Genomic DNA, 54,845 nt, shown 5'->3' on the forward strand with positions numbered 1-54,845 from the left:
CGCTGCCGGAGCCACCAGAGCCCGACCCGCCAGAGCCGGAGCCTTTGCTGCCACCGCTGCCGGAGCCGCCGGTTCCCGAGCCACCCGTTCCCGAACCCTTGGTGCCGCCGCTTGGATCAAATTCGTAAATTGTATCGCCTGGATCATTAATGTCGGTCATGTCGCTGACGTATCCTTTCAAAAATCTCCGCGTGCGGCCCCCAAAAGCACCGATCCCGGCTGACCGGCCCCACTTACGCCTCTGTTTTCCCCAACGTGAAGAAGCTATCCTTCCGCGACTCTTGTCGCAAAAGAGTTATGATTTTCCCCTATATTTTCAGATTATTGCGCGCGTTTCGGAAACGACGGCGGCGCCGGCAGGGGATTGTCGCGAAAATCGCGGCCAATGGCCAACGGGCCCATTCCGCGAATTTCGCGATTCGCGCCGCGGCAATGACGCAATTGCCAAGACTTTGTCCTAATCCTGCCGCGAAGCGCGGTTACGCAGGTCGGCATTGAAGTCAAATAAACAGAGTTGGAAATGGGGGCGCCGTAGGGAATGAAACGCCGACACAAGGAGCGCATTGCCGGGATCCTCGACCGGGCGGAAAGGTTTTTCGGTCAGAAAGTGGTGCGGGCCACCGCGCCCGGCGGCTCGGGCCGGTCGAGTTACCGGCTGATCTTCGAGGATCGCACCGTGATCGCCACCCTGCGCCCGAACTTCCGCCGCACCCATCTCGAGGCCTTCGTGCTGAAACGGCTGGCGCAGGACTGCGGCGACACGCCGGAATGCCTGGGCGTCGATGGCGAGCTGATGTTCCAGTCGGATGTCGGCGGCGAGCGGCTCAACCTCGCGATTGCCGAGGCCACGCCGGAGCGCCGCCTGGCCCTCGCCGGCGAAGCGGTTGCGGCGATCTTTCGCATTCAGGAGGCCGGGCGCAAGCAGGCCTTGCAGAACGCGCTGCCGCATCTCGGGCAGAACCGCGACTGGATCGACAACCTGGTCCAGTCCACCGCCGCGCTGGCCGAGTTTTCCCGCGGCCGCAGCGCCGGGCTCGATCATGCGGCGCTGGCCACAAGACTTGATTTTCCCGGCCGGCAATTCGTCAAATGGGATTGCCGGTCGGGCAATGCGGCGATTGGCACCGACGGCCGGCTGCGCTGGTTCGATTTCGAATATTCCGGCGCCCGCCACGGTGCCGAGGACATCGCCTGGCTGATCGGCGACGAGGCCTGGCCGCTGAGCCCGGCGGCGATGGAACAGGTGGTGATCGATTGTTTCGATCCCGGCTGCGGCCATGACCGCGACGCCTATCTCGATTATCTCGCGTTCTACCTGACCTTTCATTGCATCCAGCGCTTCAAGCTGATCGTCAAGGAGGCGCGCAAGCGCGGCTGGATCGCCAAGGCGCGGGTGCGCAAATACGACGATGCCGGGGTGCACCCGGAATTCGCCGTGCAGATCTGTCGCGTCGGCGCCTATTTCGCCAGCCGCCGCCCGGACACCGCGCCGATCGGCCGCGATTTCGAAGAGACCGGCACGGTCTTTCTCAACATTCTCAAGGACGGCCTGCGTCAGGCCGAAACGGTGACCGCATGACCCTGCAATCGCCCGCCCCCGCCGAGGCAAGCGCCATTGCCGTGCGCCTTGTCGACACCCCCGCCGGCCTCGATGCGCTGCGCCCGGTCTGGGAGGAATTGCAGGCCCGCGACCCCGAGGCCACGATCTTTCTCACCTGGGAATGGATGGCGCAGGCGTTTCGCGCCCATCCCTATCGCTGGACCGTGCTGGTGGCCGAAGACCCGCGCCATCCGGGCCGCGCGCTCTGTCTTCTGCCGCTGAAATACCGCACCCACTGGAGCCGCAGCCGCGCCGAGTTTCAGACCGAGCTCGAGGCCGGCGGCCGGCTGCTCTGGAGCGAATACACCGGCTTTCTGTGCCACCCCGAGCACGAGGCCGCCGCCCTGCGCGCGGTGACCGATCACCTGGCCGGCATGCCCTGGATGAAATTCTCGATGCGCTACGTGGCGCAGGACCGGCGCTGCCGGCTGTTCACCGATGCCTTTGCGGCCAAAGGGTTCGACGTCAGCTACAAGGAATACCTGATCAACAGGAAGACCACCGACAATCTGGTCTGTCCGCAGGTCGATCTGCCCGAGGACTTTTCGGCCTACATGGCCAATCAGGTCAGCGCCAACCGCCGGCAGAAATACGCCCGGCTGAAACGCGACCACGTCGACAGCGGTGCCATGCACATCACCCGGGCCGACGGCGCCGACTTTGCCGAGGCGCTCGACGTGATGATCGGCCTGTGGAAGCTGCGCTGGCAGCCGCAGAAAGGCGAAAAGACCGCCGACCGGGTTGCCGGCAACTACCGCGACGTGCTGACCGCCGCGCATGAGATCGGCGCCGTCTTCCTGCCGATCCTTTGGAAAGGCGACCGGCCGCTGGGCGCGCTGGGCCATGTGATCGACCGGCGCAACGGCGTGGCGCATTTCATCGCCGGCGGCCGCGATCCCGCGGCCGAGGAAAAGGGCATCGGCCAGTTGCTGCATTTCCACAGCATCGACTGGGCGATCGACCAGGGGCTGATCTGTTACGATTTCTGTCACGGCAACGAGCGCTACAAGTACAGCTATGGCGCTGTCGACACGCCGGTGCTGTATTTCGAGATCAAGCGGACGGACTATGACCCGGCGCTGGCCTTTGATTTCATCTGCGCCGGGGCGGCGCTGCGGCGGATGGAAGAGTTCCTGCAAAAGGGCAAGACCGAGGCGGCGATGAAGGCCTGCGCCCAGCTCGCCCGGGTGCTGTCCTGACGTTACGGCCCGCCTGACAACAGCCGCAACAGGATGTGGCTGTGGTGATCCTGCCCGCCAAAGAACACCGCGAGCACGCGCAGGATCCGGCGGTCGTCGTCGGTGTCGAAGTAGATCACCGCGCGGCCCTTGGTGACATTGCGCACGGCCTGGCCCAGATGCGGCCGCAGCGTGCCCTGATGCGGCGCGCGGCCCAGCGCGTCGAGCGCCCGCTCGATCTCGGCCAGCCGGGCCTCGGCCAGCGCAAAGGCGCGGTCCGGGCTTTCGCCGAACCCTTCGGCGGCTTCGGTGAGAAAATCGAAGATCAGTTCCAGATCGCGCCCGACAGCCGCCGCGCGCAGCACCTCATAGGCCACGTTCGGCCCGTTTGCGCGCGATCATCTCTTGCGTGCCGGCCCGCCCCTCTTGCGGCGTGACAAAGCCGCCGGCCTGCCGTTCCGCCAGCAGCGCGCGCAGGGCATCGCTGGTTTCCGACTGGTTGCGCAACAGTTCCAGCCCCTGTTGCAACACCGCGCTCAGGCTTGCATAGCGGCCCTCGGCCACCAGCGATCTTGCATAGGCCTCCTGGGCCTCGGTCAGGGAAATCGATGCTTTCACGCTCATCCACGGGCTCCCGAATGCTACTGAGTAGTATATATGGCCTCGCCCCGGCCCCGGTCAATGGCGCGGGGTGCGGCCGTGGCGGCGGCGCCTTGGCGCCGGAGACGCAATCGGGATTTTTCTCGCGCGGCTGCCTTTGCGTCACCGGGCCAAGCCGGTATTCAGGCCAAAACGCCAGCCCCCAGAGGAGCCCCATGACCCTGCCCCCGATGACGCTCGCCGCCGATGGCGAGATCGCCGCGCCGAAACTGACGCAATTTCTGGCCGATCAGGCGGGGGAGGATGCCGGCAAGCAGGCGCTCGCCGGCGTGATCCGCACCTTTGCCCGCGCCGCCATACCGCTGGCCGCGCGGCTGGGTCAGGGCCGCCTGCCCGGCGACCCCACCGCCATCGTCGGCACCAATGAATCCGGCGACAAGCAAAAGGCGCTGGACATGGCGGCGCATGACTATCTGATCGAGGCGCTGCGCGAGGTTTCGGTGGCGCGGGTGCTGTCGGAGGAATCCGAAGAGGTGATCGCGCTCGACCCGGAGGGGCTGTTCGATGTGGCGATGGATCCGATCGACGGATCCGGCAGCATCGGCATCGGCGCGCCCCTTGGGGCGCTGTTCTGCGTCTTTCCCGCCGGCGAGAGCTTTCTGCGGCCGGGGCGCGAGGTGATCGCGGCCGGCTATGTCTCCTTCGGTCATTCGGTCGACATGGGTTTTTCCATGGGCCAGGGCGTGGCGATTGCCACGCTCGATCAGGCCAGCGGTCAGTTCTACGTCGACGATCAGGGGGTTTCGATCAAGGAAGAGACCTCGGTTGTCGCCTTCAACGCCTCGAACATCCGCCGCTGGACCCCGCCGCTGCAATATTACGCCGAAGACCTGCTGCGCGGCCCCGAAGGCGCGCGCGGGCGCGAGTTCAACATGCGCTGGATCGCGGCGGCGGTGGGCGATGTCCACCGGGTGCTGCGCTCGGGCGGCATGTTCCTCTATCCCGCCGACCGCCGGCCAGGCTATGAGGAAGGTTATCTGCGGCTGGCCTACGAGGCCTTTCCCATCGCCTATCTGATGGAACAGGCCGGCGGCGCCGCCAGCGACGGCTTTACGCCGATCCTCGATCTGGTGCCCGGCCATCTGCACGACCGGGTGCCGCTGTTCTTTGGCAGCAAGGGCGAGGTGGCGGCGCTCGAAGGCTATCTGTCGAAATAACCCTATGCCAGAGCCCGGCCCGACATGGGGGCCCGGCAAATTGATTTCAACTTTAGCGGTTTTTGTGCTACCATCGCACCACTACCGGTAAGATAAACCGCGCCGCATTTTCGGCGCGGCTGTCCGGCAGTTCGATTGACCGCATCGCATTTGCAAAGGATATTGCCATGTCCGACACCCGTACCCGTCAGAATGTCTTTGATCTCGGAGACTCCTGGGCCGCGCCGATCCTGTGGTATGCCCGCGCCGTCAAGGCGATGAAGGCCCGGCCGCTGGCCGAGCCGACCAGCTGGAATTTCTTTGGCGCGATCCACGGCATCTGGCGCGATCTCTGGGATCACTACGGGCTGACCGATCCCTCCGAGCCCGACCCCGACGCCACGCTCACCCGCACCTTTCTGAACCAGTGCCAGCACCAATCCTGGTATTTCCTGCCCTGGCACCGTGGCTATCTTTTGGCGCTGGAAGAGGTGTTGCGCGCCGAGATCAAGGCGCAGAACGGGCCGCATGAGAGCTGGGCCCTGCCCTACTGGAATTATTTCGGCGAGGGCCAGAACCTGCTGCCGCCGGCGTTTCGCTCCCCCGACTGGCCCGACGGCACGGGCGACAACCCGCTGTTTGTCGCGCAGCGCTGGGGCGTGATGGGCGGGCAGACCCCGTTCGACGTGGGCAGCGCCACCGATCTCAAGCCGATGCAGGATCCGGTTTATACTGGGCCGGGCGGCGGCGTCAGCACCGGTTTTGGCGGGCCCTCGACCGGCTTCAACTGGAACGGCGGCAACAGTGGCGGCTGCGAATCCGCGCCACACAACACCGTGCACGGACTGGTGGGCGGGCGCGACCCCGACGGCGGCCTGTTTCAGGGCGGGCCGCTTCTGGGGCTGATGTCGACGCCGATTTCGGCCGCGCTCGACCCGGTCTTCTACCTGCACCATTGCAACATCGACCGGCTGTGGGAGAGCTGGAACCGCTTTCCCGCCGACAAGCCCAAGGCGGATCCCAGCGATTTCACCAACCCCAACAACCTCGACTGGCTCGACGGACCCGAGAGCCTTGGCCAGCGCGGCTTTGCCATGCCGAAACCGGACGGCAGCCCCTGGCCCTACACGCCGAAAGTGATGCGCAAGCTCGCCGATCTGGGCTATGATTACGACGATCTGACACCGGGCGCCGCGGCGCCGGTGCTGGTGGCCGCCGAGACCCGGATGCGGACCCTGGGCATGGCGGAGCGCGCGGGAGGCGCCGGAATGGCAGATAGGAACAAATCGGAAATGGTCGGCGCCAGCGACGAAGGCCTCTCGCTGTCGGGCAGCGCGGCCCAGCGCACCACGGTGCGCACCGATCCCGCCGCCCGCGCCCGCATGGCCGACAGCCGCGATCCCGGCACCCGTTCCGCCCCGGATCGGGTGTTTCTCAACCTCGAAAACATCACCGGGCTGGACGATGCGACGCTGTTTCATGTCTTTCTCGGCCCGGCCGGCGGCGACGAGGCGGCGCAGCACAAGGCCGGCACCGTCTCGCTCTTTGGTGTGCGGCAGGCCAGCGCGCCCGACGCCGAACATGCCGGCAGCGGGCTGAACGCCGCGCTGGAGATCACCGAGATCGTCGATCTTCTGCACCTGCAAGGCGGTTTCACCGCCGAGGCGCTCTCGGTCCGGCTGGTGCCGCTGGACCCGGTGCCCGAGGCCGGCCGCATCCACATCGGCCGCATCAGCATCCACCGGCAGCACGAGTGACCGCCCGGCCCCGCATCACCACTCCGGCCCGGCGCGAGCGGCTGAGAACCGCCCTGCCGCTCGCGCTTCTGGCCCTGCCGGCCTGGGGGCTTCTGGCGCTGGGAAACACCGGCCTGGCACTATCCCCGCTCTGTTCCCCGGGCCGGATCTGGTCTTTGCCCTCGCCCGAGAGCCTCGGCTTTTTCTTTACCTATGTGCCGCCCGGCACGCTGGCGCTTGGCTGGGCGCTGATGGTGGCGGCGATGATGCTGCCGACGCTCTTGCCGGTGCTGGGCCATGTCCGGGCCCGGACCTTCGCCGATCTGCGCCCGGTGGCCGAATGTCTGGTGCTGGCGGGCTATTTCGGCGTCTGGATGGCGGCCGGCGTCGGGCTGATCGGGCTGGCGCTGGGCCTGCGGCTGCTGTCGGGCGTGCCGCTCTGGCCGCTGGCGCTGGGGCTGGCGCTGCTCTGGCAGGCCAGCCCGGCCAAACAGCGCGCGCTCAACCGCTGCCATCGCCGTCCGGTTCTGGCCGGGTTCGCGCCGTGGCTCTGGCGCGACGCGCTGTGGCTGGGCGCGCGCAGCGGCGGCGCCTGCCTGACAAGCTGCGCGCCGCTGATGCTCTTGGGGTTGATGCTGCCGGGCGGCCATTTCGGCGTCATGCTGGCACTGTCGCTCTGGATCTGGGCCGAGCGGCTGGAGCCGCCGCGCCCGCCCGGCTGGCGGTTCTGCTGGCCGCGCCGGGCCTTGTGCCTGCTGCGCCACCGGCTGGCCCAGCCGCACCGCCGGCACCCGGAGACCGCCGGCGCAACGGTCTGAGACTGGCTGGCCCGGCAGGTTCCCCACCGGGCCGGCCCGGTGCCGCTCAGTTCAGCGCGGCGTCGGTGATTTCGGAGGTCCAGGCACCCTCGGGCTGCTTGGTGATCACCGGATCGGAGCCACCGGCCAGCAAAGTGTCGACCGTGCGCTGGTAATCCTCTTCCGCCAGCGCGCCGTTCGATCCGGCGGTGAGCTTGGCGACCTCGCCCATCATGCGGATCTGGTGCTCTTCGGTCTGGGCGCCGGTCTCGTCATAATCGAGCACGATCATGGCCGCCTCTTCCGGGTTTTCCTCGGCCCATTTCCAGCCCTGCATCGAGGCGCGGACGAATTTCTCCATCTTGGCCACGAAGTCGGGATCCTCGAGATCCTCTTCCAGCACGTAAAGCCCGTCCTCCATGGTGGCGACGCCCTGATCCTGGTACTTGAAGGTCACCAGCTCCTCGGGCGCGACGCCGGCATCGATCACCTGCCAATATTCATTGTAGGTCATGGTCGAGATGCAATCGGCTTGGCGCTGCAACAGCGGATCGACGTTGAAGCCCTGTTTCAGCACCTCGACCGAGCCTTCGGCCTTGCCGTCGGTGGCGACGCCGAGGCTGCTCATCCACGACAGGAACGGGTATTCATTGCCAAAGAACCAGACGCCGAGGGTGCGGTTGTCGAGGTCTTCGGGGCCTTCGATGCCGGCGTCCTTCCAGCAGGTCAGCATCATGCCCGAGCTCTTGAACGGCTGGGCGATATTGACCAGCGGCAGCCCGTTTTCGCGCGCCGCCAGCGCCGCCGGCATCCATTCGACGATCACATCGGCGCCGCCACCGGCGATCACCTGCGTGGGCGCGATGTCGGGCCCGCCGGGCAGCACGGTGACGTTGAGGCCCTCGTCGTCGTAATAGCCGTTTTCCAGCGCCACGTAATAGCCGGCGAATTGCGACTGGGTCACCCATTTCAATTGCAGGGTCACGTCCTGATCCTGCGCCAGGGCGGCGCCGGTAAGCGCCGTCGAGGCCAGCGCGGCGGCAAGGAAGGTCTGTTTCATGATCGTCTCTCCTGTTGGACTTGTCTTATTGTTTCGCCGGTCAGCCCCGCTGCGAGGGATGCCAGAAGGTCAGGGTCTTCTCGGTCAGCGCGATGATCCCGTAGACCAGCGTGCCGGTGAGCGCCGCCACAAGGATTGCCGACCAGACCAGCCCGAGGTCAAGCTGTCCGATCGAGGTCGAGATGCGAAATCCCAGCCCCAGCGTCGGCGAGCCGAAGAACTCGGCAACGATGGCGCCGATCAGCGCCAGCGTCGAGGTGATCTTCAACCCGTTGAAGATGAAGGGCAAGGCCGCAGGCAGGCGCAGGCTGCGCAGGGTCTGGCCCCAGCCGGCGGCATAGGTGCGCATCAGGTCGCGCTGCATGGCCGAGGTTTCCTGAAGGCCGGCGACAGTGTTCACCAGCATCGGGAAATAGACCATGAGCACCACCACCGCCGCCTTGGACTGCCAGCCGAAGCCGAACCACATCACCAGGATCGGCGCGGTGCCGACAATCGGCAGGGCGGCCATGAAATTGCCCAGCGGCAGCAGCCCCCGGCGCAGGTAGTCGAAGCGGTCGACCAAAAGCGCCGTCAGAAAGGCCGCACCGCAGCCGATCACCCAGCCGGCCAGCGCGCCCTTGAGGATGGTCTGCACGAAATCGCCCCAGAGCATCACCAGGTTGCCGGCAAAGGTGGCCGCGATCTGGCTGGGCGGCGGCAGGATCACCGTCGGCACGCCCAGGCCGCGCACGATCAGCTCCCACATCACCAGCAGCGTCGCGCCAAAGATCAGCGGCACCGCCAGCCGCACCGCGCGGCTGTCATACGCCGGCCCGTTGGCCAGCCGAAGATTGAGCAGCCAGCCGGCGGCCCACACCGCCAGGGCTCCGATCACCTGTGTCATGCGCCCATCCCCATCCGCTGCAAGGCCCGGCGTTCGACCGCGCTGATCGCCCAGACCAGAAGCGCCGCCAGCGCCGCCGCCAGAAACAGCGCCGACCAGATCTGCACCGTCTGGCCATAATAACTGCCGGCCAGCATCCGCGCGCCGAGCCCGCCCTTCTGCACCGGCAATTCGCCGACGATGGCGCCGACGAGGCTGGCCGCCACGGCGATCTTGAGCGAGGCGAAGAGATAAGGCACCGAAGCCGGCAGCCGCAGCTTGGCCAGCACCGTGCCGGGCGAGGCATTGTAGGTGCGCATCAGGTCCATCTGCATGGCGTCGGGGCTCCTGAGCCCCTTGACCATGCCGACCACCACCGGAAAGAACGACAGGTAAGCCGAGATCACCGCCTTGGGCAGCAGCCCCTGAACGCCCACCGAATAGAGCACCACGATGATCATTGGCGCCAGCGCGACGATCGGGATGGTCTGGCTGACGATGGCCCAGGGCATCACCGACATGTCCATGACCCGGGAATGCACGATCCCCACCGCCAGGAGGATGCCGAGGCCGGTGCCGATCAGGAAACCCACCAGCGTGGCGTTGAGCGTGACCAGCGCGTGATGCAGCAGGCCCCGGTTCGACAGGCTGCCCGAGTTCACCAGGCCGCGGCGGCCCTGGGTCTCTTCCACCCAGGTCGATTTGTAGAGCTCGGCCACCACCTGATGCGGCGCCGGCAGGCGCGGGCGGTCGAGCGACCAGCTTTCGCCGAGCGCATGCGGATTGCCGGCGACCAGCGACCAGGTGCCCATGTCGCGCCGCGCCACGGCGCTCTCGGGCTGGACGGTCACCCCGGCGCGTTCCGCCCGGGTCAGCACCTCCTGCACGTTCATCGGCACCACGGCGAGATACCACAGGCCGATCAACGCAAGGACCACCGCCAACACCGGCGGCAGGCCCCACCGCGTCCCCGACGCGGCGCGGGCGCTCGTGACGGCTGCGGCTTCAGTCATGGTGCACCTCCTTGACCGCGGGGTCCCGGGGCAAGCCCGGGACGGATGTCTCAAGCACCACACGCCCCGGCCGCCGCGCCGGGGCCTCGCCTCTGGCCGCGAGGTTCCGGGTCAGGCCCGGGACGGGAAAGGCCGGCGCGCTCATTCCTCGTACCCCGCGCGCAGGCCCTCGCGCACGCGGTGCGCGATTTCGATGAACTCGGGCGTGTCGCGGATGTCGAGCGGGCGCTCGGCCGGCAGCGGGCTCTCGATCACGTCGGTGATCCGCCCGGGCCGCGGCGACATCACCACGATATGGGTCGAGAGATAGACCGCCTCGGGGATCGAATGGGTGACGAAGCCGATGGTCTTCTGGGTCCGCGCCCAGAGCCGCAGCACCTCTTCATTGAGCCGGTCGCGCACGATCTCGTCGAGCGCGCCGAAAGGCTCGTCCATCAACAGCAGATCGGCATCGAAGGCCAGCGCCCGGGCAATCGACGCCCGCTGCTGCATGCCGCCCGAGAGCTGCCAGGGGAATTTCTTCTCGAAACCGCCGAGATCGACCAGATCGAGCACCCGGGCGATGCGCTCTTTCTGTTCCGCCCGGGAAAACCCCATGATCTCCAGCGGCAGGGCGATATTGCGGCCGATGCTGCGCCAGGGATAGAGCCCCGCCGCCTGAAACACATAGCCATAGGCCCGCGCCCGGCGGGCCGCATCGGGGGTCATGCCGTTGACCGTCAGGCTGCCGCCGGTGGGCTGCTCCAGCGCCGCGATACAGCGCAGAAAGGTGGTCTTGCCACAGCCCGAGGGGCCGATGAAGCTGACAAAGGCGCCTTTCGGGATGTCGAGCGTGATGTCGCGCAGCGCATGAACCGGGCCGTCATTGGTCTCGAAGGTCAGGTCGAGATGGTCGGCGCGGATCACGATCTCTGCGGCTGCCTTGGCCGGTCTGTCCATGGATATCACCTTGGGGTCGGCCTGGGGGGCGGGAATGCTCACGGGTTGGGTGTCTCCTCTTGATCCTTGCCACGGCTGTCACAGAAGGCAAGCCGCATGTCGCCGGGCCGGCACGCGGCCCGCCTAGCCAGACGCCGGCCGCCGGCGGAACACGCGGCGGCGGTGCCGCTGCTGCACCGGGGGCGCGCCACCGGTCGTCAGACCCCGCTCGCCGGAATGCCCGAGCGTTCCACCGGACGCGGCGCGGTCAGCTCCTTCCACCTCGACAGCGCCTTGTTGGTGGCGGTATTGGGCGTGCGTTTGACAAATTCGCCATGGCCCTCCTGGCTGCGCAGCTCGCCGTCATGCACCGCCACATGGCCGCGCGTCAGGGTAAAGCGCGGCAGGCCCTTGACCTCCTTGCCCTCGAAGACGTTGTAATCGATCGCCGAAACCTGTGTGTCGGCGTGAATGGTCTTGGTCTTTTCCGGATCCCAGACCACGATATCGGCATCCGCCCCGGGCAGGATCGCGCCTTTCCGCGGGTAGCAGTTCAGCACCTTGGCGACATTGGTCGAGGTCACGGCGACAAATTCCTCGGGCGTCAGCCGGCCGGTCTCGACACCATGGGTCCAGAGCATCGGCATCCGGTCCTCGAGCCCGCCGGTGCCATTGGGGATCTTGGTGAAATCGCCGACGCCATAGCGTTTCTGCTCGGTGGTAAAGGCGCAATGGTCCGTCGCCACGACCGAGAGCGAGCCGGCTTGCAATCCGGCCCAGAGGCTGTCCTGGTGCTTCTGGTTGCGGAACGGCGGCGACATGACGCGGCGGGCGGCGTGGTCCCAATCCTTGTTCATGTATTCGCTGTCATCCAGCGTCAGATGCTGGATCAGCGGCTCGCCCCAGACCCGCTTGCCCTGCTGGCGGGCGCGGCGGATGGCCTCATGCGCCTCTTCACAGGAGACATGGACGATATAGAGCGGCACGCCGGCCATGTCGGCGATCATGATGGCGCGGTTGGCGGCCTCGCCTTCGACCTGCGGCGGGCGGGAATAGGCATGTGCCTCCGGCCCGGTGTTGCCCTCGGCCAGCAGCTTCTGCTGAAGATCGGCCACCACATCGCCGTTCTCGGCATGGACCATGGCAATGCCGCCCAGCTCGCCGATCCGCTGGAAGCTGGCGTACATCTCGTCATCCTGCACCATCAGCGCGCCCTTGTAGGCCATGAAGTGCTTGAAGGTGTTGATGCCGCGCTCCTTGACCACGGTCTCCATCTCGTTGAACACCTGTTCGCTCCACCAGGTGACGGCCATGTGGAAGCTGTAATCGCAATGCGCCCGGGTGGATTTGTTGTCCCACATCTTGAGCGCGTCGAGCAGGCCCTGGCCGGGGCTGGGCAGGGCGAAATCCACCACCATCGTGGTGCCGCCGGCCAGCGCGGCACGGGTGCCGCTGTCGAAATCATCGGTGGAATAGGTGCCCATGAAAGGCATTTCCAGGTGGGTGTGCGGGTCGATGCCGCCGGGCATGACATAACAGCCGCTGGCGTCGAGGGTTTCGTCGCCTTTCAGGTCGGGGCCGATCTCGGCGATAACGCCGTTTTCGACCAGCACATCGGCCTTGTAGGTCCGGTCGTGGGTGACGATGGTGCCGTTCTTGATGACTTTGCTCATGTGTGTGTCTCCTCCGGTCGCCCGTCCCGGCCATGCGCCGGGATCTCACCGGCGGCTACTCGGGAACGAGATGTGTGATGTCCCGCCACTGCGGGTCGTGTTCCATGATCAGCGCGTCTTTCCACGCGCGCCGCCAGTGTTTGAGACGGCGTTCGCGCAAGAGCGATGTCTCGAAATCCGCATGCGCCTCGAACCAGACCAGGGTGCGGATGTTGTAGCGCTCCGTGTGCCGCGAGAGCCCGGCGCAATGCGCCGCGATCCGGGCGCGCAGGTTGCGGCTGCGGCCGATGTAGATCGCGCCGCCCGGCCGCGATGCCAGGATGTAGACGAAATGCCCCATGCCCGATGGTGGGCAGCGCCGGGTTAACGCCACGTGAATCCCGGGGCGGGGCCTCCCGGTCAGCCACGAGGTCCCGGATCAGGTCCGGGACGCGAGGGGCGGGTGACACGCGGCGGGGCAAACACGCCTCCGTTCGCGGGCCGCGCCCCGGCCCCCGCGCCGGGGCCTCCCGGTCAGCCATGAGGTCCCGGATCAGGTCCGGGACGGGGGGTGTGGATGACACGCGCCGGGGCAAACACGCCTCCATTCGCCGGCCACGCCCCGGCCCCCGCGCCGGGGCCTCGCTCTCCGCCAAGAGGTCCCGGATCAGGTCCGGGACGGGAGAGACGTGAAACCTCACCCCTCGATCCCCGCCGTTTCCACCACCGCATGCAGCAGGACATCGGCCCCGGCCTTGGCCCACGCCTTCGAGATCTCCTCGGCCTCGTTGTGCGACAGCCCGTCGACGCAGGGGCACATCACCATCGCCGTCGGCGCCACCCGGTTGATCCAGCAGGCGTCATGCCCCGCGCCGGAGATGATGTCGCGATGCGAATAGCCCAGCCGCTCGGCCGCCGCGCGCACCGCCGTCACGCAGCCTTCGTCAAAGGTCACCGGATCGAAGCCGCCGACCTTTTCGAAGGCGACCTCGAGCCCCATCTCGTCGCAGATCGCCCGCGCCTCCTTGCGGAGCCGCGCTTCCATGTCCTCGATCACAGCAAGCTCGGGCGAGCGGAAATCGACGGTGAACACCGCCTTGCCGGGGATCACGTTGCGCGAATTGGGAAAGACCTCGATATGGCCCGCCGCGCCCACCGCATCGGGCTTGTGCGACCAGGCGATCTCGTCGACCTTGTCGAGGATGCGCGCCATGCCGAGCCCGGCGTTCTTGCGCATCGGCATCGGCGTCGAGCCGGTGTGGCTCTCCTTGCCGGTCACCGTCACCTGGGTCCAGCTTAGGCCTTGGCCGTGGGTGACGACGCCGATGTCCTTGCCCTCGGCCTCGAGGATCGGCCCCTGCTCGATATGCAGCTCAAAGAAGGCGTGCATCTTGCGGGCGCCCACCTCTTCCTCGCCCTTCCAGCCGATCCGCGCCAGTTCGTCACCGAATTTTTTGCCGTCGTGATCCTCGCGGTCATACGCCCAGTCCTGGGCGTGAACCCCGGCAAAGACGCCGGACGCCAGCATGGCGGGGGCAAAACGCGTGCCCTCCTCGTTGGTCCAGTTGGTGACCACGATCGGGTGCCTGGTCCGGATGTCCAGATCGTTCAGCGTGCGCAGGATCTCCAGCCCGCCCAGCACCCCCAGCACGCCGTCATATTTGCCGCCGGTGGGCTGGGTGTCGAGATGGCTGCCCACATAGACCGGCAGCGCCTCGGGGTCGCTGCCTTCGCGCCGGGCGAACATGTTGCCCATCTGATCCAGCCCCATCGAACAGCCCGCCGCCTCGCACCAGCGCTGAAACAGCGCCCGGCCCTCGCCGTCCTCGTCGGTCACGGTCTGGCGGTTGTTGCCGCCGGCCACGCCAGGGCCGATCCTGGCCATCTCCATGAGACTGTCCCAAAGACGGTCGCCATCGACGGTCATGTTGGCTGTCGGTTCGGTCATGTCACCCCCTGTCGGTGATAAAGGCCCTTCGGGCTCTCATTGAATTTGACCAATCGGTCAAAAGAACGCTACCACGGGTGAGAAGTCAGTCAAGGCACTCTCGGCTGTGGCAGGCAATTGGTTTATTTTTGGGCAGGAATTCCACGGCATGACGGAGACTTCGGCAATCGCGCAAGGCGCGGCCCGCCGCACGGCGAACGGCAAATCGCGCACCCGGATTCAGCTTCGCAACCGCGAGCGCATCCTTCAGGCCGCCTTGCAGGTCTTTTCGCAATACGGCTTTCGCGGCGCGACCCTCGATCAGATCGCCGGCGAATCCGGCCTCTCCAAGCCCAACCTGCTGTATTATTTTCCCTCCAAGGAGGCGATGCACCAGGATTTGTTGCAGGCGCTGCTGACCGCCTGGCTCGACCCGCTGCGCGCGCTGGATGCCAGCGGCGACCCGCTCGAGGAAATCCTGGCCTATGTGAAGCGCAAGCTCGAGCTGGCCCGCGACTACCCGCGCGAAAGCCGGCTGTTCGCCAACGAGATCCTGCAAGGCGCGCCGCGCATCCTGCCGATCCTCGAAACCGACCTGCGCGCGCTGGTCGACGAGACGGCCGAGACGATTCGCGGCTGGTGCGCCGCCGGCCGGCTGGCGCCGGTCGATCCGGTGCATCTGATCTTCTCGATCTGGGCGCTGACCCAGCATTACGCCGATTTCCAGGTGCAGGTCACGGCGGTGCTGGGCCAGGACAACCCCTTCGAGGCGGCGGAGGCGCATCTGGAGACGCTGTTCCGCCGCCTGCTGACACCAGGGTGAAGCAGCGGCGTCACTCTGCCGCCTGCGGTGCCATCGGGTTGTTGGGATGGGTGGTCCAGTTGGCATAGTCCTCCTGCACCACGCGGCCGGTGCGCGGATCGACGGCGCCGGCGGCCAGCCGCTCCATCGAGATGCAGTTCTCGACCGGGCAGACATCGACGCAGAGGTTGCAGGCGACACATTCCGCGTCGATCACCTCGAAGGTGCGGTCGGGTGTCATCGCGATGGCCTGGTGCGAGGTGTCCTCGCAGGCGGCATAACAGCGGCCGCATTTGATACAGGCCTCCTGATCGATCCGCGCCTTGGTGACATAGTTGAGATTCAGGTATTGCCAGTCGGTGACATTGGGCACCGCCATGCCGACAAAATCCTCGACCCGGGCAAAGCCCTTTTCGTCCATCCATTCGCTGAGGCCGCGTTTCATCTCTTCGACGATCTTGAAGCCATAGGTCATGGCGGCGGTGCAGACCTGGACGTTGCCGGCGCCGAGCGCGATGAATTCGGCCGCATCGCGCCAGGTGGTCACCCCGCCGATGCCCGAGATCGGCAGGCCCCGGGTCTCGGGGTTGCGGGCAATCTCCGAAACCATCGACAGGGCGATCGGCTTGACCGCCGGGCCGCAATAGCCGCCATGGCTGCCCTTGCCGTCGATCGTCGGCTCCGGCGCGAAATTGTCGAGATCGATCGAGGTGATCGAATTGATCGTGTTGATCAGGCTCACCGCATCGGCGCCGCCGTTCCTGGCCGCCGTCGCCGGCTTGCGGATGTCGGTGATGTTGGGGGTCAGCTTGACGATGACGGGCCGGTCATAGTTCTGCTTGCACCAGCGGGTCACCATCTCGATGTATTCCGGCACCTGGCCCACGGCCGAGCCCATGCCGCGTTCCGACATGCCGTGCGGACAGCCGAAATTCAGCTCGATGCCGTCGGCGCCGGTCTCGGCCACCCGCGGCAGGATCGCCTTCCAGGCCGCCTCTTCGCAAGGCACCATGATCGAGGCAATGAGCGCCCGGTCGGGATAATCCGCCTTGACCCGCGCCATTTCCTCGAGGTTGACCTCGAGCGGCCGGTCGGTGATCAGCTCGATGTTGTTGAGCCCCAGCAGCCGCCGGTCGGCGCCGTAGATCGCGCCATAGCGGGGGCCGTTGACATTGACGACCGGCAGGCCCTCTTCGCCGAGCGTCTTCCAGACGACTCCGCCCCAGCCGGCCTCGAAGGCGCGGCGGACGTTGTATTCCTTGTCGGTCGGCGGCGCCGAGGCCAGCCAGAACGGGTTGGGTGAGGATATTCCGAGGAAATTGGTGGTCAGGTCAGCCATGGGTCAGGTCTCCGAAATCTTGGTGCAGCGCCGCGGATCTTGCTCTCCGCGCCCCGGACCCCGATCCGGGGCCTCCTGGGCGGCGCTTGAAACGAACGCCCCGGATCACTCTCCGGGACAGGCCCCGGATCAAAGTCCGGGACAGGCCCCGGAACGCGGTCCGGGGCGGGGTCATGCCTGCATCAGCGCGGCGTGGATGTCCTCGGCGGCGTCGCGCCCCTCGGCCACGGCCACCACCGTCAGGTCTTCACCCGGCGTGCAATCGCCGCCGGCCCAGACACCCGCGATGCCGCTGCGCCCGGCACCAGCCACGGCGATCTTGCCGCGCTCCAGCCCGAGATCGCCCAGCGGCACCAGCATCTGCCCGATGGCGCGCAACACCTGGTCGGCGGGCAGCTCGATGCGCTCGCCGGTGCCTTGCAGCCGGCCGTCCACGTCGGCGGTGTATTCCAGCACCATGGTACCATCTTCCAGCGCCACCGGCATCACATTGCTGATGATCCGCACGCCTTTCGAGGCCGCCAGGTCCTGCTCGAATTTCGAGGCCCCCATCCGGTCGCGGTCGCGGCGATAGGCCAGCGTCACGTTCTCGGCGCCCAGCAGCCGCGCCTGCACCGCGGCATCGACCGCCGTCATGCCGCCGCCGATCACCACCACGTTGCGCCCCACCGGCAGCGCGCGCAGATCGCCGGCCTGGCGCAGCGCCGCGATGAAATCCACCGCATTCGCCGCCTCCGCGTCACCGGGCATCTCCAGCGCATTCACCGCGCCAAGCCCGATCCCGAGGAACACCGCGTCATGGCCCTCGCGCAGCGCGTCGAGCGACAGATCCCCGCCCAGCATCCGGCCATAGGCGATCTCGATGCCGCCGATTCCCAGCAGCCAGTCCACCTCGCGCGCAGCGAAATCATCGGTCGTCTTGTAGGCGGCAAGGCCGTATTCGTTGAGCCCGCCGGGCTTTTCCTTGGCCTCGTAGATGGTGACCTTGTGGCCCTTCATCGCCAGCCGGTGGGCACAGGCCAGCCCCGCCGGCCCGGCGCCGACCACCGCCACATGTTTCCCGGTCGCAGCGGCACGGACAAAGGGATGGCCCTGCCGCGTCATCATCGCATCGGTGGCAAAGCGTTGCAGCCGCCCGATCTCGACCGGCTTGCCCTCGGCCATCTCGCGCACGCAGGCCTGTTCACAAAGCGTCTCGGTCGGGCAGACCCGGGCGCACATGCCGCCAAGGATGTTCTGTTCCAGAATCGTCCGCGCCGCCGCCTCGGGCTGGCCGGTGGAGATCTGCCGGATGAACAGCGGAATGTCGATGTCGGTGGGGCAGGCGGTGATGCAGGGCGCATCGTGACAGAAGTAGCAGCGGTCCGCCGCCACATGGGCTTCGTGTTGATCGAGCGGCGGATGCAGGTCCGCGAAGTTCGCCTCTATCTCCTCGGTCGTGAGCCGCCCTGCGGCCACACCTGGGGTCAATGGGTGGGTCATGTCGTCTCCCTGTTCTTTTTTGACAGCCTGCCACAGATCAAAATTTTATCAAACGGTAAAAAATTGAAATGCGCAAAATTCCTGCAAACGGGGCCAGCGGACGCATCCGCCCCGGCCCTCGCGCCGGGGCCTCGAGCATCCGGCCCACTTGCCGATCCCCGAAACGCCGTCACCTTCGCGCCCCCCGGGGCACCGCTTCCGCAGGCCGGGAGGTCCCGGGGCAAGCCCGAGACGGGTATCCTGCCCCGCCCTTTCGAGCCCCCCGCCCCGGCCCCCGCGCCGGGGCCTCACACATCCGGCCCACTTGCCGATTCTCGAATCGCCATCACCTTCGCGCCCCCCGGGGTCAACCGCCTCCGAAAGCCGGGAGGTCCCGGGGCCAGCCCGGGACGGGTATCCTGACCTACCCTTTCGAGCCCCCCGCCCCGGCCCCCGCGCCGGGGCCTCGCGCCTCAGGACCGCATGCCGATTTGTGACAACCAGCCGCCTCACTCGGCGCGCAAACCACCATTTCCGCAAATCAAGTGGACCCGGAGCAGGTCCGGGACGGGCGCCTTGGCCCGCGCTGCCGCGCCGCCGCCCGCCGGTTCATTCCGCCCAGGCGGTCACCTTGCGATCGATGGTCTTGCGCGACACGCCGAGCCGCCGCGCGGCCTCGGCGCGATTGCCGTCGCAGAGATCGAGCACATGCAGCACATGCCGCTGCACCACCAGATCGAGGTTCTCGATGGCCTGCGCCCCGGTCACCGCGCCATGGCCCGCGAACTCGTCCGGGAAGCCGCCGAGGATCACCGACCGCTCGATCAGGTTCTTCAACTCGCGCACATTGCCGGGCCAATCGTAGCGCCGGAGCTTGAGGAGCGTCTCCTCGTCGAGCGCCAGCCCCGGCATCCCGAGCGTGGTGGCGAACTGGCGCATGAAAAGCGCCGCCAGCTCGACGATATCCTCGGAGCGTTCGCGCAGTGGCGGCATCTCGATCCGCATCACGTTGACCCGGTGATACAGGTCGGCGCGAAACCGCCCCGCCGCCACCACCGAGGCCAGATCGGCGTTGGTGGCAAAGAGAAACCGCAGGTTCAGCGGAATCTCGCGCTCTGCCCCGTCGGGCCGGATCTTCTGATCCTCCAGCACCCGCAGCAACGCCGCCTGCAAGGTCTCGGGCATCTGCGCCACCTCGTCGAGAAACAGCGTTCCGCCATCGGCCAGCAGCAGCAGCCCGGGTTTCAACCGCCCGTCGCCCTCGACCGTGCCGAACAGCTCGGGCACGATCCGGTCCACCGCGATGGCGGCGCAATTGACCGCCACGAACGGCTTTTCCGCCCGATCCGACAGCCCGTGCAACTGCCGCGCCGCCAGCTCCTTGCCGGTGCCGCTCTCGCCGGTAAAGAGCACCGGCGTCGGCAGGGGCGCCAGCCGATCGAGCAGCCCGCGTACCTCGGCCAGCGCCGGCGAGGCCCCCAGAAGCTTGCCCGCCCCCGCCCCGGCATGCAGCTCGCGGCGCAGCAGAAGGTTGTCGCGCCGCAGGTTCTTGCGGTCGAGCGTGCGCGCCATGGCGCCGAGGATCTGATTGGCGCGAAAGGGTTTCAGCACGAAATCCGACACCCCGGCCCGGAGCGCCGCAATCGCGGTCTCGAGATCGGCATAGGCGGTGATCAGGATGGTATCGGCAAAAAACCCGCGTCGCCGCTGCTCGGTCACCCAGTCGAGCCCGGTGCCCCCCGGCATGATATTGTCGAGGATCACCAGATCAAAATGATGCTCGTCCAGCGCCCGCGTCGCCTCGGCCGGTGACCCGGCACCGGAGACCCGCTTGACGCGCGGCTCGAGGATCTTGACGAGGAAATTGCGCATCCCCGGCTCGTCGTCGATCACCAGAACCTGCGCACCCGAGAGCGTGCCGCCAAACTCGTCCGAAGGGGTCATTGCCGCGCGCCGCTCACTGGACCCGGACATTCGGGCCGGAATAGGCCTCCTGCGCCGAGAACCCGAGTTCATGGAGCCCGTAATAGGCCGCGACGCCGATCAGGACGATGGCGGCAAGTCCGGCGAACATGGCTTTCATTCCTTGGCTTCCTTCGTGGTGGCGGTTTTCAGAAAGGCGATCAGATCGGCGCGGTCCTGCGCCCCGGCGATCACCTGCATCGGCATCTTCGAGCCGGGAATGTAATGGTCCGGGCCCTGATCGAACAGCGCGTCGATGGTCTCTTCGTTCCAGACAATCTCCGCCCCGTCCAACGTAGCGGAATAGCTGTAGCCTGGCAAAACCCCGGCGCGCCGGCCAAAAACGCCAAACAGGCTCGGCCCCGCCTTGCGCGACGGCCCCGGTTCCAGCGCGTGGCAGATCGAGCATTTGCGCATGAACTGGCGTTCGCCGTTGGGCATGGTCGCGGCATCGCGCAGGAACGATCTTTCGCCGGAGATCCCCGGCGCAAAGGCATCGAGGCTGGCCACCGGCCAGCCATAGCCCACGTCGTCGATACCGCCGGCATAGAGCATCGCGCCCTCGGGGCCGAAATCCAGCGCCCAGACCGGGCCCGCGCGGGTGGCGCGGAAATCGCGGGCGATCTGCCATCTGTCGGTGTCGACGATCATGATATAGCCCTGCCCGTCCCCCACCGCGAGCTGCGCGGTCTCCGCGTGCCAGGCCATGGCGAGGATCGGCCGGCGGTCGAGGGTGAAATCGGCGATCTCCGCGCCCGCCATGTCGACGATCCGCGTGCCGCCATCCACCGCGCCATAGGCGATCCAGCCGTCGCCCGCCACCAGCGTGTTGACCCCGAAGCCATGTTTCACCAGCGGCAGCGCCGCGCCGGTCGCCAGATCATAACGCAGGATCTCGCCGCCCGCCGTCCCGGCCAGCAGCACCGTGTCGCTGAGACAGGCCAGCGCGTTCACCGGCGCCCCGGGCGGGGCCAGCTCGCGCGCCGCACCGCCCTCCAGGGGCCAGATCCGCACGCTGCCGTCCCAGCTGCCGCTGGCCAGCCAGCCGCCCGAGGGCGCAAAGGCCAGCGCCGCCACCTTGCCGCGATGCCGCCCGAGCTCCCGCGCACCGGCGCCCCCGGTCTGGTGCGACCCGCCCCGGACCTGATCCGGGGCCTCCTGGCCCGCCGCTTCGGGCTCCACCTCCACCTGCCAGAGCCGCACCGCGAAATCGTCCCCGCCCGAGGCCAGCAGACCTCCCGGCCCCCAGGCCAGCGCCGTCACCGCCGCCGCATGTCCTTCGAGCCATTGCGGCACCCGGCCGCGCCACAGCCCGACCGAATTGTCGAAACTGGCGCTGGCCACGCGGCCGTCCGGCGACACCGCCAGCGCCATCACCGGCCCGCCGTGGCCCTTGAGCGTGGTGAACTCGGCGGCCGACACCGCCGCCCCGCACACCAGTGCCAGCCCTGCAAGCGCCGCCCGCATGGCTATTCCGCCGGCTGCGCCGGGGTCTCGGGTCCGGCCTCGCGCTCTTTCACCTTGTCGAGCCAGAGCGAATGGTGCTGCTCGGCCCAATTCTCGTCGACCTGGCCCGAGCCCATAGCGTCATAGGCGCCTTCCATGCCCAGCGTGCCGATATAGATATGGCCGATGATCACCGCCATCAGCACGAACCCGACGATCGCATGCCAGAGCTGGGCATATTGCATCTCTTCCTGCGGCGACAGCGCGGTCGGGAAGGGTTGCAACCCGACCCAGTCGTAGACCCCCCAGTCGTTCAGGTGCCGGAAGGTCGCGTCGAACAGCGGCAGCTCGAAGGGAAAGAGCAGCGACAGCCCCGAGACCGACACCGAGGCGCCGAACAGGATCACCGACCAGAAGACGATCTTCTGCCCGGCGTTGAACTTCTTGGCCGGCGGGTGCTTCTTGCCGATGATGCCGCCGCCATAGCGAAACCAGGTCAGATCGGTGCGGTCCGGCAGATTGTGCCAGACCCACATTACAAAGACCATGAGGAGCCCCAGCATGAAGGCCCAGGCGACGTTGTTGTGGATGAACTTCGAGGCGATCAGCAGCTGCGAGTTGAACTCCAGCCCGAACCAGCCGATGAAATACTTGCGGCCGAACAGCGTGAACAGCCCGGTGAAGGCCAGCAGGAGGAACGAGCCCGCCATCATCCAATGGGCAAAGCGCTCGATCGCCTTGAAACGGGTGACGGTGCGGCCGGCCTTGCCGCCCTCGATCCGCACGGTGCCGCGCAGCAGAAAGAACACCGCCAGCAGGCCGATCGTGCCAAGCAGCAGCCAGCCGCCATAGATGCGCAGCGGCCCCTCGCGCAACTCGAGCCACCACATGCCATTGTCCTGCACCAGCACACCGCCGGCCGGATGCGCGGTGCTGACGTTCACATTGGCCTCGTTATAGCGCAGCGCGCGCCAGAAATCGCTGTCCGAGGCACCGCCCAGCGGGCCGAGCTGCGGCACCGCTGCGGGTTCGTCCAGATCGTTGCCCCGGCGAAAGCTGTCGTCGACCGGCAGCCCGCGCTGGCGCCGCAGGATGTCCTCCAGCGTCTGCGCGCCCCCGGTGGCGGTGCGGTCCACCGGCGGCGCCGTGCTCTCGACCGGCGGGCGGGCTTCGAATTCGGTTTGGGCCTCCTGCGCCGCCAGCGGGGCGGTGAACAGGACAAGGCAGAGTACGGCCATCAGATGGCGCAGCATGGAGGTCTCCCGCGATCAATTCGGAGGCGCAAACGCGGCGACCCGAGAGCCGCCGCGCCAGTGGAATATGTCAGGGCGGCGGGCCGATCCGGCCCCGCCCGCCGCAGGCGTCGGGTGGGGTCTCACCCCACCTTCGGCGCGCGCGCGGTCGGGTGTCGGGTGCCCCTGATCAGCCGCCCTTCTGTTCGTAGGCCGTGCCCCAGCCCCAGGCACCGGAGCCGAAGCCGCGGGCCACTACACGCTCGCGGTAGATCGCCGACACCACGTCGCCGTCGCCCGCCAGAAGCGCCTTGGTCGAACACATCTCGGCGCAGAGCGGCAGCTTGCCCTCGGCGATCCGGTTGCGCCCGTACTTCGAGAACTCGGCCTGGCTGTGGTTTTCCTCGGGGCCGCCGGCGCAGAAGGTGCATTTGTCCATCTTGCCGCGCGATCCGAAGTTGCCCGCCTGCGGATATTGCGGCGCGCCGAAGGGGCACGCGTAGAAGCAATAGCCGCAGCCGATGCACAGATCCTTGGAGTGCAGGACGATGCCCTCCTCGTTCTGGTAGAAGCAGTCGACCGGGCACACCGCCATGCAGGGCGCATCCGAACAATGCATGCAGGCCACCGAGATCGACCGCTCGCCGGGCGACCCGTCCTGGATGGTCACGACGCGCCTTCGGTTGATCCCCCAGGGCACCTCATGTTCGTTCTTGCAGGCCGTGACGCAGGCGTTGCATTCGATGCAGCGCTCGGCGTCACAGAGAAACTTCGCTCTAGCCATATCTCTTTCTCCTTACGCTGGCATGATCTTGCAGAGAGTCGCTTTCGTCTCCTGCATCTGGGTCACGCTGTCATAGCCATAGGTCTGGGCCACGTTGGTCGATTCCCCCAGGACATAGGGGTCGGCCCCGTCGGGGTATTTCGACCTCTGGTCCTCGCCCTGGTAGTGCCCGCCGAAGTGGAAGGGCATGAAGGCCACGCCTTCGCCCACCCGCGGCGTCACCATCGCCATGACCTTGACCCTGCCGCCCTCCGGCCCTTCGACCCAGACCTGGCTGCCGTCCCGCACACCCAGGTTGTTGGCGTCGCGCGGGTTGATCTCGACAAACATGTCCTGCTGCAACTCGGCCAGCCAGGGGTTCGACCGGGTCTCGTCGCCGCCGCCTTCATATTCGACCAGCCGGCCGGACGTCAGGATCATCGGGTAATCCTTGCTGAAGTCCTGCTTCTGGATCGAGGCGTACATCGTCGGCAACCGGTAGAACTTGCGGTCCTCGTAGGTCGGATAATCCGCCACCAGATCGCGCCGGTTGGTATAAAGCGGCTCGCGGTGCAGCGGGATCGGATCCGGGAAGGTCCAGACAACGGCACGGGCCTTGGCATTGCCAAAGGGCGCGCAGCCATGCTTGATCGCGACCCGCTGGATGCCGCCCGACAGGTCGGTCTTCCAGTTGATCGTGCTGACCTTCTCGTTGAAATCCGAGGGGAAGGGCGACATCGCCTGCTCGCCGACCTCCTCGGCCGCGCCCTGGGTGCCGTTCGGCTGGGCCAGGTTCTGGCCTTCTGCGGTCTGCTGCACCGTGTCGCTCTGATCGGCCTCCGGTGTCGCATTGGCCGCTTCCTCGCCGTCGTCCTGATTGCCGACCGCCGAGTCGTTCAGCCCCTCGACCCCGGCAATCCGGCCCATGGTGCGCTTTTCCGCCTCGGTCAGATCGCCATCCCAGCCCAGATCCACCAGCATCTGATAGGTGAACTCGGGATAGCCGTCCTGAAGCTCCGCCCCGGGGTTCGACACGCCTTCGGCCAGCAGATTGTCGCCATCCCGCTCGACGCCGAACCGGGCCCGGAAACACAGCCCGCCTTCGGCCACCGGCTTCGACATGTCATAGAGATTGGGCGTGCCTGGATGGTTCAGCTCGGGGTTGCCCCAGCTTGGCCAGGGCAGGCCGTAGTAATCGCCGTCCGCCGGGCCGCCGATGGCCTGCAACGTGGTGCGGTCAAAGGTGTGCTGGTTGTCCATGTGCAGCTTCAGCCGTTCCGGCGACTGGCCGGTATAACCGATCGTCCACATGCCTCGGTTGATCTCGCGCAGGGTATCCTCGGCGTCCGGCGTGATGCCGTCCTCCTCGAGCGCGATATTGCGGAACATGCGGTCGTGAAAGCCGAACTTCCTGGCAAACAGGCCGATGATCTCCTGGTCCGGCTTGCTCTCGAACAGCGGCGCCACCACCCGTTCGCGCCATTGCAGCGAGCGGTTGGAAGCGGTGACCGAACCGCGGGTTTCGAACTGCGTCGCCGCCGGCAGCAGATAGACGCCATCGGTGCGGTCGTGCAGCACCGCCGAGACCGTGGGATAGGGGTCGATCACCACCAGGGTGTCGAGCATCTCCATCGCCTTTTTCATCTCGGTCATGCGGGTCTGCGAGTTGGGCGCATGGCCCCAGAGCACCATGGCCCGCACCTTGTCGGGGTTGTCCATGTTCTCGGGGTCTTCCAGCACGCCATCGATCCAGCGCGACACCGGGATGCCGGTGAGGGTCTGAAGCGATTTCTCCTTGCCGTCCTTGTCGGTGACCTTGGCAAACTGCGCGGCGAGCCATTCCGGGTCTTCCTCCCAGACGCGCGCCCAATGGGCCCAGGCGCCGTTCGACAGCCCGTAGTACCCCGGCAATGTGTGCGACAGCACGCCCAGATCGGTCGCGCCCTGCACGTTGTCATGGCCACGGAAGATGTTGGTGCCGCCACCGGTGGTGCCCATGTTGCCAAGCGCCAGTTGCAGGATGCAATAGGCGCGGGTGTTGTTGTTGCCATTGGTGTGCTGGGTGCCGCCCATGCACCAGATCACGGTGCCGGGGCGGTTGTTGGCCAGCGTCATCGCCACGCGGCGCAGCTGGCTGCCCGGCGTGCCGGTGACCCGTTCCACCTCTTCCGGCGTCCAATTGGCCACCTCGGCGCGGATCTGATCCATCCCCCAGACCCGGGTGCGGATGAACTCCTTGTCCTCCCAGCCGTTCTCGAAGATGTGCCAGAGAATGCCCCAGATCAGCGCCACGTCCGAACCGGGCCGGAACCGCACGTATTCATCGGCATGGGCCGCGGTGCGGGTGAAGCGCGGATCGCAGACGATCAGCGGCGCGTTGTTCTGCTCCTTGGCGCGCAGCACGTGCAGCAGCGAGACGGGATGCGCCTCGGCCGGGTTGCCGCCGATGATGAAGATCGCGCGGCTGTTGTGAATGTCGTTGTAGCTGTTGGTCATGGCGCCGTAGCCCCATGTGTTGGCCACACCCGCAACGGTCGTCGAATGGCAGATCCGGGCCTGGTGATCGACGTTGTTGCTGCCCCAATAGGCCGCGAACTTGCGGAACAGATAGGCCTGTTCATTGGAATGCTTGGCCGAGCCCAGCCAATAGACCGAATCCGGCCCGCTTTCCTCGCGGATCGTCATCATCTGGTCGCCGATCTCGTCGATCGCCTGTTCCCAGGAAATCCGCTTCCACTCGCCGCCCTCTTTCTTCATCGGGTACTTGAGCCGGCGCTCGCCGTGGGCGTGTTCGCGCACGCTCGCGCCCTTGGCGCAATGGGCGCCCAGGTTGAACGGGCTGTCCCAGCCGGGCTCCTGCCCGATCCAGACGCCGTCGCTGACCTCGGCCATCACGGTGCAGCCGACCGAGCAATGGGTGCAGACGGATTTGCGAATTTCGACGCTGCCCCGCGGCGCGGTCTGGGCCGAGGCCGGTTTCACCGTGCCGCCGGTCGCGGCAATCGCGGCCATTCCGCCGATCGCCAGACCCGATCCGCGCAGGAACGCGCGGCGGTCCACCGAAGCCTTGGCCACGTCTGACAGGATCGAGCCCCGCTGGGGGCGTCGCGCAACCCCGTTGGTCTTTTTCCTCAACATGTCGTTTCCTCCCTTGCAGGCAGCCTGCGAGCCCTTGCTCCAGCCGCGCGCTTGGTACTGTTGTTGGCCTCCGGGCAGTCGGGCGTCACGCAACCAGTCGCTCTTGGCCTGTCTTCGGTCCGGTTGGCTCCGGGCCGCGTTGTCTTCAGAACTTCGCGTTGGCGAAGTAGGCCCGGGTATGGGCCGTGTCCTGCATCCTCTCGGAAGTCAGGTCGGGTTCCGAGGCCTCCGCCTCCGTCCCGCTGGCCGCCACCGCGACCGCCGCAATCGGCGCCGTGGTCCCGGCCAGTTTCAGGAAATCGCGGCGGCTTGCGCCCCGGTCCTTGGCACTGTCGTCAGCCATGACGTCTCTCCCCTTCTGGTTCCGACGGTCGCCCGCCGCTCGTTGTGGCGCCCGCAGGCACCGGTTCAGCCAAGACGGAAGGCCTCCGTCTCGACGCTCATGAACACCTGGCCGATGCGGCCCACCGGCGCGTAAAAGACGCTGTTCCGGGCGCCTTCGAGATCGGCAAAAAAATGCCCGGCCCAGGGGCCGATATGCCTGGCAAAGAAGTCCTTCTGCGCGCCCAGATCCGCCGGATCGCGGAACCGCCCGGCAATGATCGCGCCCATCATCTCCATCAGGCTGGCGATATTGTCCTCGGGTTCAAACACGGTGTCGGCCCGCTCCAGCCCGAGCTTGGCCATGTCCTGCCGCAGCAGCGCCAGCGGCTTTTCGTTGAGAAAGCCGGTCAGGTAATAAGAGGCATAAGGCAGCAGCTCGCCGCGCCCCAGACCGATGAACAGCTTGTTGTATTCGCTCTCGGCCGCCTGCGGCTTGGTCACCTTGGCCAGCTTGGCCAGGGTGGTGATCGCCTGGCCCAGCGCGCTGTCATCGCCGGTCAGCCCGGCGGTCTGCGCCAGCAGCATCTCGTCCGGCGGGCCGGAGAGGATCACCCCGAGGAAATTATAGAGATCCGCGCGCAGGCGGTCCTCTTCGGCAATGCTGGGTGCGGTGGCAGTGGTCATTCAAACCCTTTCGAAAGTGAAACGCATGCGGCGGTGGCGCGGTGCGAGGGGGGCGGGATCCTCCGCGTCCGCCGGCAGACCCGCCAGCGCGCTGCCGTCCCGGACCCGTTCCGGGACCGCATCGCCGGCCTCCGCCAGCCCGCCCCGGAGCTGATCCTGCCCGCCCCGGACCCGATCCGGGGGGGCCTCGGTGTCTGTCTCGGTCTCATCGCCAGAGACAGAGGTCCCGGAGCAGGTCCGGGACGCGAGAGCCTCGGCATCAACCGCGGTCGCCTGGTTCAGCGCGACCTCCGTGGCCTCATCGGCATCCTCCAGCCCCCGGAACTGCTCGAGCATCCCCTTGCCGACCGTATAGAGCGACTGCATGTTCTCGACGCACATTGCCGTGTCGGTGAAATCCTCGCCGTAATCGACCAGCCCGTCGACATTGGCCAGAACCGGGTTCAGCCCCCAGAGCCGCCGCAGGGCCCGCCGCTTCAGCCGGTCGGGCAGCGCATGTTTGAGGAACGCCCGGATCTCCTCGGCACTGACCAGCGCCTCGGGCTCCTTCAGCCCGGCCTCGGCCAAAAGCTCGGCATCCGGCCGCGCCTCCAGCGCCTGCGCCTCGGCCTGGCGCAAGGAGGCCTCGTGCGCCTCTGCCTCGGCCCGGGCCTCGGCCGCCACCGCGGCACGGCGTTTCAGCCAGGCGCTCATGACAGCCGCCTCCGCTTCAGGGCCGGCGAGGCATAGATATCCGCCGGCTTGCCGATCCGCGGATCGCCCACCCCGTCCTGCACCAGATCGACGCGCGTCCGGTCGCGGCGCCGCTTCACGAACACCTCGTCCTGGTGGAAATCCTCGACGAACTCCCGCACCCAGGCCACCAGCCCATGCGGCATCGGCACCTTCTCGACGATATCTTCACCGCTGTCGGTGTAATCCTGCGCCTCGTAGGGCGAGGCCGTCACCAGCACCACCTCGAGCGGCGGATCGCCCGCCGCTTCGCGCATCACCACATAGAGGCTGGGCACCCGCGCGCTGATGCCGTGCAGATAGGCCTCGGTCTCGGCGCCGTGCAATTCGAGCGTCATGGTCGCGGCGTGATATTCCACCGCCCCGTCTTCCTGGCGCATCACCCGCCAATCCGCCGGCCCCGCGCCCGGCAGCACGGCGCTCGCCGTCCAGTGCCAGGCCGCCCAACGCGTGGCGCCGGGCGTCTTGCGCAGGACCACGCCGACCGGCAGCGTGCGGTACATCTTCGGATTGTGGATCACTTTGACTTGTCTCTCCCTGCCGTCAGCTTGAAATGCGCCTGCCACGGCCGCCAAGCGCTTTCTGCGATCGCGGCGGAAATTCCCGGTGCGCCGGACAATTTGACCGGCCCGACCGGGGGGATTTGGCGGCCTCGGTCGATTTGTCCAACCTGATGATTTTTGTCTGATTAGCCGATCGCGCAGCTGCGGCGAATCAACTGCCCCGGATGCTGCCGCGCAGCACTGGGGGCACCGGCCCGGAGCGGCAGAAAACCGGTTGTGGTCCCGGGGCGAACGCGATTAGCGTGATGCCGCGCCGGGCCTCGAAAGAGGTGGGGAGAGGGCGCGGCTCCGGAGGAGAAAATCATGCCCAAGACCTTGATAACATGCGATTGTCAGGGATCGATGCAAATCGATTCGCAGGCCCTCGCCGAGCGCGCCGGCCTGGACGTCGCCGCCCCCTGTCAGGCGCTGTGCCAGGGCCAGATCGACCGCGCCGGAGAGGCCTTGACATCCGGAGATGCGATTTTCTGCTGCACCCAGGAGGGCCGGACATTTAGCGCTTTGGCCGAGGAGCTGGGGGTCGAGGCCCCCGCCCTGCTCGATCTGCGCGACCGCGCCGGTTGGAGCGCAGATCCGGCCCCGAAGCTGCCCAAAATGTCCGCCCTTCTGGCCGAGGCCCTGCTGCCCGCGCGGTCCGACCGCAGCCTCGACGTGGTCTCCGAGGGGCTCTGCCTGGTCCTCGGCCCGGCCGAGGTGGCGCTCGAAGCCGCGGCGCAGCTTGCGCCGCACCTGAGCGTGACCGTGCTGCTCGACGATGCGACCGATCTGGCCGACCGGCCCGATTTCGACGTCATCGCCGGCCGGCTGCGCAAGGCCAGCGGCGCGCTTGGCCAGTTCTCGGTCACCATCGACGCGCTGCGCATGATCGACCCCACCGGGCGCGGCCCGCTGGGCTTTACCGCGCCGCGCGACGGCGGCCAGAGCGAATGCGACATCCTGCTCGACCTGCGCGGCGCACCGCCGCTGTTCCCGGCGCATGAGAAACGCGAAGGCTACCTGCGCGCCGATCCCGCGCATCCGCCCTCGGTCGCCGCTGCCGTGATGGCCGCCTCGCACCTTGTCGGCACCTTCGAAAAGCTGCTGCACGTGCGCACCGAGCCGCTGCTCTGCGCTCATTCCCGCGCCGAGCAGGCCGGCTGCACCCGCTGTCTCGATCTCTGCCCCACCAGCGCGATCTCGCCCGCCGGGGAGTTCGTCACCGTCGATCCGATGATCTGTGCCGGCTGCGGCGCCTGTTCCGCCGCCTGCCCCTCCGGCGCGATCAGCTATGACGCGCCCCCCGTCGATCTCATCATGGCCCGCGTCCAGACCTTGGCCACGGCCTACCGCGAGGCCGGCGGCGCCACCCCGCGCTTGCTGGTCCACGACGGCCACGGCGCCGAGATGATCCGCCTCGCGGCCCGCCATGGCCGCGGGTTGCCCGCCACCGTCATCCCGCTGGAACTGCCCGAGCTCAACGCCTTCGGCCATGCCGAGGCGCTGGCCGCGCTGGCCGCCGGTTTCGCCGATGTCACCCTGCTGCCCGGCCCCAAGACCGAGCGCCCCGCCATGGAGGCGCAGGTGGAACTGGCCCGCGCCATGGCCGGCGAAACGGTGGCGGTGCTCGACACCACCGACCCCGACGCCCTGTCCGACGCGCTCTTTGACGCCACGCCGCCGGCGCCGCTGGCCACCCCGGTCCGTCCCATCGGCACCCGCCGCCAGATCGCGCGCCAATCCGCCCGCGCGCTCAACCCCGGCACCGAAGAAACCCTGCCGCTGCCCGAAGGCGCACCCTATGGGGCCGTGCTGGTGGATACCGAGGCCTGCACGCTCTGCCTGTCCTGCGTCTCGCTCTGCCCCTCGGGCGCTTTGGGCGACAACCCCGACCTGCCGCAGTTGCGCTTTCAGGAGGACGCCTGCCTGCAATGCGGCCTCTGCGCCAATGTCTGCCCCGAGGATGCCATCACCTACGCGCCGCGTCTCGATCTGACCGAGGCGGCGCTGTCGCAGCGCGTGCTGAACGAGGAAGAGCCCTTTGCCTGTATCGAATGCGGCGCGCTCTTCGGGGTGAAATCCTCGGTCGAGCGGATCATGGCCAAGCTGGAGGGCCACGCCATGTTCACCGGCGACAAGCTGCGGATGATCCAGATGTGCGACGATTGCCGGGTGCAGGCGCAGTTCCACAGCACCGACAACCCGTTCAGCGGCGGCGAGCGCCCCAGGGTCCGCACCACCGACGATTACCTGTCGAAGCGGCGCGATCACTGATGCTGGATCGGCGCCCCCAGATCTTTGGCCTGCATCGCCGAGACATAGGCGAGCAAGGCCTCGACCTCGTCGAGGCTCATCTCGATCGGCACGATGGGCGGCGGGCGCTGGTCGCTGAACGGTTCGGTCACGCCGTCGATGATCATGAAGGCCGGATGGGGGTTGAGCAGGTAGAAGGCGGCGAAACGCTCGTTCCAGTCGGGCAGGCTGCGCAGAATGCCGAAGGACGGCGTGGAGCCGATGGTGCTCATCCGGCTGGCCTCATCCACCGCATGGCAGCGCCGGCACTTGGCGCGCGACACCTCATGGCCGAGCCTGGCGTCGCCGTCAAAGCTGACCTCGACGGGTTCGGCCTCGGCCTTGCTGGCCTCGGAAAAGAGCGCCACCCCGTCCGGCGCATACGCCAGCGCCGTGCGCTGCCCCACATCGCTGGTCAGCCAGTCCGCGAAACGGGCGGCATCCGCGTCGTCGGTCGCCAGCGCCATGTGCCAGACCTGCCCCGCGCCTTCGAAGAGCGCCCGGCCCGCGTCGCCCAGCACCATGTCGGCCGCCTCCGGGTCCGCGACCCGCTGCACCTTGACCTGGGTCTTGAGCGAGAACCGCGGCAGGATGTAGTCGAGCACGCCGGTCGCCGCCAGCGCCTCGGGCGCATAGAGCCGCAACAGCCGGTCCTCGGCGCGGGCCCCGAGGGGCAGGCCGAGGATCAACAGCATTATCATCAGACGGCGGGCCATGGCCCATGCTAGGGTGAGCCCTGCCGCGCAGTCAAACAAAGGAAACGAGATGTCCGACGATTTCAACATGTCCATGCGCAAATTTCTGAAACAGGTGGGCGTCACCTCGCAGCAGGCCATCGAGGAGGCCATGCGCGAAGCCGACACCCGCGGCAAGACCTATGCGGTCAAGGCCGTGGTCACCATCGAAGAGCTGGACCTGACCCATGAGGTCACCGGCCAGATCAAGGGTCAGGAGTAAATCTTGCTGGATCGCGAAAAGGTACTGGCCGCGCTGAAACAGGTCTCCGATCCGGTCTCGGGCGGCGACCTGATGGCCTCGGGCGTGGTGCGCGCGCTGAATGTCGAACAGGACGCGGTGCGCTTTGTCATGGAGATCCCGCCGTCGCGCGCCGATGCCTACACCCGCGCGCGCGACCAGGCCGAACAGGTGCTGAAATCCGCCGGCGCCACGAATGTCTCGATCGTGCTGACCGCGCATGAGGAAAAGGCGCCGCCCGACCTGAAACCGCAGGCCCCCAAGGCGCAGGGGCCCGAACGGGTGCCCGGCGTGGCGCATATCATCGCCATCGCCTCGGGCAAGGGCGGCGTGGGCAAATCCACCGTCGCCGCCAACCTCGCCTGCGCGCTGGCGCAGCAGGGCCGCAAGGTCGGGCTTCTGGACGCCGACGTCTACGGCCCGTCGCAGCCGCGCATGCTGGGGGTCTCGGGTCGGCCCGCCTCGCCCGACGGCAAGACCATCCTGCCGCTCAGGAACCACGGCGTCACGCTGATGTCGCTGGGGCTGATGACCAATGACGATCAGGCGGTGGTCTGGCGCGGGCCGATGCTGATGGGCGCCTTGCAGCAGATGCTGTTCCAGGTGCAATGGGGCGCGCTCGACTGCCTGATCGTCGACCTGCCGCCCGGCACGGGCGACGTACAGATGACCCTGGCGCAGAAAACCCAGGTCGACGGCGCGCTGATCGTCTCGACCCCGCAGGACGTGGCGCTGCTGGATGCCCGCAAGGGGATCGACATGTTCACCCAATTGAAAGTGCCGCTGCTTGGCATGATCGAGAACATGTCCACACATATTTGTTCCACCTGCGGCCATGAAGAGCACGTTTTCGGCCACGGCGGCGTGGCGGCAGAGGCGCAGAAGCTGGGCGTGCCGCTGCTGGCCGAAGTGCCACTGCATATCGACATCCGGCTGGCCGCCGACGGTGGCGCGCCGATCGTCGTGAGCCAGCCCGACAGCGCCCAGGCCCGGGCCTTCCGCGACGTGGCCAATGCGCTGGTCGCCGAGGGCGTGGCATGACCGAGACGCTCACCTTTCCGCCGCTGATGTGGGACGAGGCGGCCAACGGGCCGGCCTTCGACCATGCGGTGATGCGGGCGGTGACGGGCTGCGACGCCGGGCTGATCGCGCATCGGCTCAAGCCCGAGCTGATGCAGGCGGCGCTGGTCTTTGCCCCCGAGGTGGCGCTGTCGCGGGCCATGGCGATGCTGCCAGCCTGCGCGGTGGGGTTTCAGAACGCGCTCGGCGCGCTGGCCCCGCCCGAGGTTGCCGTGCATCTCGACTGGGACGGCGGCATTCGCATCAACGGCGCCTCCTGCGGCGGCTTCCGGGTGATGGCCGCCACGCAGGAACCCGCCGCCACGCCGGATTGGCTGGTGGTGGGTTTCGAGCTGCCGCTGCTGCCCGGCGTGCCCGAGATGGGCGCAACCCCCGAGACCACCGCGCTTTATGTCGAAGGCTGCGCCGATGTCACCCCGCCCGCCCTGCTCGAAGCCTGGGCGCGGCACACCCTGAACTGGGTCACCCGCTGGGACGCCGACGGCCCCCGCGCGCTGCACGCGGAATGGCGCGGGCTGGTGCATGGCATCGGCGAAGAGATCACGCTCTGCGGCCAGTCCGGCAGCTTCCTCGGGGCCGACGAAGACTTTGGCGCGCTCTTGCGCCAGGGCGACGAAACCCGCCTGATCCCCCTGACCGCCCTGCTGGAGGAAGCGCCATGAAACTCGCCCGCGCGATCCATTTCGACGAAAGCGACGCCCGCGTCTATGCCTCGCCCGCCCGCACCGGCGAATGGTGCGTCTCGGGCGGCTTCGAGTTTTCCAACTGGTCCGAGGGCGACCTCACCGGCAAGGCGCGGCAGGCCTTCGCCAACGGCTGGCTTGGGCTCGAAACCTTCGGCCGGGTCACCTTCGTCGCCGTCACCGAGGCACAGCCCGAGGAGGTCGAGGCGCTGACCGAGGCGCTGGCGCAACATTTCGTCACCTATTACGCCGCCCCCTCGGTCGAGGCCGCCCGCCCGGTCGCGGCCGAGGAGATCGCCCATATGGCGACGCTCTGCGAGGATCACGACGCCAACACCCTGCTCACCGTCGCCCGCGAGCTGACCGAGGCCGGCGTGCGCGAGGCATTCCGGGTGATCGAGGCCCAGGCCGCCGGGCTCGAGCAATTCGCAATCCACGGCTCACTCGACGAATGACCCCGCCCCGACCCCGATCCCCCACATAACCCCGCCCCGGACTTGATCCGAAGCCTCCCCGCCAGATAACCCGCCCCGGACTTGATCCGGGGCCCCCCCGCCAACCCGCCACGCCCCCCAATCTCACAGTGGCGGAGCGGATAGAACCTCCAGCAGCGGACATTCCGGCGTCCGGCTGCCGCTGCATTGCGCGATGGTTTCCGCCAGGACCGCCTCGATATTCTGCAAATCCCGGATCTTGGCGCGCACCGCCGCAAGGTGATGCCGCCCCATCTTCTCGACCTCGGCGCAGCTATGGCTGCCCCGGTCGACCATCGCCAGCAGCCCGCGGATCTCGGCCATGCTGAAACCCAGTTCGCGGGCGCGCATGATGAACCCCAGCCGCTCCACATGCACCGCGCCATAGCGGCGATGGCCGGCCGGGCTGCGCGGCGGCTCGGGCATCAGGCCGACGGTCTCGTAATAGCGGATGGTCTCGAGGTTGCAGCCGGTCAGCCGGGCAAGCTCCGACCGCTTCAGCCCGCTCGCGGCGGTGTGATGATCCGGCATCGCGATCCCCCTTGATCCTGTAGCAGCTACAGACCGTACACTGTCTGTCATTCCGCGGCAACACAGAGATCACGTGATGACAGACGACACGACCCTGCCCCAGACAGACGAGACCGACCGCTCCGGCCGGGCCGCAACCGGCGCCGCGGTGCTGGGGGCGCTGGCCATGACCTCCTGCTGCATCCTGCCGCTGGTACTGGTGAGCCTTGGCGTCACCGGCGTCTTTATCGGCCAGCTCACCGCGCTTTATGCCTACAAGTGGGTGACATTTTCGCTGGCGGCGGCGGCGCTCGCCTTCGGCTTCTGGAAAGCCTACCGCCCGGTGCCTGTCGCCGCCTGCCAGGACGGCCACTGCGCCCGCCCGATCGACCGCAGTGTAATGCGCGGATTGCTCTGGGGCGCGCTGGCTGTCGTGCTGCTGGCGCTGGCCTTTCCGGCGTTTTCGCCCCTTCTTCTGACCTTCTGACCCATGAGGTTCCTTATGAAATCCCTCCTTTCCGCCGTTGCTCTCGCCCTGGTGGCGGGCGCGGCCCCGGCCGCCGAGGCCACCACCCGCATCGCCGTCACCGGTCTGACCTGCCCGTCGTGCAGCTATATCGTCGCCACCGCGATGAAACGCGTCGAGAGCGTCGAAATCCTGTCCTTCACCGAAGCCGAGGACGACGCCGGGGTCTACGACCTGCGCTATGACGATGCCGCGACCGATCCGGCCGCCATCCTCGCCGCCGTAACCGGCGTCGGCTATGGCGCGACACTGGCCGGGGCGCCCGAGACGTGAGCCCCCGCGATCGGGCCGCGCCCCCCGACCTCGCTGTGATCGGCGCCGGCTCGGCCGGGTTTTCCGCCGCCATCACCGCCGCCGAAGCCGGGGCGCGGGTGGCGCTGATCGGCGCCGGCACCCTTGGCGGCACCTGCGTGAACCTGGGCTGCGTCCCCTCCAAGACGCTGATCCGCGCCGTCGAGAACCTGCATCACGCCCATGCCGCCGCGCGGTTCGACGGGATCACGGCGCAGGGCCGCCTCACCGACTGGGCCGCCACCGTCGCGCAGAAACAGGCCTTGGTCGAAGAGCTGCGCGCGGCGAAATACGCCGATGTCCTGCCCCGCCACCCGGGCATCACCTACCTCGAAGGCCGGGCGCGCTTCGACGACACCGGCCGGCTGACGGTGGCGGGCAGGCGCTTTCCGGCCGCCCGGATCGTCATCGCCACCGGCGCCCGGCCGCATGTGCCGGCCCTCCCCGGCATCGAAGAAATCGCCCCCCTCGACAGCACTTCGGCGCTGGCCCTGACCGACCTGCCCGCCTCGCTGCTGGTGCTGGGCGCGGGCTACATCGGCGTGGAACTGGCGCAGCTTTTTGCCCGGGCCGGGGTCGCAGTCACCCTGGTCAGCCGCCGCGGCGTCCTGCCCGAGGCCGAACCCGAGGTGTCGGCGGCCCTGGAGGGCTGCCTCGCCAAAGAGGGCATCCGGCTGGTCCGCGCGCGCGGCTACGAGCGGCTGTCGCCGGGGGCCGCCGGGGCCCGGCTGCATCTGGCGGGCGGCGACATCCTCGAAGCGGAACGGCTGTTGCTGGCCACCGGCCGGGTGCCCAACAGCGCCGGGCTGAACCTTGCCGCTGCCGGGATCGCGACCGACACGGGCGGCGGCATCCTGGTCGACAGCCACATGCGCACCGGCAATTCGACGGTCTGGGCCGCCGGCGATGTCACCGGGCGCGACCAGTTTGTCTACATGGCCGCCTATGGCGCCCGGCTCGCCGCCCGCAACGCCGTGACCGGCGCGACAGAGGCCTACGACAACACCACCATGCCCTGGGTGGTCTTCTCCGATCCCCAGGTCGCCGGTGTCGGGCTGAGCGAGGCCGGGGCCCGCGCCCGAGGCCACCGGGTTGTCACCTCGGTCCTGCCGCTCGATGCCGTTCCTCGGGCGCGCGCCGCCCGCGACACGCGCGGGCTCATCAAGCTGGTGGCCGAAGCCGGCAGCCGGCGGCTGCTCGGCGCGCAGATCCTCGCACCCGAAGGCGCCGACAGCATCCAGACGGCGGCAATGGCGCTCAAGGCGGGGATGACCTACGATGACCTCGGCGCCACGATCATGCCCTATCTCACCACGGTCGAGGGCCTGAAGCTCGCGGCGCAGGCCTTCGAAACGGACGTGGCCGCCCTGTCCTGCTGCGCCGGATAGCACCGCGGCGGCCGGCGGCAGATGGTTGCCTTGCCCGCTGGGGTTGCGTATGCAGTTCATTATTGAACAGATTGGGCAGATGATGAACGCTGAGAGCGGGACCAAGACCAAGGGGCCGGAATATTCGGTGCAGCCGGTGGTGCGTGCGCTGGCGGTGCTGCGCTATATCGCGGCGGGCAACCGCTGCCGCAAGATCAGCCAGGCCGCCAAGGCCACCGGCATCAACCGCACGACGCTGATCCGCATCCTCGCCACGCTCGAGGCCGAGCGCATCATCGAGGCGCTGCCGGACGAGGGCGGTTATCGGCTGGGCACCGGGCTGATCTCGCTGGCCGCCGAGGCGCTGAACGACCGGGGCATCGTTCCGACCGCGCGGCCGGTGCTGTGCCAGCTGGTCGACAGGCTGAAGCTCTCGGCGCATCTCGGCGTTCGCGAAGGCCATGAGATCGTCTACCTGGCGCGCGAGACCCCGGTCTCGCATCTCGCCAGCACGGTGCGCGAAGGCACCCGCCTGCCGGCCCATGCCACCACCATCGGTCGGGTGCTGCTGGCCGAGCTGAGCCGGCAGGAGTTGCAGGATCTCTATGCGGCGCATCCGCTCGAGGCCTTCACCGCCAAGACCCGCACCTCGCTCGAGACGCTGATGGAGCAGCTGGCCAACGACCGTTCGCGCGGGGTGTCCTGGAGCGTGGCGAATTTCGAGCCCGAGATCGGCTCGGCCGCCGCGCCGGTCTATGACCATCGCGGCATGGCCGTGGCCGCGATCAATGTCACCGGGCATGCCGGCATCTTTACCGAAGGCACCGAAAAGGCGGCGCTGATCGAAACCACCCTGAAAGCCGCGGCGCAGGAGATCTCCGAAGCGCTGGGCTATCGCGGCTGGGCCGCCGATCAGATATAGGTATAGCCGAAGGACATGCCGAAATCCGACGGGTGCAGCGCCGCATTGCCACGCCGCGCCCGGCGCAGCCAGAGCCGGCCATGCACCTGCGTCTCGGACAGGTCGACCGTGTCGGGCAGGCTGGCATTGTCACACCAGAGCCCGCCCAGCCATTCGCTGCCCCGGAAACTGACCGTGCCCCGGCCGGTAACCGATTGCAGCGAGAAATTGCCGTAACAGGTGGTGCCGGAGAGGTCGGCCCCCTCGGGAAACTGCGCGCCGTCAAAGCGGCCGATGCCGCGGAATTCGGTGTTGCGGAATCCGGCCGGGCGCTGGAACCGCGCGCCTTCGAACCGGGCGTCGTTCATGAAGACCGCACCGTCAAACCGCGCCGGCCCCTCGATCACCACGTCGCGAAACCAGGCCAGCCCGTCAAACCGCGCGCCGCTGGCGTCGATCCCGCCAAGAAAGCGCGCGCCGGTGAAATCGACACCATCGACGGCCACGCCCGACAGATCCAGCGGCGCCTCGCAGGTCACGCCGCGAAAATCCGCATGCGTCCCGTGCTGCCATGGCCGGGTCAGCCGCGTCCTGATCTCCGCCGCCGTGCTCATGCCGCCTGACCAAGCGCGTCGCCGGCCATGGCCACGATGTCCTCGGCCCAGGGAAAAGCCAGATCCTCGGCCATTTCCGCCCCCGAGGCGTCATGCGCGATCCGCTCGCCCAGCTGCGTGGCCCCGGCCGCGGTCATCAGCGCGGCAAGGGTCGCAGGCCCGCCATTGAAGGTCTCGTCATATTCCCGGTCGCCCATGCCGAAGATGCCGAAATGCACGCCGGTCAGATCGGGTTTGGCGGCCGCCATCTTCTCGGCAAAGGGCTGCGCCGAGGCCGGCAACTCGCCGTCGCCATAGGTCGAACAGACCATCAGATAGAGCGTGCCGGTGTCAAATTCCGAGGGGTCGAAATCCGCCAGGTTGACGGCCGCGACCGCGTGATCGGCCTCAAGTTCGGCGACGATATCCTCGGCCAGCATCTCGGCATTGCCGGTTTCGGTTCCGTAAAGCACTTGGATGTTCATTGCGTATCCTCCTGTCGGGCGAGGCCCAGCATGCCCTCGCGGGTGGTGATCTTGGCCCGGCACCGTCCGGGCGGGGGGTTGGCGGTCTCGGCGCTGTCGATGCGGCACCATCCGTCGTAATCGGTGATCTCGTCCAGACCGGCCAGAATGCCGGCGCCGGCTTTGCCGGGATCGGGGGTCAGCGCGCCGAGGATTCGCTCGGCCAGCGCCCTGGCATCGGCGCGGTTGTCGGGAATGGTACCGCGCGGGCCGCGCCGGAACCAGCCGGTGGCATAAAGCCCCTCGGCCAGCCCGCCATCCCGTTCCTCTCGCAGCAGCGCGTCGCGTGGCAGATCGCCGGGCGTGTCAAAGCCGATGGCGGTGAGCACCGAGGTGCAGGCCAGCGTCTCTTCGCCCTGCGCCGTGGCAAACCGCACCGCCGTGGCCCTGTCGGAGCCTTCGACCGCCACCGGCGTCAGCCCGAAACGGAAGGTGATGCGCCGCGCCCCGGCGCCGCCCTCCAGCGCGTTCAGCGCCGCCAGCTTCTTCTGCGCGTCCGGGTCATCGCTTTCGCCCGCGTCCATCACCCGGATCGACACGTCGGCGAGCTTGCCCAGCTCCTTGATCATCACCGTATCGAACTTGGCCGCCGCCGCCGGCGAGCGCCCGGTGATGGTGATCTCCTCGATGCCGCTGGCCGCCAGCCAGTCCGTCGGCCCCTGGCCCAGATCCGAGCCTTCCAGTTCCTCCGGCGATTTCGCCAAGAGCCGCAGCAGGTCTATCGCCACATTGCCATTGCCGACAATCAGCGGCCGCGCCCCCAGCTCGGGCAGCGCCTCGGCCTCGGGATGCTCGTACAGCGCCCGGGTCAGCTTGCCCGCGCCATGCACCCCCGGCAGATCGCTGCCGGGGATCTCCAGCCGCCGATCCGCCGACAGCCCGGCGGCCAGCACCACGGCATCATAGGCGCCGCGCAGATCCTCCAGCCCGACATCCGAGCCAATGCTCACATTTCCGAAAAACCGCGCGCCCTGCCGTTCAAAGAGCCGCGCGAACTGCCGTGTCACGCCCTTGGTGCCCTGGTGATCCGCCGCCACGCCATAGCGCACCAGGCCATAGGGCACCGGCAGCCGGTCGATCAGATCGACCCGCAGATCGGGCTGCGCCTTGAGCAGCGCCTGCGCCAGAAAGCAGCCCGAGGGCCCGGCACCGATGATCGCGATCTGTCCGGTCATGACGCCCTCACCACATCCGCGGCCCAAGGGTGCGGCGCGCCGGTCAGATCAGCATAAATCGCCTTCTGCCGCATGTAGGCACGCATTCCCTGCCGGCCCTTCTCCCGGCCGATCCCGCTGGCGCCATCGCCGCCGAAGGGGGTCGAGATCGAGAATTGCTTGTAGGTGTTGATCCAGACCGTTCCGGCCCGGATCGCCCGTGCCACCCGCCAGGCGCGGGGAAAATCGCGGGTCCAGATGCCGCAGGCCAATCCATAGTCGTTGTCATTGCCCTGGGCGATCACCTCGTCCTCCCCGTCGAAAGGCAGCACCGCCAGCACCGGGCCGAACACCTCGTCGCGGCAGAGCCGCGCATCGTTGCCCAGCCCCTCGATGATGGTCGGCAGGTAATAGCTGCCCTCGGCGTATTCCGCCCCGTCCGGCGCTCCGCCCCCACACAGAAGCCTGCCGCCATCCTCCAGCGCGCGGGCCACATGGCCCGCCACCTCGTCGCGGTGGTCCTGATGGATCAGCGATGCAACCTGCGTGCCCTCCGCGAAGGGATGGCCGACGCGCAAGCGTTTGGTCGCCGCCACCAGCCGGGGGACGAAGGCATCATAGATCCCGCGCTGCACGAACAGCCGCGAGCCGGCGATGCAGCTCTGCCCGGTGGACGAGAACACCCCGAAGAGAATGCCCGCCAGCGCCACCTCGATATCCGCGTCGTCAAACACGATGGTCGGGGATTTTCCGCCCAGTTCCAGGCTCACCGGCATCAGCTTGCGCCCGGCCTTTTCGGCCAGGCTGCGGCCGGTCGACGTGCCGCCGGTAAAGCTGATCTTGGCGATATCCGGGTGTTCCACCAGCAGGTTGCCGATCTCGCGCCCCGAACCGGGCAGCACCGACAGAAGCCCCTTGGGCAGCCCCGCCGCATCCGCGATCCGCGCCAGTTCCAGCGCCGTGAGCGGTGACCAGGAGGCCGGTTTCAGGATCACGGCATTGCCCGCCGCCAGGGCCGGCGCCAGCTTCTGCGCGTCCGAGGCAATCGGCGAATTCCACGGCGTGATCGCCCCCACCACGCCCATCGGCTCATGCACCGAGAGCGTCAGCGCCCCGCCGCGCTGCGCGGTCATGTCCTCGTCCATGGTTTCGGCCACGGCGGCGAAATAGCGGAAGGTGCCGGCCGCCGATGCGGCCAGCGCCGCGGTTTCGGCCAGCGTCTTGCCGGTGTCCTGCGACTGGATTTGCGAGATGCGGCCGATGTTGGCCTCGATCCCCTCGGCGATGGCATGGAGCACCCGCGCCCGCTCATGTGGTTTCAGCGCGCCCCAGGCGGGCTGCGCCGCCCTGGCGCGGGCGATGGCCTCTTCGCCATCCTCAGTCGAGGCGCCGCGCAGAACCCGGGTCACCGTCCCGTCGGCGGGAAAGACCGAAGTGATCTCGGCGCCGCGCCCCTCGCGCCAGTCGCCGCCGATGTAAAGCGCCCCGGAGGGCAGGATATCGCGTTCCATTTTCATCAGATCACCACCGGTCCTTTGCGGTTACGTATCTCGCGCAGCACCGAATAGATCGTTGCCGCGCTGGTCTTGGCGTTGCCGTTCGAGGCCCGATTGTCGATCCGGATCTCGTAATCCCCCAGCGGCGAATGCACCGAATAGGCGTGCCGGTTGCCGCTGGCCTGCGGGTCGGCCACCAGTTCCACCCGCGTCGCGTCCATTCCCGCCCCCGCCAGCGCCAGCGTTGCCGCCACATTGGCGTTCTTCGGAAAGGCCTGCGACACCTCGCGCGCGGTGCCCGAGAAGAACACCGTCGCCGCTGTCAGCCCGCCAAGGTCGATCAGCTCTTCCGCCGGGGTGCCGCGCCAGGCCTGCGGCGGCTTGGTGCCGCGATAGGTCACCTCGAGCCCGCCAGCCGGCGCCATGGCCGACAGCAGATCGATGCCGCCGATGGCCCCCGCCGGCAGGATCAGCCGCGCGCCGCCCTCTTCCGCCGCCGCGTGCAGGGCACGTTCCAGCGCGACATCGCTCAGCGCGCCGATCGACACCAGAACCACATCGATCCCGGCCCTGAGCGCCGGCACCGCAGTGTCGCGCACCGCCGCATGACCGGCGCATTCCACCAGCAGATCGGGCGCGGCGGCAATCAGCTCCTGCACCGTCTCGACCACCTCGGCCCCCGGCAGGTCCACCGTCTTGCCGGGCCGCGCCAGCACCGTCAGGCGCGCGGGCTCTCCCGCGCCCATGAGGCCCAGCAGCGCCTTGCCGATATTGCCGTATCCGACCAGACCGAGATGCATGGCTTACTCCTTCTTGCCCGCAGCGCCCGCCGGCGGCCCGGCAAAGGCCTCGGCAAAGGGGCCGATGGCACACATGTCGACCTCGATCACGCGCGGCCCTTCTGTGGCCAGCGCCGCCTGCAAGGCCGCCTCGAACGCGTCCACCCTGTCCACCTTGACATGTGGCATGCCGATCGCGCCGCAGAAGGCGCCGAACTCCGGCACCGCCACCTTGGAGTAATGCCGGCGGCTGTCGTATTGCGCATCCTGGATGTTCTCGATCACGCCATAGGCCTGATCATTCATCAGCACATAGACCAGCGGCGCCTTCTCATCGACGGCCGTGATCATCTCGGCCAGCCCCAGCATGGTGCCGCCGTCGCCCAAGAGCGTGATCGCCTTGGGGCCGTGCGAGGCCAGCGCCGCGCCGATCCCCATCGCCACGCCCTGCCCGATGCCGCCACCCAGCGCATGCACGCCCTGACGCGGATCGGAGAGCCGCACATAGCGGTTGCCATAGGTCGAATTCGAGATCGTCACGTCGCGCACCCAGGCGTTGCCGCCGGCGCCGACCGCACCGCTGATCGCCTCGGCCACCACGGTGTAAGGCCCCAGCGTGTCGCGCAGACGCCCCTCGGCCTGTGCCTTGAGCCGCGCGATATCGAACGCCAGCGCCTCATCGGTGTCGAGCGTCTCGGGCAGCAGCGCGAGCAGCCGCCGCAACGTATCGGCGGCATCGCCATGGGCAAAGACATCCACCGGGTAATTGCGCCCGCCCTGCCCCGCGTCGGCATCGATCTGCAACAGCGGACGCGGCAGCGGCATTTTGTTGTTGCGGGTCTCGTTGCCGCGCAGGCGCGAGCCCACCACCAGCATCAGGTCGCAGGAGCCATAAAGCTCCATCGCGTCCGGCCCCATGTTGAAGGCGCCGAGGTTGGCCGCCTCTTCCTCCGAGACCACGCCGCGCCCGTTGGTCGAGGTCACGACGCCCACACCCCGGCGCATCAGTTCGGTCGCCTCTTCCACCGCGCCGCGCGCGCCGCCGCCCAGCCAGATCAGCGGGCGTTTCGCCTGGGTGATCAGCCGCGCCATCTCTTCCACCGCCGATTGCGGGGCCGAAGGCCGGGTCGGCACCGGCGCGTGAACTGCGGCCATCACCACCGCCGGCGCGCGCTGCACATCCACCGGAATCTCGAGGCTGACCGGCCCCGAAGGCGCCGAGAGCGCATCCGACACCGCCGCCGTCAGGGCACCGATCGCACCGTTGGAATCCCACATCCGATGCACCGATTTCGACACCCCGCGCAACATCTCGGGCTGGCGCGGCACATCGTGGATCGCCGCGCGGTCGCGGTCGGCATAGCCCAGATCGACCTGCGTGGTGATATGCAGCACCCGGCTGCCGGCGGTCAGCGCCTCGGCCTGGGCGCCGGCAGCATTGCCCGCCGCCGTGCCGGTCGAGGTGAGGCAGACGCCAAGCCCGCCCGACACCCGTGCATAGGCATCGGCCATGTTCATCGCGCCGGCCTCGCCGCGCGCCGGCACAAAGCGGATCCGCCCCTGCCGGGCCACCGCGTCCAAGATCGGCATGTTGTGGATCGAGATCACGCCGAACATCACCGACACCCCGATCTCGGCCAGGTAGTGCGCGATGAAATCGCCGACCGTGTCGGTCTTGCTGATGGGATCGTGTTTCATGGTATGCATCCTCAGATGTGACGGGACAGGCCGCCCGAGACTTCGAGCTGTGCGCCGGTGATGTAGCTGGCCGCTCTGGACCCCAGAAAGGCGATGGCATGGGCGGCTTCCTCGGCCTCGCCCAGACGGCCGAGCGGAATGCCTTTCTTTTCGGCCAGGGCGCCGTACCATTCGGCCCGGCTGACCGACTGGTCCTCGCGTTCGGCAAACCGCCGGGTCCACTGGCCCGAGCCGATCAGCCCCAAGAGCACGGAGTTGACCCGCACCTCGGGCGCCAGTTCGACCGAAAGCGATTTCAGCAGGTTCTGCACCCCGGCCCGCGCCGAAGAGGTGCAGACCATATGCGGCTCGGGCTGGTAGGCGAGCAGCGAATTCACCGCGACGATCGCACCCCCGGCCTCGCGCAGCATCGGCAGGAAGGCCCGCACCGGCAGCACCTGGCTGAACAGCTTCAGCTCGTATTCCGCGCGCCAGTCGTCATCCGTGGTGTCCTCGAAGGTGGAAATCCGCCCCTGCCCCGCGTTGTTGACCAGCAGGTCACAGCGGCCCCAGGTCTGATGCACCAGATCGGCAAACTCCTGGACGGCGTCCCTGTCCAGCACCGAAAACGCCTGTGTCAGCACGTTGTCGTCCCCGAAATCGCGCTTCAGCACGGCGGCCACCTCGTTCAGCCGGCTCTCGTTGCGGGCGCAAAAGGCAACCCGCGCGCCGCTTTCCAGCAGCAGCCGCACCGTGGCCAGGCCAATGCCAGAAGAGCCCCCGGTCACCACCGCGACGCATTTGTCGTAATCGTATCGCATCACGCGGCTCCTTTCGCCTTGGCGCGCAGTTCGGGAAAGCCCGGATCGGGCCGGCCCTGCATCACCGCGCGCTGCGCCGGGGTCGGCGGGCCGGCGGTCATCCACTGGTCCATCTTCTCGGGGTCGTCGCGCGGCCAGACCTGGGCCTCGTGGGTGGCCTCGTCGATCTGCTGCACCTCCGAGGTGAACTCGATCACGAAACCCGAGGGCGAGACGAAATAGGCAAAGGGATTGTCCCCCGGCCCGTGCCGCCCCGGCCCCCATGTGGGCACATGGCCCTTCTGCTTCATCCGGCCGATGCCGCGCATGAATTCGTCGAGCGAGGGCATTTCAAAGGCCACATGATTCACGCTGGCATAATTGCCGCGCACCAGCGCGATGGCGTGGTGATCGGTGTTGCAGCGCAGGAAAACCATCTGGTCGGCGGAATAATCCGACACCCGGAAGCCCAGAACCTCTTCGTAGAAGGCCTGCGTCGCCTCCATGTCGGGCGCGTTCAGCACCACATGGCTGACCTTGCGCGGCTTGGCCCATTCCGGTTTCTCGTCCAGCGTCCGGGCGTCGCAGCGGAACCGCAGCCGGCGGTTGTCGGGGTCCAGCACCTCGAAGCCATAGCCGCCCGCCCAATCGTCGAACGCCGAAGGCGTGCCCAGCACCGGCGCGCCCCGGGCCAGGCATTGCGCATGCAGCGCATCCATGCTGGCGCGGTCGGGCATGGCGAAATGGATGTACTCGATGCCAAACACCGGCCCGTCCTTCAGCCCGTAGAGGAACGCCTCCTCGCCGGTGCCGCGCAACAGCGCCGTGCCCTCTTCGGCATGGGCCAGCTTCAGCCCCCACATGTCCTCGTAGAACGGCAATGTCTGGGTCAGCCCCGGGCCGCGCATCATGATGCCGCGAAGCGCCTCTGTGCGAATGGTCTCACTCATCTCGGTCTCCCTCTCCGGTCACACCACCGCCGCGGCGCCCTGGCGCAACGCAGCGGCAAAACGCGCCGGATCCTGTTGATAGAGCGCATGGCCGAGGCCCGGCAGCTCCGTGTATGTGCCGCGCGCCTTGGCGTGCAGCCTGTGGTGCACGCGGCGCGCCCCTTCGGGCGGCGTCACCTGATCCTTGCCGCCGACAATCACGTCGGTGGGCACCCAGAGCCTGTCGGCATCATCCAGAAGCCGCCCCGAGGCCAGCATCCGCGCCGCCTGGCCATAGCCCGGCATCGAGACCTGGCTCATCGCGGTCTGCACCAACGCCAGCGTCTCCGGGTTATCCTCGGGCCGGTACACCAGCCGCGGAGCGCGGGCCTTGGCGAAGTCTACCGCCCCCAGCCGCTCCAGATCGTCGATCCGCGCCTGTGCCTTGGCGCTCAGCACCTCGCCCGGCGCAACGCCGTGGCCGATGGCCGGCGCGGCCAGCGTCAGATGGGTCACCCGGTTGGCGCGACAGGCGACAAAGGACGCCGCGATCAGCGCCCCCAGCGAATGGCCGAGCAATGCGCATTGCGGCACCTTCACCCGGTCGAGAAACCCTTCCAGAGCCGCCGCGTAGTCCTGCGCCTGCGGCCAGACCTGGGTCAGCGGCTCGGACCCGCCATAACCCGGCGCGTTCCAGGCGATCACCCGGGCCGTCGCCGGCAGATGCGCCAGCAACGGCGTGAACGACGCGGCGTTCGATCCGATCCCGTGCAGCAGCACCAGCACCGGCCCGTTGCCGGGGCGTTCGAGGTAGGCGATGCCCTCGGAGGTATGCGCATCCCAGCTCATGCGAAAACGAACCCGTTGTTGACCGGCAGCACCTGCCCGGTGAGCGTCAGCGCGCCCTCCTCCACGAGAAAGGCCACCACGTCGGTGATGTCCTGCGGCGATTGTGCCCCGGGCACCGCACGGCCTTCGGAATACTGCCTGTGCCGCGCTTCGGGCACGTAATCGGTGCTTTCGGTGGTCAGGATGCCCGGCGCCACCGCCGTCACCCCGATGCGGTCCGGCCCCAGTTCCCGCGCCAACGACCGCGTCATCGCGATCACCGCGCCCTTGCTGGCGACATAGGACATCAGCCGCGGCGCCCCCCAGAGCGCCGTATCCGACGCCATGTTGACCACCCGGCCCGATCCCGAGGCTTTCAGCAGCGGCGCCATGGCCCGCACCATCAGCCAGGTGCCGCGCACATTGACCCGCTGCACCAGATCCCAGCTCTCCAGCTCGATCTCGTCGTAGGGAATGCCGCCGATGCCGGTGGCAATCGCGCCGTTGTTGATCAGCCCGTGCAGCTTGCCCGCCGTCAGCCGCGCAACCGCTTCGCCGCAGGCGCGGATCGAATCCGGATCGCCCAGATCGACCCGCACAAATGCCGCCCCGAGGCTGTCGGCCGTGGCCCGACCCTCCTCCTCGGCGATATCCGCGAGGATCAGGCGCGCGCCCTTGGCGGCAAGCGACCGGGCGATCACTTCACCCAGACCGCTCGCCGCGCCGGTGACGAGGATATGACGGCCATCGAGGCTCATTCCGCCGCCACCGCGGCCGATTTCAGCTCGGCCTCAATCTGCGCCTTGGCCGCCCGGGTCAGGATCTGCCGGATGCGGCTGACACCCAGATCATGCTGATAGAGCATCTCGCGCTTGCGCGCGTCGTCCGACATGCCTTCCAGCATCACCCGGTCCTGCTCGAGCACGTTCCAGTGATTGGTTTCCAGCACCGCGCGATACAGGAAACGCCAGCTCTCCCGCGCCGTGCCCTCGACCTGGCGCATCCGCCAGAAGAACACCCGGCAGGTGGTCTCATCCACCGGCGTGGTAAAGCCGATGATGCGGAACACGCCGCCCGGCCCGGCCGCCGGCGGATAGGGAATGTCGAGGAAACAGAACATCGAGCCGTCATGGATCTCGAACTCGGTCCAGTCGAAGTTCTCGCCGGTCTGGCCGACGCGCTCGATGCGGAAACCCTCGTCGGTCTTGTTGAGCTGCATCAGGTCCTGCTTGGAGCCATACGCCAGGGTAAAGCTCTCGGCATGCAGGTAGCAGCCGTGCATCGGATCGGCGAGGTTATCCAGCGCGTAACGATAGTTGGTTTCCCAGACCGAGGTGCAGAGAAAGCCGGTCCATGCGTCGCTGGTCATCTCCTTGGGCAGCACCAGCTCCGGCGGTTCGGGCCGGTCGGCCGAGGGCACATAGACAAAGACCGCGTCGTTGCTTTCCTGCACGGTGTAGGATTGCAGCGCCTTGCGGCCCTCGAGCGCGCATTCCGGCATCGCCGGCACCCGCTGCACCACGCCTTCGCCATCGACCACCACGCCGTGATAGCGACAGGCGACATGGCCGTCATGCACCTCGCCATAGGACAGCGGGGCGCCACGGTGCGGACAGAAGTCCTCGAGGCAGCGGATCTTGCCGGCGCCGTCGCGCCACAGCACGAGCTTCTGGCCCAGCAGCTTGGTGCCGAAGGGGCGCGCGCCCTTGATCTCGACCGATTTGGCCACCGGATACCATTGGCCGCGCAGGCCTTCGTTCACGCGCTTCTCGATCAGCGCTTTCTTGTCGACGACAGTCATTTGCGTTCTCCCTAATCTGGCTGGCCGCCGCCGCAGGGCGACCCGATGTCATGGCCCGGCGTCAGTGCTCGGCGCGGGGCAGGTAATGCAGCACGCGGGTCTCGATCTTGACCAGCGCGAAATAGAGCGCGTAGCCGATCACCGTCAGCAGCAGGATCGCGTTGAACACCATCGCCGCATTGGCCTGGCCGCCGCCGTAGGAGATCAGGAAACCCAGCCCGGTGTTGCCGCCCACCAGCTCGCCCACCGTCACGCCGATCACGGCCAGGGTGGAGGCGATGCGCAGACCGGCCATCAGGTTGGGCAGGGTCGAGGGCATCTCGACTTTCCAGAACACGCCCAGCCGGCCGAGGTTGTAGGCCCGGGCAAGGTTCACCAGATCGCGGTCGACGGTGCGCATCGCCTGAAGCACATTGACCAGCACCGGGAAAAACACGATCAGCACGGTGACCAGCAGCTTGGGCATGGCGTTATAGCCGAACCACATGATGAACAGCGGCGCAAAGGCCACCTTGGGTGCGATCTGCAAGGCCAGGATATAGGGCGAAAGCACCTTCTCCCAGAATTCCGACATGCCCAGCAGATAGCCCAGAACCGCGCCCAGCAGCGATCCGATGGCAAAGCCCAGCACGGTGTAGAGCGCGGTCGACAGGAAATGCCCCAGCAGCCCCTCGAAGGCCCACATCCGCGACAGTTCGGCCAGGCAATCGGTCAGCGTCGGAATGATGAACTTGGGCACATCCAGCGCCGGGGGCAGAAATTCCCAGGCCAGAAGCACGAGGACCAGCAGTCCAAGGCTTGCATAAAGCGGATTGGCAAGGCGCATGGGGCGGGTTCCCTTGGAAGCGGGGGCCTTGGCGGCCGGGGCAGAGCGCCCGGCCACGGCCTGAGTTGTATCGGTCATTTGATGAACTCGTTGGTGTACAGCTCGTCGACCGGCACCGCGGTGCGCACCAGCCCGGCATCGACATAGAAATCCTGCACCGCCTTGATCCGTGCCGGATCAAAGCTGCCCAGCGGCTGGTTCTCGCCCTCGGGATAGATCAGCTCGGCATAGGCCCGCAGGATCGCCTCGATCCCGGCGAGATTTTCGGAATGCTGCGGCACAAAGCTGACGTAATCCGCCGCCGCGGCCGCCGGATCGGCCGAGATGTCGCGCAGCCCGCGCAGCACCGCCTCGACAAACCCCTGCACCACCTCGGGGCGTTCCTCGATGGTGTCGTCCGAGGCGATGATCGCCTGGGCCATCGCCGGGAACACCGAATCGACCGGCATCTGATCCATCGCGACGCCGGCGGCCTCGATGGCGGCGATCCACTCGGGCACGCCCGACATGGCGTCAAGCTTGCCGGCGATGCTCAACTGGATGATGCCGCCGGGGCCCACCGCCTGGATATCGACGTCGGTCTTGCTCAGCCCGGCCGAGGCCAGCACGCCGAGCAGGTTGTAATAGGTGGTGTCCTGGAACGACAGCACGCCGATCGACTTGCCCTTGAGGTCTTCGGGGCCGGAAATGCCGGCATCCTCGCGCCAGGCGAGCTGGGTCAGGCCGCGGCCGCCCAGCAGCGCGACGCCGCGGATCTCGAGGCCGTTGGCGCGCACGATGATCGGCGTGTCGCCGATCCCGCCGCCCAGATCGGCATTGCCAAGCGCGACCTGGGTCGCAACATCGGCGCCGCCCTTGCCCACCTGAAAGGTGACGTCGAGCCCGGCCTCCTCGAAATACCCCTTGCCCTTGGCAAGCTGGAACGGCGCGAAAGCCGGAAGGAAATCCGGCGCCGGAAACAGATAGGTGACTTCTTCGGCCGCAGCGGCGGCACTGGCGGACAGCGCCAGGGCGGCGGCGGCGAAGGTGGAAAGAATGCGATGTTTCATGTTCGGGACTCCCTGTTCCGAGCGGCGCCTCAGGCGGCCTTTTCTTCGAGTTTCAGGTGTTTGAAGAGCTGAGCGGCATAGTCGGAAACCTCCGGCATGACGCGCCGCTCGATCGGCCGGTCGCGTTTCGGCAGGTCGACCTTGATTTCCGCCACCACGGTGCCGGGGCGTTCCGACAGCACCAGAATGCGGTCGGACATCAGCACCGCCTCCACCAGATCATGGGTGATCAGCAGCGTCGTCTTGCCGGTCTTGGCGATGGTGCCGGCAAAGGAATTCTGCAACAGCAGCTTGGTCTGCGCATCCAGCGCCGAGAACGGCTCGTCGAGCAGGATGATCTCGGGGTCGATGGCCAGCGTGCGGGCCAGCGCCGCGCGCTGCCGCATCCCGCCCGAAAGCTGATAGGGATAATGGCTGTCGAACCCGGCAAGCTGGCAGTGCTCCAGCTCCTTCATGGCGCGTGCGCGCCGTTCCGCCTTGGCCACGCCGCGCGCCTCCAGCCCGAACTCGATATTCGAGATGATCGAACGCCAGGGCAGCAGCAGATCCTTTTGCAGCATGAAACCGACATGCGCATTGGGGCCGGTCACCGCCGCATCCGAAACAAGCACCTCGCCGTCGCTCGGCTGATAGAGCCCGGCGGTCATCGACAGGATCGTCGATTTGCCGCAGCCCGAAGGCCCGACGACCGAGACGAACTCGCCCTCGTCGACCCGAAAGCTCACGTCGTTCACCGCGGTCAGCCGGTCGCCGGCATTGGTGGTGAACTTCTTGGTCACATTGCGGAACTCAAGCGCCATACCCGTGCTCCGCATATGCCGCGTCAAGCGCGGCGTTGATCGCCACCAGCTCATCGTGAACCAGATCGGCGGTCCAGTCGGTACGGCCCGAGACCGGCGCCGCAAAGCCGCGCTCGGTCAGGGCGGTGGCGACGGCGTCATACTCATGGCCCACCGCGTCATAGACCTCCATCAGGACCGTCGCGAAATCCGCCTCCTGCGGCTCCAGCTCCCGCCCCCGGCATTGATGCGCCAGCGCCGGGCGGCTGGTGTCCGCGGCCCGCTGTGCAAGTCTGTCCTTGAAAGCATCCATGACGTGGCTCCTCTCGGTTGCTTGATGTTTCGTCCGTCTTGCAGGTGTTCAAATATGAACAACTTGTTCACTATTGATGATAACTGAAGGCCACCCCGGTGAGTCAAGTGTTTTCGAAAAGTTTTTCCGGGGCAGGCGCGGTCAGGTCTTGAACCGTAGAAGTCAGGGCAAGTCGCTGATATCCAAAGGAAACTGGCGACACCCCACAGACCGCATCCACCGTTTCACCGGCAGGCAAGCGGCCTTCTCGGCCATGGCGGATCAGCCGCCATGGCCAGGGTGATCAGGTTTTGGGCGTTCAGGCGGCTTCGTAGACCACATCATCGCCCTTCGACGAACCGATCACGTGCCAGACCGTGGCCGCGCCGGCACCATCGTTGCGAATCCAGTGCTTGCGGCCGGCCGGCGTCTTGACCAGATCGCGTGGCCCGAGCTCGACCTCGACGGTTTCGCCATTGTCTTCCCAGCCCACGGTCAGGCTGCCTTCGAGCACCAGGAAGGCATCCTCGACATCGCGCACGAATCCCTTGATCCCCACACGCGACGGCACGCCCCACATCTCCTTGCGGCAGGTATCATGGCCCAGACCGCCCTCGCCGACATAGACCTTGCGGCTGAAGCCGGCGTCTTCCCAGATCGTCGGCTGGTCGACGTGGCGAATCACATATTGCGCCATCAGCTTCTGCAACGGATGATCGCCGGCGGGATCGAACTTGATGGTCTCGCCCGGCTTGGCGCCAAAGGCCCGGGCGAGCTCGGGCGCATGTTCCTTCGGGTGATAGTGATAGACCGGCGGCAGCGGCTTGCCGACATCGACCGAGATCGACATCAGCACCGGCTCCACCCCGTCGACGCGGAATCCATGGCCGATCTCGCGCGCGTTCAGGATCATGTCCTTCGGCCCGAGGTTGACCTCGCAGACCTCGCCGTCCCGCTCCCAGCCGACGATCAGCGCGCCATCGATGATCAGGAAACTCTCTTCGATTTCATGGCTGTGGCAGGCGGCGTATTTGCCCGGCTCCTTGTAGATCAGCGAGACGGTGAAATTGTCGGCCTTGAGCGTCGAGGTATCGCCCACCTTGGGCGAGCCCCCTGCCCCGACATAGCGCATCTGCGCCCGCGCCAGATCGGGGAAACCGGCGTTCGAGGGAAAGGCGTTCCAGTCGAATTCCTTGTCGGTGAAGCGCCCGGTATGGGCCTTGAGTTCCGCCGCGAGCGGCGAGGCGGTTGCGCGCATGTTCATGTCGGGTCCTCCGTGGTGGCTGTCGTGCAAAATTCGATGCAGAGATTTGTAGCCGGCACGCGTTTCACCTGATACATGGCGTTTCATGGATAAAACGGACGCCGATGAAGACCGCTATCTGGTCCCCGGCCTGCTCCGCGGCTTCGCGGTGCTGGATGCCTTCACCACCGAGCGGCAGGAACTGACGCTCAGCGATATCGCGCGCAGCCTGGGGCTCAGCCGGTCGGCCGCCTTCCGCACGGTCTATACCCTGGCGCATCTGGGCTTCCTGCTGCACGACGCGCGGCGGCAGACCTATGCGCTGGGGCCGGCGGTGCTGCGGCTGGGGCATGGATACATGGCCTCGCGCGAGTTGGTGCAGATCGCCCTGCCCGAGATCGAGGCGCTGCGGGACGAAACCGACTGGTCGACCCATCTTGGCGTGCGCGACGGCAAGAGCGTGCTTTACATGCTGCGGGTCGCCAGCCGCATGGGCATGGGCAGCATCGTGCATGTCGGCAGCCGGCTGCCGGCGGCGGCCACCACCATGGGCCGGGTGCTGCTGACCGATCTCGACGAAGCCTCGCTGATCGCGCTCTACCGGGATGAACATTACGATCATGCGCCCCGCGGGACGCCGCGCAACATGGCAACGCTGCTGGCGCAATGGCGCGCCGACCGCGCGCGCGATGTCGTGGTGCAGCTCGGCAGTTTCGAACGTGGCATGGCCTCGGTCGCCGCCCCGATCCGCGACATATCCGGCGGCATCGTCGGGGCGATCAACGCCACCCGCGCCTTCGATGCGCCCGCGCCGCCCGATCAGAGCGTGATCGATGCGGTCACATCCTGCGCCCGCGCGATCTCCCGCCATCTGGGCTGTGCCTGAGCGTCCCCCGGCCCGGCCGGGATTACCCGCGCCGCAGGGCTCGGCAAAAGCGCCACAACGTCTCGGGTCTCTCACGCCGCCGCGTGACCCGGCCCACCATCCGGCGTAGTCTTTCGTGGCGGCCGCGGCGCGGCCGCACGGCAATGCCGCCGGGCGGCGCTTGTCCGGGCACACCGGGCAGGAAACCGCCCTGCCCTGCCCTCCCCGAAAATGTCCGATAAGCTTGCACCACAGTTGCGAAAGCTTACCTTTCGGGTGCGCCTAGTCCGCCGCCTTGGCGTTGAAGACAAAGAGCGTCTCGCCGTCGATGGTGTAGCCATCGATCAGCGTTTTTGCGGTGTCGGACACCAGCCAGTCTTCCAGCTTCATTGCCAGGTCATGTTTCACATGGCCATGTTTCTCCGGGTTCACCGGAAGATAGGCATATTGGTTGAACAGCACCGCATCGCCGGAAAACAGCAGCGCCAGATCGCCCTTGTTGCCGAAATTCAGCCAGCTCGCCCGATCCGACATGATATAGGCGCCCATGCCGGCGGCGGTGTTCAGCGCCGCACCCATGCCGGCGCCCACGGGTTTGTACCAATCGTGCAGCGTCGCCGGATCCTGCCCGGCGTCGTCCCAGAGGCTCAGCTCCTTCTTGTGGGTGCCGCTGTCATCCCCGCGCGAGACAAACGGCGCCTCGGCCGCGGCAATGCGTTGCAGCGCCTCGGTGGCGCTCGGCGCACCGGCGATATCGGCAGGGTCGCTCTCGGGCCCGATGAAGACAAAATCGTTGTACATGATCTCGCGCCGGTGGGTGCCGTGCCCTGCCGCGACAAATGTCTCTTCGGCGCCGCGCGAATGCACCAGGATGGCATCGACGTCACCCGCCTCGCCCAGCCGCATCGCCTGCCCCGTGCCAACCACCAGAAGCTGCACCTCGAGATCGAGGTCCGCCGCGATCCGCGGCAGCAACACATCCGCCAGCCCGGAATTATGGAACGACGTGGTAACGGCCATTTTCATCGTCTCGGCGGCCAGGGCGGCGCCGGAACACGCGATCAGCGCCAGCGACAGGATCAGATGTTTCATTCGACAATATCTCCGTTCAGAAAGGCCCGCGCCTGAGGCGTGGCGGGCTGGGTGAA

General features: G+C 67.5%; 57 protein-coding genes (1 of these 57 running past the window's edge). 16 read left to right on the plus strand and 41 right to left on the minus strand.

The window, feature by feature from the left end:
* Positions 1-538 precede the first annotated feature (538 nt).
* Positions 539-1,579, plus strand: coding sequence for a hypothetical protein (locus PVW49_RS12815; RefSeq protein WP_274590720.1), 1,041 nt, complete (start codon positions 539-541; stop codon positions 1,577-1,579).
* Positions 1,576-2,799 carry a GNAT family N-acetyltransferase gene (locus tag PVW49_RS12820; RefSeq protein ID WP_274590721.1) on the plus strand — a complete coding sequence of 408 codons (1,224 nt, stop codon included), beginning with the start codon at positions 1,576-1,578 and terminating at the stop codon, positions 2,797-2,799. Before PVW49_RS12815 ends, PVW49_RS12820 begins: the two co-directional genes overlap by 4 nt.
* A 2-nt stretch (positions 2,800-2,801) precedes the next feature.
* On the opposite strand, the gene PVW49_RS12825 is transcribed toward PVW49_RS12820, so the two are convergent.
* Positions 2,802-3,155 (minus strand): type II toxin-antitoxin system RelE/ParE family toxin, encoded by a 354-nt coding sequence (locus PVW49_RS12825; protein WP_274590722.1) that lies wholly within the window; start codon positions 3,153-3,155, stop codon positions 2,802-2,804.
* Positions 3,145-3,402, minus strand: coding sequence for a type II toxin-antitoxin system ParD family antitoxin (locus tag PVW49_RS12830; RefSeq protein ID WP_048535571.1), 258 nt, complete (start codon positions 3,400-3,402; stop codon positions 3,145-3,147). Before PVW49_RS12830 ends, PVW49_RS12825 begins: the two co-directional genes overlap by 11 nt.
* Before the next feature lie 191 nt (positions 3,403-3,593).
* Between PVW49_RS12830 and PVW49_RS12835 the strand changes: the two genes are divergently transcribed.
* From PVW49_RS12835 to PVW49_RS12845, 3 genes are all read left to right on the plus strand, one after another.
* Entirely contained in the window at positions 3,594-4,595 is a 1,002-nt protein-coding gene (locus tag PVW49_RS12835; protein ID WP_053083416.1) for a class 1 fructose-bisphosphatase, read from the plus strand.
* Between the two features lie 167 nt (positions 4,596-4,762).
* The gene (locus PVW49_RS12840; protein WP_274590723.1) at positions 4,763-6,331 is read left to right on the plus strand and encodes a tyrosinase family protein; all 1,569 of its coding nucleotides are present in this window, start codon (positions 4,763-4,765) and stop codon (positions 6,329-6,331) included.
* Complete coding sequence (locus PVW49_RS12845; RefSeq protein ID WP_274590724.1) at positions 6,328-7,128, plus strand: copper chaperone; 801 nt, start codon at positions 6,328-6,330, stop codon at positions 7,126-7,128. The genes PVW49_RS12840 and PVW49_RS12845 overlap by 4 nt, the downstream gene beginning before the upstream one ends.
* Positions 7,129-7,174: 46 nt before the next feature.
* Here PVW49_RS12845 and PVW49_RS12850 read toward each other — a convergent pair whose 3' ends face one another.
* From PVW49_RS12850 to PVW49_RS12880, 7 genes are all read right to left on the minus strand, one after another.
* Positions 7,175-8,167 (minus strand): ABC transporter substrate-binding protein, encoded by a 993-nt coding sequence (locus PVW49_RS12850; RefSeq protein ID WP_074838053.1) that lies wholly within the window; start codon positions 8,165-8,167, stop codon positions 7,175-7,177.
* A gap of 40 nt (positions 8,168-8,207) precedes the next feature.
* The gene (locus PVW49_RS12855; protein WP_274563812.1) at positions 8,208-9,053 is read right to left on the minus strand and encodes an ABC transporter permease; all 846 of its coding nucleotides are present in this window, start codon (positions 9,051-9,053) and stop codon (positions 8,208-8,210) included.
* Positions 9,050-10,045 carry an ABC transporter permease gene (locus PVW49_RS12860; protein ID WP_371399025.1) on the minus strand — a complete coding sequence of 332 codons (996 nt, stop codon included), beginning with the start codon at positions 10,043-10,045 and terminating at the stop codon, positions 9,050-9,052. The genes PVW49_RS12855 and PVW49_RS12860 overlap by 4 nt, the downstream gene beginning before the upstream one ends.
* A 141-nt stretch (positions 10,046-10,186) precedes the next feature.
* On the minus strand, positions 10,187-10,984 hold the full coding sequence (locus PVW49_RS12865; RefSeq protein WP_048535578.1) for an ABC transporter ATP-binding protein: 798 nt from the start codon (positions 10,982-10,984) through the stop codon (positions 10,187-10,189).
* Positions 10,985-11,181: 197 nt separating this feature from the next.
* Positions 11,182-12,636: a dihydropyrimidinase gene (gene hydA, locus PVW49_RS12870; RefSeq protein ID WP_074838050.1), complete on the minus strand. Its 1,455-nt coding sequence runs from the start codon at positions 12,634-12,636 to the stop codon at positions 11,182-11,184.
* Between the two features lie 55 nt (positions 12,637-12,691).
* A complete protein-coding gene (locus PVW49_RS12875; protein WP_274590725.1) occupies positions 12,692-12,976 on the minus strand; it encodes a GIY-YIG nuclease family protein in 285 nt (94 codons plus the stop codon).
* A 336-nt stretch (positions 12,977-13,312) separates the two neighbouring features.
* On the minus strand, positions 13,313-14,563 hold the full coding sequence (locus PVW49_RS12880) for a Zn-dependent hydrolase (RefSeq protein WP_274590726.1): 1,251 nt from the start codon (positions 14,561-14,563) through the stop codon (positions 13,313-13,315).
* Between the two features lie 148 nt (positions 14,564-14,711).
* On the opposite strand from PVW49_RS12880, the gene PVW49_RS12885 reads away from it, so the two are divergent.
* Positions 14,712-15,365, plus strand: coding sequence for a TetR family transcriptional regulator C-terminal domain-containing protein (locus PVW49_RS12885; RefSeq protein ID WP_074838042.1), 654 nt, complete (start codon positions 14,712-14,714; stop codon positions 15,363-15,365).
* A 10-nt stretch (positions 15,366-15,375) separates the two neighbouring features.
* On the opposite strand, the gene preA is transcribed toward PVW49_RS12885, so the two are convergent.
* The 12 genes from preA to PVW49_RS12945 form a co-directional block, all read right to left on the minus strand.
* On the minus strand, positions 15,376-16,683 hold the full coding sequence (gene preA, locus PVW49_RS12890; RefSeq protein ID WP_074838040.1) for an NAD-dependent dihydropyrimidine dehydrogenase subunit PreA: 1,308 nt from the start codon (positions 16,681-16,683) through the stop codon (positions 15,376-15,378).
* Positions 16,684-16,854: 171 nt separating this feature from the next.
* Positions 16,855-18,165, minus strand: coding sequence for an NAD(P)-dependent oxidoreductase (locus PVW49_RS12895; protein WP_074838037.1), 1,311 nt, complete (start codon positions 18,163-18,165; stop codon positions 16,855-16,857).
* 588 nt (positions 18,166-18,753) lie between these two features.
* Positions 18,754-20,088, minus strand: coding sequence for a sigma-54-dependent transcriptional regulator (locus PVW49_RS12900; RefSeq protein ID WP_274590727.1), 1,335 nt, complete (start codon positions 20,086-20,088; stop codon positions 18,754-18,756).
* Positions 20,089-20,101: 13 nt separating this feature from the next.
* Positions 20,102-20,227 carry a hypothetical protein gene (locus PVW49_RS12905; RefSeq protein ID WP_274590728.1) on the minus strand — a complete coding sequence of 42 codons (126 nt, stop codon included), beginning with the start codon at positions 20,225-20,227 and terminating at the stop codon, positions 20,102-20,104.
* The gene (locus PVW49_RS12910; RefSeq protein WP_274590729.1) at positions 20,224-21,573 is read right to left on the minus strand and encodes a c-type cytochrome; all 1,350 of its coding nucleotides are present in this window, start codon (positions 21,571-21,573) and stop codon (positions 20,224-20,226) included. Before PVW49_RS12910 ends, PVW49_RS12905 begins: the two co-directional genes overlap by 4 nt.
* Before the next feature lie 2 nt (positions 21,574-21,575).
* Positions 21,576-22,805 (minus strand): formate dehydrogenase subunit gamma, encoded by a 1,230-nt coding sequence (locus PVW49_RS12915; protein WP_074838032.1) that lies wholly within the window; start codon positions 22,803-22,805, stop codon positions 21,576-21,578.
* Positions 22,806-22,974: 169 nt separating this feature from the next.
* The gene (fdh3B, locus tag PVW49_RS12920; RefSeq protein ID WP_048535591.1) at positions 22,975-23,568 is read right to left on the minus strand and encodes a formate dehydrogenase FDH3 subunit beta; all 594 of its coding nucleotides are present in this window, start codon (positions 23,566-23,568) and stop codon (positions 22,975-22,977) included.
* A 12-nt stretch (positions 23,569-23,580) separates the two neighbouring features.
* Positions 23,581-26,685 carry a formate dehydrogenase subunit alpha gene (locus tag PVW49_RS12925; protein ID WP_048535592.1) on the minus strand — a complete coding sequence of 1,035 codons (3,105 nt, stop codon included), beginning with the start codon at positions 26,683-26,685 and terminating at the stop codon, positions 23,581-23,583.
* Positions 26,686-26,830: 145 nt separating this feature from the next.
* Positions 26,831-27,028, minus strand: coding sequence for a twin-arginine translocation pathway signal protein (locus PVW49_RS12930; RefSeq protein WP_274590730.1), 198 nt, complete (start codon positions 27,026-27,028; stop codon positions 26,831-26,833).
* A 65-nt stretch (positions 27,029-27,093) separates the two neighbouring features.
* A complete protein-coding gene (locus PVW49_RS12935; protein ID WP_048535594.1) occupies positions 27,094-27,693 on the minus strand; it encodes a TorD/DmsD family molecular chaperone in 600 nt (199 codons plus the stop codon).
* Positions 27,694-28,386: a DUF3306 domain-containing protein gene (locus PVW49_RS12940; protein WP_274563785.1), complete on the minus strand. Its 693-nt coding sequence runs from the start codon at positions 28,384-28,386 to the stop codon at positions 27,694-27,696.
* Positions 28,383-28,916 carry a DUF3305 domain-containing protein gene (locus tag PVW49_RS12945; protein WP_274563817.1) on the minus strand — a complete coding sequence of 178 codons (534 nt, stop codon included), beginning with the start codon at positions 28,914-28,916 and terminating at the stop codon, positions 28,383-28,385. Before PVW49_RS12945 ends, PVW49_RS12940 begins: the two co-directional genes overlap by 4 nt.
* Before the next feature lie 375 nt (positions 28,917-29,291).
* On the opposite strand from PVW49_RS12945, the gene PVW49_RS12950 reads away from it, so the two are divergent.
* On the plus strand, positions 29,292-31,238 hold the full coding sequence (locus PVW49_RS12950) for a 4Fe-4S binding protein (protein ID WP_274590731.1): 1,947 nt from the start codon (positions 29,292-29,294) through the stop codon (positions 31,236-31,238).
* Here the strand turns inward: PVW49_RS12950 and PVW49_RS12955 are convergent.
* Complete coding sequence (locus PVW49_RS12955; RefSeq protein WP_048535598.1) at positions 31,232-31,972, minus strand: hypothetical protein; 741 nt, start codon at positions 31,970-31,972, stop codon at positions 31,232-31,234. The genes PVW49_RS12950 and PVW49_RS12955 overlap by 7 nt on opposite strands.
* 49 nt (positions 31,973-32,021) lie before the next feature.
* Between PVW49_RS12955 and PVW49_RS12960 the strand changes: the two genes are divergently transcribed.
* From PVW49_RS12960 to PVW49_RS12975, 4 genes are read left to right on the plus strand one after another with little or no spacing between them, the layout of a single operon-like run.
* A complete protein-coding gene (locus tag PVW49_RS12960; RefSeq protein ID WP_048535599.1) occupies positions 32,022-32,213 on the plus strand; it encodes a DUF6494 family protein in 192 nt (63 codons plus the stop codon).
* Positions 32,214-33,272 (plus strand): iron-sulfur cluster carrier protein ApbC, encoded by a 1,059-nt coding sequence (gene apbC / locus PVW49_RS12965; protein ID WP_274590764.1) that lies wholly within the window; start codon positions 32,214-32,216, stop codon positions 33,270-33,272. It abuts the gene before it with no gap.
* The gene (locus PVW49_RS12970) at positions 33,269-33,973 is read left to right on the plus strand and encodes a biotin/lipoate--protein ligase family protein (protein ID WP_274590732.1); all 705 of its coding nucleotides are present in this window, start codon (positions 33,269-33,271) and stop codon (positions 33,971-33,973) included. The genes apbC and PVW49_RS12970 overlap by 4 nt, the downstream gene beginning before the upstream one ends.
* Positions 33,970-34,449, plus strand: a complete 480-nt coding sequence (locus PVW49_RS12975; RefSeq protein WP_048535603.1) for a DUF6505 family protein — start codon at positions 33,970-33,972, stop codon at positions 34,447-34,449. The genes PVW49_RS12970 and PVW49_RS12975 overlap by 4 nt, the downstream gene beginning before the upstream one ends.
* A gap of 123 nt (positions 34,450-34,572) precedes the next feature.
* On the opposite strand, the gene PVW49_RS12980 is transcribed toward PVW49_RS12975, so the two are convergent.
* The gene (locus PVW49_RS12980) at positions 34,573-34,998 is read right to left on the minus strand and encodes a MerR family transcriptional regulator (protein WP_274590733.1); all 426 of its coding nucleotides are present in this window, start codon (positions 34,996-34,998) and stop codon (positions 34,573-34,575) included.
* A gap of 76 nt (positions 34,999-35,074) precedes the next feature.
* On the opposite strand from PVW49_RS12980, the gene PVW49_RS12985 reads away from it, so the two are divergent.
* The 4 genes from PVW49_RS12985 (at position 35,075) to PVW49_RS13000 (ending at position 38,083) form a co-directional block, all read left to right on the plus strand.
* Entirely contained in the window at positions 35,075-35,464 is a 390-nt protein-coding gene (locus tag PVW49_RS12985; protein WP_274590734.1) for a mercuric transporter MerT family protein, read from the plus strand.
* A 15-nt stretch (positions 35,465-35,479) separates the two neighbouring features.
* Entirely contained in the window at positions 35,480-35,776 is a 297-nt protein-coding gene (locus PVW49_RS12990; protein WP_274590735.1) for a hypothetical protein, read from the plus strand.
* On the plus strand, positions 35,773-37,182 hold the full coding sequence (gene merA / locus PVW49_RS12995; RefSeq protein WP_274590736.1) for a mercury(II) reductase: 1,410 nt from the start codon (positions 35,773-35,775) through the stop codon (positions 37,180-37,182). Before PVW49_RS12990 ends, merA begins: the two co-directional genes overlap by 4 nt.
* Positions 37,183-37,261: 79 nt before the next feature.
* Entirely contained in the window at positions 37,262-38,083 is an 822-nt protein-coding gene (locus tag PVW49_RS13000; RefSeq protein ID WP_274590737.1) for an IclR family transcriptional regulator, read from the plus strand.
* On the opposite strand, the gene PVW49_RS13005 is transcribed toward PVW49_RS13000, so the two are convergent.
* From PVW49_RS13005 to PVW49_RS13080, 16 genes are all read right to left on the minus strand, one after another.
* A complete protein-coding gene (locus PVW49_RS13005; protein WP_048535610.1) occupies positions 38,074-38,676 on the minus strand; it encodes a pentapeptide repeat-containing protein in 603 nt (200 codons plus the stop codon). The genes PVW49_RS13000 and PVW49_RS13005 overlap by 10 nt on opposite strands.
* Positions 38,673-39,140: a flavodoxin domain-containing protein gene (locus PVW49_RS13010; RefSeq protein ID WP_048535612.1), complete on the minus strand. Its 468-nt coding sequence runs from the start codon at positions 39,138-39,140 to the stop codon at positions 38,673-38,675. Before PVW49_RS13010 ends, PVW49_RS13005 begins: the two co-directional genes overlap by 4 nt.
* Positions 39,137-40,354 carry an FAD-dependent oxidoreductase gene (locus PVW49_RS13015; protein WP_274590738.1) on the minus strand — a complete coding sequence of 406 codons (1,218 nt, stop codon included), beginning with the start codon at positions 40,352-40,354 and terminating at the stop codon, positions 39,137-39,139. The genes PVW49_RS13010 and PVW49_RS13015 overlap by 4 nt, the downstream gene beginning before the upstream one ends.
* The gene (locus PVW49_RS13020) at positions 40,351-41,850 is read right to left on the minus strand and encodes an aldehyde dehydrogenase (protein WP_244526549.1); all 1,500 of its coding nucleotides are present in this window, start codon (positions 41,848-41,850) and stop codon (positions 40,351-40,353) included. The genes PVW49_RS13015 and PVW49_RS13020 overlap by 4 nt, the downstream gene beginning before the upstream one ends.
* Positions 41,850-42,629 (minus strand): aspartate dehydrogenase, encoded by a 780-nt coding sequence (locus PVW49_RS13025; protein ID WP_274590739.1) that lies wholly within the window; start codon positions 42,627-42,629, stop codon positions 41,850-41,852. The genes PVW49_RS13020 and PVW49_RS13025 overlap by 1 nt, the downstream gene beginning before the upstream one ends.
* A 3-nt stretch (positions 42,630-42,632) precedes the next feature.
* Positions 42,633-44,306 carry a thiamine pyrophosphate-binding protein gene (locus PVW49_RS13030; protein ID WP_274590740.1) on the minus strand — a complete coding sequence of 558 codons (1,674 nt, stop codon included), beginning with the start codon at positions 44,304-44,306 and terminating at the stop codon, positions 42,633-42,635.
* An 11-nt stretch (positions 44,307-44,317) separates the two neighbouring features.
* Complete coding sequence (locus tag PVW49_RS13035) at positions 44,318-45,106, minus strand: SDR family oxidoreductase (RefSeq protein WP_274590741.1); 789 nt, start codon at positions 45,104-45,106, stop codon at positions 44,318-44,320.
* Positions 45,106-46,035: a VOC family protein gene (locus PVW49_RS13040; protein ID WP_074838005.1), complete on the minus strand. Its 930-nt coding sequence runs from the start codon at positions 46,033-46,035 to the stop codon at positions 45,106-45,108. The genes PVW49_RS13035 and PVW49_RS13040 overlap by 1 nt, the downstream gene beginning before the upstream one ends.
* A gap of 18 nt (positions 46,036-46,053) precedes the next feature.
* Complete coding sequence (locus PVW49_RS13045; RefSeq protein WP_074838004.1) at positions 46,054-46,863, minus strand: alpha/beta fold hydrolase; 810 nt, start codon at positions 46,861-46,863, stop codon at positions 46,054-46,056.
* Positions 46,860-47,600, minus strand: coding sequence for an SDR family oxidoreductase (locus PVW49_RS13050; protein ID WP_074838002.1), 741 nt, complete (start codon positions 47,598-47,600; stop codon positions 46,860-46,862). The genes PVW49_RS13045 and PVW49_RS13050 overlap by 4 nt, the downstream gene beginning before the upstream one ends.
* Positions 47,597-48,643 (minus strand): aromatic ring-hydroxylating oxygenase subunit alpha, encoded by a 1,047-nt coding sequence (locus PVW49_RS13055; protein WP_074838000.1) that lies wholly within the window; start codon positions 48,641-48,643, stop codon positions 47,597-47,599. Before PVW49_RS13055 ends, PVW49_RS13050 begins: the two co-directional genes overlap by 4 nt.
* Before the next feature lie 61 nt (positions 48,644-48,704).
* A complete protein-coding gene (locus PVW49_RS13060) occupies positions 48,705-49,547 on the minus strand; it encodes an ABC transporter permease (protein ID WP_082154704.1) in 843 nt (280 codons plus the stop codon).
* Entirely contained in the window at positions 49,544-50,518 is a 975-nt protein-coding gene (locus PVW49_RS13065; protein ID WP_274590742.1) for an ABC transporter substrate-binding protein, read from the minus strand. Before PVW49_RS13065 ends, PVW49_RS13060 begins: the two co-directional genes overlap by 4 nt.
* Before the next feature lie 29 nt (positions 50,519-50,547).
* Positions 50,548-51,318 carry an ABC transporter ATP-binding protein gene (locus PVW49_RS13070; RefSeq protein WP_053083418.1) on the minus strand — a complete coding sequence of 257 codons (771 nt, stop codon included), beginning with the start codon at positions 51,316-51,318 and terminating at the stop codon, positions 50,548-50,550.
* Positions 51,308-51,610 (minus strand): recombinase-like helix-turn-helix domain-containing protein, encoded by a 303-nt coding sequence (locus PVW49_RS13075; RefSeq protein WP_048535627.1) that lies wholly within the window; start codon positions 51,608-51,610, stop codon positions 51,308-51,310. The genes PVW49_RS13070 and PVW49_RS13075 overlap by 11 nt, the downstream gene beginning before the upstream one ends.
* Positions 51,611-51,908: 298 nt before the next feature.
* Positions 51,909-52,853, minus strand: a complete 945-nt coding sequence (locus PVW49_RS13080) for a cupin domain-containing protein (RefSeq protein ID WP_048535628.1) — start codon at positions 52,851-52,853, stop codon at positions 51,909-51,911.
* An 85-nt stretch (positions 52,854-52,938) separates the two neighbouring features.
* On the opposite strand from PVW49_RS13080, the gene PVW49_RS13085 reads away from it, so the two are divergent.
* Positions 52,939-53,718: an IclR family transcriptional regulator gene (locus PVW49_RS13085; protein ID WP_074837992.1), complete on the plus strand. Its 780-nt coding sequence runs from the start codon at positions 52,939-52,941 to the stop codon at positions 53,716-53,718.
* Positions 53,719-53,979: 261 nt separating this feature from the next.
* Here the strand turns inward: PVW49_RS13085 and PVW49_RS13090 are convergent, their stop codons facing one another.
* Positions 53,980-54,789: a substrate-binding domain-containing protein gene (locus PVW49_RS13090; protein ID WP_274590743.1), complete on the minus strand. Its 810-nt coding sequence runs from the start codon at positions 54,787-54,789 to the stop codon at positions 53,980-53,982.
* Positions 54,786-54,845 carry the end of an energy-coupling factor ABC transporter ATP-binding protein gene (locus tag PVW49_RS13095; RefSeq protein ID WP_274563739.1) on the minus strand. Its footprint extends 654 nt past the window's final position, so 60 of the gene's 714 nt are visible here — the last part of the coding sequence; its start codon lies beyond the right edge, outside the window — the gene reads right to left on this strand; it ends in the stop codon at positions 54,786-54,788. Before PVW49_RS13095 ends, PVW49_RS13090 begins: the two co-directional genes overlap by 4 nt.

The sequence above is a fragment of the Marinovum sp. PR37 genome (assembly GCF_028807375.1).
Taxonomy (GTDB): domain Bacteria; phylum Pseudomonadota; class Alphaproteobacteria; order Rhodobacterales; family Rhodobacteraceae; genus Marinovum; species Marinovum algicola.

What these genes read in the sequence shown, in the direction of transcription:
- PVW49_RS12880 (WP_274590726.1), bottom strand. Translation starts at nt 14,563, where the DNA reads ATGACCGAACCGACAGCCAACATGACCGTCGATGGCGACCGTCTTTGG.
- PVW49_RS13005 (WP_048535610.1), bottom strand. Translation starts at nt 38,676, where the DNA reads ATGAGCACGGCGGCGGAGATCAGGACGCGGCTGACCCGGCCATGGCAG.
- PVW49_RS12925 (WP_048535592.1), bottom strand. Translation starts at nt 26,685, where the DNA reads ATGTTGAGGAAAAAGACCAACGGGGTTGCGCGACGCCCCCAGCGGGGC.
- PVW49_RS12960 (WP_048535599.1), top strand. Translation starts at nt 32,022, where the DNA reads ATGTCCGACGATTTCAACATGTCCATGCGCAAATTTCTGAAACAGGTG.
- PVW49_RS12975 (WP_048535603.1), top strand. Translation starts at nt 33,970, where the DNA reads ATGAAACTCGCCCGCGCGATCCATTTCGACGAAAGCGACGCCCGCGTC.
- PVW49_RS13035 (WP_274590741.1), bottom strand. Translation starts at nt 45,106, where the DNA reads ATGCGATACGATTACGACAAATGCGTCGCGGTGGTGACCGGGGGCTCT.
- PVW49_RS12930 (WP_274590730.1), bottom strand. Translation starts at nt 27,028, where the DNA reads ATGGCTGACGACAGTGCCAAGGACCGGGGCGCAAGCCGCCGCGATTTC.
- PVW49_RS13015 (WP_274590738.1), bottom strand. Translation starts at nt 40,354, where the DNA reads ATGACCGGACAGATCGCGATCATCGGTGCCGGGCCCTCGGGCTGCTTT.
- PVW49_RS12875 (WP_274590725.1), bottom strand. Translation starts at nt 12,976, where the DNA reads ATGGGGCATTTCGTCTACATCCTGGCATCGCGGCCGGGCGGCGCGATC.
- preA (WP_074838040.1), bottom strand. Translation starts at nt 16,683, where the DNA reads ATGGCTGACCTGACCACCAATTTCCTCGGAATATCCTCACCCAACCCG.
- PVW49_RS12855 (WP_274563812.1), bottom strand. Translation starts at nt 9,053, where the DNA reads ATGACACAGGTGATCGGAGCCCTGGCGGTGTGGGCCGCCGGCTGGCTG.
- hydA (WP_074838050.1), bottom strand. Translation starts at nt 12,636, where the DNA reads ATGAGCAAAGTCATCAAGAACGGCACCATCGTCACCCACGACCGGACC.
- PVW49_RS13020 (WP_244526549.1), bottom strand. Translation starts at nt 41,850, where the DNA reads ATGAAAATGGAACGCGATATCCTGCCCTCCGGGGCGCTTTACATCGGC.
- PVW49_RS13010 (WP_048535612.1), bottom strand. Translation starts at nt 39,140, where the DNA reads ATGAACATCCAAGTGCTTTACGGAACCGAAACCGGCAATGCCGAGATG.
- PVW49_RS13040 (WP_074838005.1), bottom strand. Translation starts at nt 46,035, where the DNA reads ATGAGTGAGACCATTCGCACAGAGGCGCTTCGCGGCATCATGATGCGC.
- PVW49_RS13090 (WP_274590743.1), bottom strand. Translation starts at nt 54,789, where the DNA reads ATGAAACATCTGATCCTGTCGCTGGCGCTGATCGCGTGTTCCGGCGCC.
- PVW49_RS12915 (WP_074838032.1), bottom strand. Translation starts at nt 22,805, where the DNA reads ATGCTGCGCCATCTGATGGCCGTACTCTGCCTTGTCCTGTTCACCGCC.
- PVW49_RS13065 (WP_274590742.1), bottom strand. Translation starts at nt 50,518, where the DNA reads ATGAAACATCGCATTCTTTCCACCTTCGCCGCCGCCGCCCTGGCGCTG.
- PVW49_RS12955 (WP_048535598.1), bottom strand. Translation starts at nt 31,972, where the DNA reads ATGGCCCGCCGTCTGATGATAATGCTGTTGATCCTCGGCCTGCCCCTC.
- PVW49_RS12885 (WP_074838042.1), top strand. Translation starts at nt 14,712, where the DNA reads ATGACGGAGACTTCGGCAATCGCGCAAGGCGCGGCCCGCCGCACGGCG.
- fdh3B (WP_048535591.1), bottom strand. Translation starts at nt 23,568, where the DNA reads ATGGCTAGAGCGAAGTTTCTCTGTGACGCCGAGCGCTGCATCGAATGC.
- PVW49_RS12910 (WP_274590729.1), bottom strand. Translation starts at nt 21,573, where the DNA reads ATGCGGGCGGCGCTTGCAGGGCTGGCACTGGTGTGCGGGGCGGCGGTG.
- PVW49_RS12940 (WP_274563785.1), bottom strand. Translation starts at nt 28,386, where the DNA reads ATGAGCGCCTGGCTGAAACGCCGTGCCGCGGTGGCGGCCGAGGCCCGG.
- PVW49_RS12935 (WP_048535594.1), bottom strand. Translation starts at nt 27,693, where the DNA reads ATGACCACTGCCACCGCACCCAGCATTGCCGAAGAGGACCGCCTGCGC.
- PVW49_RS13075 (WP_048535627.1), bottom strand. Translation starts at nt 51,610, where the DNA reads ATGGATGCTTTCAAGGACAGACTTGCACAGCGGGCCGCGGACACCAGC.
- PVW49_RS12840 (WP_274590723.1), top strand. Translation starts at nt 4,763, where the DNA reads ATGTCCGACACCCGTACCCGTCAGAATGTCTTTGATCTCGGAGACTCC.
- PVW49_RS13045 (WP_074838004.1), bottom strand. Translation starts at nt 46,863, where the DNA reads ATGAGCTGGGATGCGCATACCTCCGAGGGCATCGCCTACCTCGAACGC.
- PVW49_RS12820 (WP_274590721.1), top strand. Translation starts at nt 1,576, where the DNA reads ATGACCCTGCAATCGCCCGCCCCCGCCGAGGCAAGCGCCATTGCCGTG.
- PVW49_RS13050 (WP_074838002.1), bottom strand. Translation starts at nt 47,600, where the DNA reads ATGAGCCTCGATGGCCGTCATATCCTCGTCACCGGCGCGGCGAGCGGT.
- PVW49_RS13055 (WP_074838000.1), bottom strand. Translation starts at nt 48,643, where the DNA reads ATGACTGTCGTCGACAAGAAAGCGCTGATCGAGAAGCGCGTGAACGAA.
- PVW49_RS12970 (WP_274590732.1), top strand. Translation starts at nt 33,269, where the DNA reads ATGACCGAGACGCTCACCTTTCCGCCGCTGATGTGGGACGAGGCGGCC.
- PVW49_RS13060 (WP_082154704.1), bottom strand. Translation starts at nt 49,547, where the DNA reads ATGACCGATACAACTCAGGCCGTGGCCGGGCGCTCTGCCCCGGCCGCC.
- PVW49_RS12990 (WP_274590735.1), top strand. Translation starts at nt 35,480, where the DNA reads ATGAAATCCCTCCTTTCCGCCGTTGCTCTCGCCCTGGTGGCGGGCGCG.
- PVW49_RS12980 (WP_274590733.1), bottom strand. Translation starts at nt 34,998, where the DNA reads ATGCCGGATCATCACACCGCCGCGAGCGGGCTGAAGCGGTCGGAGCTT.
- PVW49_RS13025 (WP_274590739.1), bottom strand. Translation starts at nt 42,629, where the DNA reads ATGCATCTCGGTCTGGTCGGATACGGCAATATCGGCAAGGCGCTGCTG.
- PVW49_RS12985 (WP_274590734.1), top strand. Translation starts at nt 35,075, where the DNA reads ATGACAGACGACACGACCCTGCCCCAGACAGACGAGACCGACCGCTCC.
- PVW49_RS12865 (WP_048535578.1), bottom strand. Translation starts at nt 10,984, where the DNA reads ATGGACAGACCGGCCAAGGCAGCCGCAGAGATCGTGATCCGCGCCGAC.
- PVW49_RS13085 (WP_074837992.1), top strand. Translation starts at nt 52,939, where the DNA reads ATGGATAAAACGGACGCCGATGAAGACCGCTATCTGGTCCCCGGCCTG.
- PVW49_RS12830 (WP_048535571.1), bottom strand. Translation starts at nt 3,402, where the DNA reads ATGAGCGTGAAAGCATCGATTTCCCTGACCGAGGCCCAGGAGGCCTAT.
- PVW49_RS13000 (WP_274590737.1), top strand. Translation starts at nt 37,262, where the DNA reads ATGATGAACGCTGAGAGCGGGACCAAGACCAAGGGGCCGGAATATTCG.
- PVW49_RS13070 (WP_053083418.1), bottom strand. Translation starts at nt 51,318, where the DNA reads ATGGCGCTTGAGTTCCGCAATGTGACCAAGAAGTTCACCACCAATGCC.
- PVW49_RS12900 (WP_274590727.1), bottom strand. Translation starts at nt 20,088, where the DNA reads ATGACCCCTTCGGACGAGTTTGGCGGCACGCTCTCGGGTGCGCAGGTT.
- PVW49_RS13080 (WP_048535628.1), bottom strand. Translation starts at nt 52,853, where the DNA reads ATGAACATGCGCGCAACCGCCTCGCCGCTCGCGGCGGAACTCAAGGCC.
- PVW49_RS12905 (WP_274590728.1), bottom strand. Translation starts at nt 20,227, where the DNA reads ATGAAAGCCATGTTCGCCGGACTTGCCGCCATCGTCCTGATCGGCGTC.
- PVW49_RS12815 (WP_274590720.1), top strand. Translation starts at nt 539, where the DNA reads ATGAAACGCCGACACAAGGAGCGCATTGCCGGGATCCTCGACCGGGCG.
- PVW49_RS12835 (WP_053083416.1), top strand. Translation starts at nt 3,594, where the DNA reads ATGACCCTGCCCCCGATGACGCTCGCCGCCGATGGCGAGATCGCCGCG.
- PVW49_RS12950 (WP_274590731.1), top strand. Translation starts at nt 29,292, where the DNA reads ATGCCCAAGACCTTGATAACATGCGATTGTCAGGGATCGATGCAAATC.
- PVW49_RS12895 (WP_074838037.1), bottom strand. Translation starts at nt 18,165, where the DNA reads ATGACCCACCCATTGACCCCAGGTGTGGCCGCAGGGCGGCTCACGACC.
- PVW49_RS12860 (WP_371399025.1), bottom strand. Translation starts at nt 10,045, where the DNA reads ATGACTGAAGCCGCAGCCGTCACGAGCGCCCGCGCCGCGTCGGGGACG.
- PVW49_RS13030 (WP_274590740.1), bottom strand. Translation starts at nt 44,306, where the DNA reads ATGAAACACGATCCCATCAGCAAGACCGACACGGTCGGCGATTTCATC.
- PVW49_RS12850 (WP_074838053.1), bottom strand. Translation starts at nt 8,167, where the DNA reads ATGAAACAGACCTTCCTTGCCGCCGCGCTGGCCTCGACGGCGCTTACC.